Genomic DNA, 54,191 nt, shown 5'->3' on the forward strand with positions numbered 1-54,191 from the left:
CCCGGCTACGACCTCTACTACCTCAACGTGCTCGCCGGGCCGTCCGGCGAGCGTTCCATGGCCTTCTGCGACGACCCGCGCCACACCTGGATCCGCGACACGTGGGACGGTCAGGAGGTCGACCCTCGTCTGCCGTTCGGGAGGACCTCATGATCCGGCTGACCGTCGCCCAGGCGACCCTCCGCTTCCTCGCCGCCCAGCACACCGAGCGCGACGGCGCCGAGCACCGGATGTTCGGGGGGATCTTCGGGATCTTCGGGCACGGGAACGTGGCGGGGCTCGGGCAGGCGCTGGCCACGGACGCGGCGCTGCCGTACCTTCTGAGCCGGAACGAGCAGGCCATGGTGCACGCGGCGGCGGGCTACGCGCGGGCGAGCAACCGGCTGCGGACGCTCGCCTGCACCACCTCGGTCGGTCCCGGCGCGACCAACATGATCACCGCGGCGGCGGGCGCGACCATCAACCGGCTGCCGGTGCTGCTGCTGCCCGGTGACGTGTTCGCCACCCGCGTGGCCAACCCGGTGCTGCAGGAGCTGGAGGATCCGCGCTCCTACGACGTGTCCGTCAACGACGCCTTCAAGCCGGTCTCGCGCTACTGGGACCGGATCAACCGGCCCGAGCAGCTTCCGTCCGCGCTGCTCGCGGCGATGCGAGTGCTCACCGACCCGGCCGAGACCGGCGCGGTGACGCTGGCTCTGCCGCAGGACGTGCAGGCGGAGGCGTGGGAGTGGCCGGAGGAGCTGTTCGGGCGCCGGGTGTGGCACATCAGCCGGCCGCGGCCGGAACCCGCCGCGCTCGCCCGCGCCGCCGAGCTGATCAGACGCTCGGCCCGGCCGCTCATCGTCGCGGGCGGCGGGGTGATCTACAGCGAGGCGACGGAGGAACTGCGTGCCTTCGCCGAGCGGTACGGCGTGCCGGTCGCCGAGACGCAGGCCGGCAAGGGCGCCCTGCCGTACGGGCACCCGCTGGCGGCCGGCGCGGTCGGCGCGACCGGCACGACGGCGGCCAACGCGCTCGCCCGCGAGGCCGACCTGATCATCGGCGTCGGCACACGCTACAGCGACTTCACCACCGCCTCGCGCTCGCTGTTCGACCAGGACGCGCGGGTCGTCAACCTCAACATCACCTCCTTCGACGCGGCCAAGCTGTCGGGCCTGCAACTGGTGGCCGACGCCCGCGCGGGCCTGGCCGACCTCGCAGAAGCCCTCGACGGCTGGGGTACGGCCGGCGTCTACCGCACCATGACGGCCGAGCTGACCCGCGCCTGGGACGCCCAGGTCGACGCCGCGCACGCCCTGGACGGCACACCGCTGCCCCAGCCCGCCATCCTCGGCGCGGTCAACGCCGCGGCCGGCGAGGACGGCGTGGTGGTGTGCGCGGCCGGTTCGATGCCGGGCGACCTGCACAAGATGTGGCGCCCGAGCGGCCCCGGCTCCTACCACGTCGAGTACGGCTACTCCTGCATGGGCTACGAGATCGCCGGCGGGCTCGGCGTCAAGCTGGCCGTGCCGGAGCGCGAGGTGTTCGTGCTGGTCGGCGACGGCTCCTACCTGATGATGGCCCAGGAACTGGTCACGGCGGTCGCCGAAGGCGTCAAGCTGATCGTGGTGCTGGTCGACAACTCCGGCTTCGCCTCGATCGGCCGGCTGTCGGAGAGCGTGGGCGCCGAACGCCTCGGCACCGCCTACCGCTACCGGGGCTCGGGCCGCTACGACGGCGGTCCGCTGCCGGTCGACCTGGCCGCCAACGCGGCCAGCCTGGGCGCGCGCGTGATCCGCGCCGAGACCGCCGGCGACCTGCGCAAAGCCCTGGAGAGCGCGCGGGCCGCCGACGAGACCACCGTGATCTACGTGAAGGCCGACCCGCACGTGGACGCGCCCTCCTCCGAGGCCTGGTGGGACGTGCCGGTCGCCGAGGTCGGCAGCCCCGCCCGCGCCGCCTACGAGGAGGCCAAGCGCGCCCAGCACTGATTACCCGGCGCCGCCCGGGGGAACGCCCTGATCATGAAGCCATGGCGGGTGCTCGGATGGATCGCGCTGATCGCGGTGATCCTCTACTGCGTCTGGTTCATCAGGACCGTCGCCATCTCGGTGATCATCGGGGTGTTCATCACCGCCCTGCTCCTGCCGCCGTTCACCTGGCTGCGGGGCAAAGGACTGAACCGGGCCCTGGCCACGACCGTGGTCTGCCTGGGCGCGCTGGTGATCGGCGGGACCTTCTTCTGGCTCCTCGTCCCGGCCACCGTCGACGGGCTCGGGCAGCTGCGGGCCAGCCTCGGCAAGGCCCTGGACGACCTGCACAACTTCGCCCGCTCGCTCGGGCTCGACGACACCCGGCTGGCGGAGATGTCGAAGCAGGTCCAGGCGTACCTGGCCGAGCAGTCCCGCTCCATCGCCACCGGCGCGATCGCCGGGGTCCGCACCGCCGGCGAGATCGTGATCGGCGCGGTGCTGGCGCTCATCCTGGCCATCTACTTCGTCCACGGCGGCGACCGGCTGTTCGGCTGGCTGACCGACCTGGCGCCGGTCAGGGCCAGGCCGCACCTGCGCCAGGCGGGAGACGTCGTCTTCGGCGTCATCGGACGCTACATCCGGGGCATCGCGATGGTCGGGCTCGTCGACGGCTTCTTCATCGGGGTCGCGTTGTGGATCCTGGGCGTGCCGATCGCTCTGCCGCTGGCCGTACTGACGTTCGTGGGGGCGTTCCTGCCGGTGGTGGGGGCGTTCATGGCCGGGTTGTTCGCCGCGGTGGTCGCGTTCGTGGCCAAGGGCTGGCTGGTGGCGCTGATCGTGGTCGGCGTCACGATCCTCGTGCAGCAGGTGGAGGGCCACGTGCTGGCGCCGCAGATCTACGGCAGGGCGCTGGACCTGCCCGGCGCGGTCATCCTGCTGGCGATCGCCGTGGGCAGCGTGGTCGCCGGGATCACCGGCGCGTTCCTGGCCGCGCCGGTGGCCTCGGTGATCGTGGCGTTGATCAGGAATCGAGAGGCAGCTCGAGCTCCAGCTCATGCCTGATCGGGATGCCGTCCTCCGACAGCTCCGGGATGCTCGGCTTGAGCTCGCGCGTACGGGTGATCGCGTCCCGGCGCAGGGCGACCAGGTCGAAGCCGTAACGCTGGTAGAAGGCCAGCGCCCGGGTGTTGTCGTTCGTGGTGATCAGCGTCAGGCGGCGCATGCCACGCCGCTGCGCCACCTCGCGGACCGCGTCCAGCAGCGCCGTGCCCACCCCGGCGCCCTTGACGACCGCGTCGATCGTGACGATCTCCACGCTGCCGTCGCGCTCGGTGTAGGTGATCAGCCCGGCGATCCTGTCGTCGCCGGCGACCGCGACGAAGCCGGGCAACGTACTCGCGTCGATCATCTCGCCCCAGGTCAGCGCGATGACGTGGGTGTCGCCCCAGCTCGCGGTCAAGATCTCGACAACCTGTTCCAGATCGCCGGGGACGATGGGTCGCACGGTGAGTGACATAGGGCCCATTATGAGATCTCATGCGATGGGTGACATTCGACTGCTTCGGAACCCTGGTGGACTGGCGTCACGGGATCGCCACCAGCGCGGAACTGATCTTCCCCGGGTACGGCGGCCGCCTCCTCGACGCCTACATCCGGCACGAGATGGCCGTCCAGACCGAGACGCCGACGATGCTCTACCGCGAGGTGATGGCCGAGACCCTCCGCCGGGCCTGCGCCGCCGAAGGCCTGGACCTGGGCGCCGACGACGCCGGCATACTCGCCAGGACCCTCCCCTACTGGCCCGTCTTCCCCGAGATAGGCGCGGAACTGGGCGCGCTGCGCTCGGCCGGATGGCGCCTGGCCCTGCTCACCAACTGCGACCGCGACCTCATCGGCCTGACGCAGCGGCGGCTGCCCGTACCCTTCGACGCGATCGTCACCGCCGAGGACGCCGGAGGCTACAAACCGTCCCTCGGCCACTTCGAACGTTTCCGTTCCGCACACGAGCCGTCGGAGTGGGTACACGTCGCACAGGGCTACATCCACGACATGATCCCGGCACACGCGCTGGGCCTGCGCCGGATCTGGATCAACCGCCTGGCCGAGACCCCCACCGACCCGTCGGTCCCGCAGACCATCCAGCCCGACCTCCGCGGCCTGCTGGCCGCCCTTCAGTAGCGGCCACGCTCCAGACACCTCCGGGCGGCACTCCTGTAGCGGCCGCGCCACCACCGGCGCTGTTTCAGTAGCGCTGGTCCAGGACGTCGGCGATGCCCGCGAGGAAGGAGTCGACGTCCGCGATCAGGTATCCGGGGCGGACCAGCACGGTGGCGAACTTGGCGTCGCGCACGGCCTGCCCGGTCAGCGGGTTGTCGGTGGTGCCGCGCAGCGTGGCCACGATGCGGTCCAGGAAGGCGTCGATCTCGTCCTCGTTGTACCCGGTCCCCATCCGGCCCGACCGGAACGCCACCCGCTCGACCCGCGCCGCCTGCGTCTCGAACCACTCCTCGCGCAGCATCTCACCGGTCGGCTCGGTCATGGCCAGCGGCACCGGCGTCTTCGCACGCGTCTCCAGCGCCACGACGAACGCCTCCAGCGCGAAGTCCACCGCCGTCTCGTTGTAGCCGCCGCGCCGGGCACGGAAGGTGGCCCGGCGCACCTCATCGGCGGTCACCGGCACCAGCTCGCGCCCGCCCCGTCCAAGCGTGGCCTCGATGCGGCTGATGAGAGAGTCCACGTCGATGGGGTCATAGCCTGAACGCATACCCATGACGCGCGGAAAGCGGTTCAAGCGACGGTCCTCCTGAGATGTGCCGAGGGGGTGCCTATATTGTGGGGCTCTTTATCCGGAGAATGCGACCCACTCCATTACCGTTGGATCACTATGGACCTGTCCAACGTCTCGTTCCGCTACCGGCGGCGCGCCCCCGACGTGATCAGGAACGCGCATACCGTCCTGAACCCCGGCGACGTCATCGAGCTGACCGGCGCGAACGGCGCCGGCAAGTCCACCTTGCTCCGCCTGCTGGCCGGCCTGACCCACCCCACAAAGGGGCAAATAACAGCCCGCCCCACAACAGTCGGCTACGCCCCCGACCACCTCCCCACCGCACAACCGTTCACCGTGTCCACCTACCTGGACCACATGGCCCGCATCCGCGGCGGCGCCACCTGGCGTCCGTGGGCCGACCGCCTCAACCTCACCCATCTCGTACGGCTCCCGCTCCGCGAACTGTCCAAAGGCAGCGCCCACAAAGTCGCCCTGGTCCAAGCCCTCATGGGCAAGCCAGGCCTGCTCCTCCTCGACGAACCCTTCGCCGGCCTGGACACCGACACCCGCGACGCCCTGCCCGCGATCGTGACCGAACTGGCGGCCGGCGGCACCATCGTGGTGGCAGGCGACCACGAGGCAGGCCTGCACAGCCTCCCCACCCTCCGCCACTGGACCCTGACCAACGGCACCCTCCAAGAACCCTCCCCGCTGGCGTGCACAGCCCCGCCCCCAGCCCGCGCACCCGCGGTCACTGGACCAACGACCGGCCAGCCGCCCGCCCACGCCCCGAACCACACGCTTGGCCGCGCACCAGACCAGATGCCCGACCTCGTCCCGGACCACGCGCAGGCGGCATCCTCTGGCAGGGCGGAGGGGTCCGGGCAAGCGGCGACCTCTGACCGAGCCGCTTTGTCCGTGTCTGCCGTGGGCCTTGCACCCGGCGTGGACGCTGGTTTGCAGGTGGAAGTCGAGCGGCCGTTGGGTGGGTTGGAGGGCGGTGTGGTGGTGGAGGTGCGGGTCCCCGGTGGCGAGGTGGGGTCGTTTCTGGCGCGGATGCGCGCGGAGGGTTACGAGGCCACGGAGGCGGCACAGTGATCGCGTTGACCAGGTTCCGGATATCCGCCTACGTCCAGTCGCATCGCGTCTACCAGGCGCTCATCCCGATCCTGGTGCTGCTGGCGATCATCTACGCCAACCGTGCGCCGGTCGGTTCCGAGGCCGCCGCCTTGGCCGACTCGGCGGTACTGATCATCCCAGTCCTCGCCTGGGCCACCCGTTCCCTGCTGGACACCGAGCCCGACGAGCAACGCGCCATCTCGGCCACCACAGCCGGAACACGCACCCGCGAACTGACCGGCGGCCTCCTGGCGGCCCTGGCGGTGAACACGATCTTCGCCACTCTGGCACTGGCCTGCGGCCTGCTGATGGGACTGGAGGCCGGCCCGACGACCGACGTGCTGTTCGCCGTGACGATCCTGCACGTACTGGCGGCGCTGGCCGGACTGGCCCTGGGCGCACTGACGAGCCGGGTGATCCTGCCCTCCCCCGCCCTGTCCATCATGGCCCTGCTCTTCGGCTACCTGGCCATGCTGCTGATCAGCATCACCCCGGCCTACTGGCTGACGGTCCCGGTCACAGCCTGGCTGAAGGCGGCAGGATCGGGCGCCCTACCCTCGGACCTCCCGGCGCTGGGTGCCATCTCACTGGCGTGGTGCGTGGCAGGCCTCGCCTGGTACGCCTGGCTACGCCGCTCCCGCCCCTGACGAACCCACACCCGGCCGGTCACCGCTTCAACCCGTCGCGGGTCAACGGGGCCGTTGCGGCGGGGACCACGTCCGACGTGAGAAGCGATCCCCCCGATCGGCGCTCGCACACGACGGCGGGTGGCGTGGGGGTGGCGGAGCCGTAAGGGATAGGGGGGGTGAGAGAGGCGACGGCGGCCTGAAGCAAAAGGAGGCCTGGAGAAGGAGATGGGCTACTCGGCGGCGGCTAGTTGGCCGCAGGCGCCGTCGATCTCGCGGCCGCGGGTGTCGCGGACGGTGACCGGCACGCCGTGGAACTGCAGGCGGCGCACGAACGCGCGCTCGTCCTCCGGCCGGGAGGCGGTCCACTTGGAGCCCGGCGTCGGGTTGAGCGGGATCAGGTTGACGTGCACCAGCTTGTTCTTGACCAGCTTGCCCAGCAGGTCAGCCCGCCACTCGTGGTCGTTGATGTCCTTGATCAGCGCGTACTCGATCGACACCCGGCGCTTGGTCTTGGCCGCGTACGCCCACGCGGCGTCCAGCACCTCGGCGACCTTCCAGCGTGTGTTGATCGGCACCAGCGTGTCGCGCAGCTCGTCGTCGGGCGCGTGCAGCGACAGCGCGAGCGTCACCGGCAGCCCCTCGTCGGCGAGCTTGCCGATCGCCGGGACGAGGCCGACGGTCGAGACGGTCACGCCGCGCGCGGAGATTCCCAGGCCGTCGGGGGCGGGTTCGACCATGCGGCGGACGGCGCCGATGACCTGCTTGTAGTTGGCCAGCGGTTCGCCCATGCCCATGAAGACGACGTTGTTGATCCGGCCGGGGCCGCCGGGCACCTCGCCCGAGGCCATGGTGCGCGCGCCGGCGACGACCTGTTCGACGATCTCCGCGGTGGACATGTTGCGAGTCAGGCCGGCCTGGCCGGTGGCGCAGAAGGGGCAGTTCATGCCGCATCCGGCCTGCGAGGACACGCAGATCGTGGCGCGGTCGGGGTAGCGCATGAGCACCGACTCGACCAGCGCGCCGTCGAACAGCCGCCACAACATCTTGCGGGTGGTGCCCTGGTCGGTGGTGAGCTCGCGGATCGAGGTCAGCAGCGGGGGCAGCAGCGCCGACAGCTTCTCCCTGGCCGGGGCGGGCAGGTCGGTCATCGCCTCGACGTCGGTGGTCAGGTGCGTGAAATAGTGGCGCGAGAGCTGGTCGGCACGGAACGGCTTCTCGCCGAGCTCGGCCACGGCGGCGCGGCGCTCGGCCATCGTGAGGTCCGCCAGGTGCCGCGCGGGCTTGGCCCGGCGGGGCGCTACGAAAGTGAGCTGGCCTGGCTGCTGGGACACGTTCCTGCCTCATCTCGACGGTTACCGACCAGGGTAGTGAACGTCTCGCCCGCGTTTGTCATTCCTACGGCCTCTCGCCTGTGATCGGGCGGCGATCTACAGTCATCTCGTATGGCGATTTATCGGGCGGGTGAGCAGCCGGGTGAGCACACCCAGGCCGAGGTCGTCCTCGTGGCCGGCAACCCATACGGGAGCCGCACCCTGGTGATCGAGCGGGACGAGGACGCCTCGGTCGCCTACCTGTGCGCGCCGGATGGCACGGTCCACGGCGCCGTCTGGCTGGCCAACCACCGCAAAGCGCCCGGCGCGGTCGACCTGAGCCGCATCAACGCGGGCCTGCCGCCCGTCATGCCCCATGCCAACACCGTCCACCCCGGCGGCCGCCGCCCGCTCGGCCAGCTCAGCGCCCTGTGGTTCGAGGAGGGGGACGGCGTCGCCGTCTACGAGAACGACGACCTGCTGGCCGTCATCCCCGGCTGGGCCGACATGTCCAGGGGCATGCCCGGCTACGCCCGCGACGCCATAGGCGAGACCCCGTTCGCCTGGTCGCTGCCGGAGGCGCTCGAAGGGCTGCTGCCCCGCATCTCCAACGCCCGCTCCTACTGGCGCTGGCGGCACCGCGAAGGCTCGTGGCCGGCGTTCCAGCAGTTCGTGATGGGCCACCTCGACCGCACCCTCGGCCCCGCCGGCCGTTACTGGGACGCCAGCGGCGAGCGCCTGCCCACGGTCGGCATCACCGAGCGGCCCCCGTTCGGCGAGCGCGAGTTCACCGTGCTGTCCACGGTCGGGATGAGCTGCCAGCGCATGCCGACGGTCGAGCAGTGGATCGACCGGCCGCGCGCGTACTCGCGGATCGAGCTGGCCGTCGCCACCCGCCAGGACCCCCGGGAGGTGGCGCTGGTGCTGGTCTGGCTGGCGCAGTACCCGTGGCATTCGGTCACCTGGCTCGGGCACGGGCACACCGCGCAGTGGTATCACGACCCGTCCACGTTTCCGCTCGGGGCCGACTATTCGGGCGTCCTCATGCTGGCCGACCCGCCGGACTTCCCCGACATGGCGGGGTTCGCGTTCGGAGGTGAGGCCGTACGGTGGCTGTGGCTCGTGCCCGTCACCACCGCGGCCTTAGAAGAACAGCGCCAGTAGCAGCCAGATCGGCACCAGCGTCGTGACCAGCGAGTCGAGCCGGTCCATGAGCCCGCCGTGGCCGGGCAGGATCGTGCCGAGGTCCTTGATGCCGAGATCACGCTTGATCATCGACTCGATCAGGTCGCCGATCGTGGCCAGCGCCGCCGCCAGCACCCCGATCAGCGCGCCCTGCCAGAACTCGCCGTCCATACGCCAGATGACCAGCCACGCCCCGACACCCACGCAGGCGAGCACCGATCCGGCGAAACCCTCCCAGGTCTTCTTCGGGCTGATGATCGACATCTTGTGCCGGCCGAACAGCACCCCGGCGAAGTATCCGCCGATGTCGCTGGCCACGGTCACCGCGATGAAGATCAGCACCCGGTCCGCGCCATCCGGCGGCGACAGCAGCAGCCCGATGAACCCCGCCAGCAGCGCCGGATAGACCAGGGTGAACACCGAGGCGGTGGCGTCGCGCACGTACCCGTCGGTGCCCGAGCTGAACATCCGCCAGATCAGCATCACGAACACGAACACCGCGAACGTGCCCACCAGCGAGACCGCGCCGCCCCAGTACGCCCCGGCCAGCATGCCCGCCGTGCCCACCAGCGCCGGCGCCAGCGGCACCACGATGCCCCGCGTGCCGAACGCCTTGACCAGCTCCATCACACCGACGCCGACCGCCGCCACCACCACGAGGAGGAAGATCTCCTTGATGGTGTAGATCGAGACGATGACCGAAGCGCCCAGTGCGGCGCCGACCGCGATCGCCGCGGGCAGGTTCCTTCCGGTACGGCTGCCGCCGCTCGGGCTGGTGCCAGCCGTACTTTCTTCCACAGACTCTCCCAGGCCGGGATTTCTTGCCGATCACCCTGGAATGCCCCCAGCCCCGCGCGGGGGATGGGGGCACCACGGCTTGCCGTACTGGAGCCTAGACCTCGAGCAGCTCGGCTTCCTTGTGCTTGAGCAGCTCGTCGATCTTGGCGACGTGCTTCTGGGTGATGTCGTCGAGCTCCTTCTCGGCGCGGCGCACCTCGTCCTCGCCCGCGTCGCCGTCCTTGATCATCTTGTCAAGGGTCTCCTTGGCGGAGCGGCGGATGTTGCGCACCGACACCTTGGCGTGCTCGCCCTTGGCGCGCGCGACCTTGATGTACTCCTTGCGGCGCTCCTCCGACAGCTCGGGGAAGTTCACGCGGATCACCTGGCCGTCGTTGCTCGGGTTGACGCCCAGGTCGGAGTCGCGGATCGCCTTCTCGATCGCGGCCATCGAACCCTTGTCGAAGGGCTGGAGGATGACCATGCGGGCCTCGGGCACGTGGAACGAGGCCAACTGCTGGATCGGAGTCGGCGAACCGTAGTAGTCGGCGTTGATCTTGTTGAACATCGACGGCGTGACTCGGCCCGTGCGGATACTCGCGAAGTCCTCCTTCGCGACCGAGACAGCCTTGTCCATCTTTTCCTCGGCTTCGAGGAGGGTTTCGTCGATCACAGCGGCTCCCTGCTGTTTTGGTCGCCCGTCCGTAGGGTGGGCTCCCTGCTGCCTTGGTCGCCCGTCCGTAGGGTGGGCTCCCGTCTACTTGCCTGCCGGACTCACCAGCGTGCCGATCTTCTCACCGCGGACCGCCCGCAGGATGTTGCCCTCACCCATCAGGTCGAAGACCACGATGGGCAGGTCGTTCTCCTTGCACAGGCTGATCGCGGTCTGGTCCATGACCGTCAGATCGCGTACCAGGACCTCTGCGTAGTCCAGGTGGTCGAACCGCACGGCGTCCGGGTTCTTCCGCGGGTCGGAGTCGTAGACCCCGTCCACCTGCGTGCCCTTCAGCAGCGCCTCGGCGCCGATCTCCAGTGCGCGCTGCGCCGCGCACGTGTCGGTGGAGAAGTACGGGGTGCCGAGCCCGGCGCCGAAGATGACCACGCGGCCCTTCTCCAGGTGCCTGATCGCGCGGCGCGGCAGGAACGGCTCGGCCACCTGCTGCATCGTGATCGCGGTCTGCACGCGGGTCTCGACGCCGCGCTTCTCCAGGAAGTCCTGCAGGGCGAGGCAGTTGATGACCGTGCCGAGCATGCCCATGTAGTCGGCGCGGGCACGGTCCATTCCGCCCTGCGACAGGGTGGCGCCGCGGAACATGTTTCCGCCGCCGACGACCACGGCGACCTGCACGCCCTCGCGCACCGCCTCGGCGATCGAGTCGGCCAGATGACCGACGACGACCGGGTCGATGCCCATCTCCTCGCCGCCGGCGAACGCCTCGCCGGACAGCTTCAGCATGACCCTTCGATACGAAGAAGCCGCCGACGTAGCTGGCTCCTGGTTCTCCTGCACGCGGCGGCCTCCTCGGTAGGTGGTTCTGATGTGGGGCTGAGGGCTTGACTAAGCCTAAGCCTGACCCACCTTGAAGCGAACGAAGCCGAGCACCTCGACGCCGTTGTCCGTGGCGTACTTGGCGATGGACTTCTTGTTGTCCTTCACGAACGCCTGCTGCAGCAGCGTGAAGTCCTTGTACCAGCCGTTGACGCGGCCGTCGACGATCTTGGAGATCGCGGCCTCGGGCTTGCCCTCGTCGCGCGTCATCTCCTCGAAGAGCGCGCGCTCCTTCTCGATGACGTCGGCGGGGACATCCTCGGCCTTGAGGTACTTCGGCGCCATCGCCGCGGCGTGCTGGGCGATGTCCTTGGCGACGTCGGCGTTGGGCTTGTCGAGCTGCACGAGCACGCCGACCGCCGGCGGGAGCTGCGGGTCGGTCTTGTGCATGTACGCGCCGACGTAGCCGCCCTCGAGCACCGCGAAGCGGCGGATCTCGATCTTCTCGCCGAGCGCGACGTTGGCGTCGTCGAGGTGGTTCTGGACGCTCTTGCCGTTGTACTCGGAGGTGAGCAGCGCCGGCACGTCGGCCGGGCGGGTGGCCAGGATGTGGTCGACGACCTCGGCGGCGAGCTCCTGGAAGCGCTCGGCCTTGGCCACGAAGTCGGTCTCGCAGTTGAGCTCGAGCAGCGCCGCGGCGCTGTCACCGTCCTGCTTGAGCGCGACCAGGCCGTTGGAGGCGGTGCGCGACTCGCGCTTGCCGACGTCCTTGGCGCCCTTGAGGCGCAGGATCTCAACGGCGCGGTCGAAGTCGCCCTCGGCCTCCTCGAGCGCCTTCTTGCAGTCCATCATGCCGGCGGCGGTGAGCTCGCGAAGCCGCTTGACGTCGGCCATGTTCACGGAAGCCATTGCTTTTTCCTCGTGGGATCTTCGTCGTGGATCGGGTGGGCGCCGGGATCCGGCCGCCCACCCTTCAAGCCTTCTGTGCCGGTACGGCTGTCGCCGCCGGCTGGTCGGCACGACCCGCGGGAGCCGTACCAGGAGCCTTGATCTTTACTTGCGCGCAGACCTCCGGCGCCGCTCGCGCGGGCCGGGACCGCTTTCGCGGGCCCGCCGCGCCTGCTACCCCGAGTTCGGGTCGTCAGGCGGCGGGCCCGCTCGTGCGGGACCTTCAGGCCTTCTCGGTCTCGTTCTCGACGCCGGCCTCGGCCTCGGCGGGAGCGGCCTCAGCCTCGGCGACGACCTCGGCCTCGTCCTCGGCGACAGCCTCGGCGGCGACGTCGGCGTCTTCGGCGGCGACCTCGTCGGCGACCTCGGGCGCGGCGGCAGCCTCGGGAGCGGCCTCGGTGACAGCCTCAGTGGCGGCCTCGGCGGCGGTGCCCTGCTCGATGAGCTCGCGCTCCCACTCGGCCAGCGGCTCGGCGGCGGCCGGCTTCTCGTCGCCGCGGGCGGCGCCGGAGCGGGCCATCAGACCGGCGGCGACACCGTCGGCGACGACGCGGGTCAGCAGGCCGACGGCGCGGATGGCGTCGTCGTTGCCCGGGATCGGGTAGTCGACCTCGTCGGGGTCGCAGTTGGTGTCGAGGATCGCGACGACCGGGATGCCGAGCTTCTTGGCCTCCGAGATCGCGATGTGCTCCTTCTTGGTGTCGACGATCCACACCGCGCTGGGCACGCGGCCCATGTCACGGATACCGCCGAGCGTGCGCTCCAGCTTCTCCTTCTCGCGGCGGCGCATGAGGAGCTCCTTCTTGGTGAGCCCCGACGCGGCGACGTTGTCGAAGTCGAGCTCCTCGAGCTCCTTCAGACGCTGAAGCCTCTTGTGCACAGTGGAGAAGTTGGTGAGCATGCCGCCCAGCCAGCGCTGGTTGACATACGGCATGCCGACGCGGGCGGCCTGCTCGGCGATGGCCTCCTGGGCCTGCTTCTTGGTGCCGATGAACAGAACCGTGCCGCCGTGGGCGACGGTCTCCTTGACGAAGTCGTAGGCGCGGTCGATGAACGCCAGCGACTTCTGCAGGTCGATGATGTAGATGCCGTTGCGCTCGGTGAAGATGAAGCGCTTCATCTTCGGGTTCCAGCGACGAGTCTGGTGTCCGAAGTGAACGCCGCTCTCGAGCAGCTGTCGCATGGTGACGACGGGGGCCATGTGCTGGTCCTCCAGGTCGGCGCGCCGCGGGGCGCGATTCTCGGTTGTGTCGCGGCAGTCGGGCACTGCCGCCCTGATGCCTCTGAGCCGCTCCTGCCGGAACCTTGCGGCCCGGACCGAGGGATCGGCTCGCGGTGAGGCATGCGAAGTCGGCCCGTCAGTGACAGGCCACCGGAAAGTCTACCTCCCGCGCTGACCTCACGGGTCAGACGGCGTCGTGGTCCTCCGTGGGCAATCCGGGCACCGGACGCTCGGGGCGCAGGTAGATGGAGTACTGCACGACCACGGTACGCGCGTCGCCCGGCGCGTCCTCCCGCGACCCCGCCTGATAGGGCGCCAGCAGCGCCTCCAACTGCTCGCCCAGGAGGCGCATCTCCTCCGGCCCGATGTGCAGGAACTTCCGCCGCCAGGCCGATCCCGCCCGCCACTCCCGCGGCTCGCGGTCCACCTGGCCCATCGACCGCTTCAGGTCGGCGTGGGCCTCGTCGTAGACGGTGTGGATCAGCAGCTCCTTGGCGGCGCGCAGCTCCGGCGCGTCGTCGGGCTCCGTGGACACGCTCAGCCCCTGGCCGGTCGAGCGCCACACGCGCTCCCTGCCGTCGGCGCGGGGCGGGGCGTCCTCCACGAAGCCGTATTTCGCCAGCATGCGCAGGTGGTAGCTGGCGGCGCTCGGGGTGACTCCGGCGAACTCCGCGATCTCGGTGGCCGTCGAGGGTCCTTCGACCTGCAGCCGGTTCAGCATCTCCAGGCGGGCGGGGTGGGCCAGCGCGCGCATCACCTTGGGGTCACTGAGCACGTCGGTCATGTGCAAACCGTACCCGGACGAGACCTGAAGGATTGCTTTTACAGTTATGAAGGATTATCTTCATAGTTGTGAAGGGTTCCCTTCACAGTCTTTGGAGGAGCTCATGACCGTCCCCTTGCGCCGCAGGCCCGACTACCGCCTTCTCTGGGCCTCCCGGACGATCTCGGTCGCCGGTACGGAGGTGTCCAAGCTGGCCGTGCCGCTCACCGGCATCACGCTGCTCGCCGCGAGCCCGTCGCAGATGGGCCTGCTCACGGCCGCCGCCTTCGCGCCCGCGCTGCTGTTCGGACTGCAGGCCGGGGCCGTCTCCGACCGCCTGCGCAGGCATCGGCCGCTGATGATCGGCTGCGAGCTCGTCGCCGCGGCGGCGGCGCTGGCCGTACCCGCCGCGTGGCTGCTCGGGATGCTGAGCGTGCCGCTGCTGGTGGCCGTCGCGTTCGTCATCGGCACCGCCGGGGTCGTCTTCCGCGCCGCCAACTTCCCCCACCTGGCCACCGTCGTACCCGCCGGCCAGCGCACCGAGGCCATGGCCGGCCTGCAGGCGTCGTACTCGGTCGCCTCCGTGGCCGGTCCCGGGCTCGGCGGGTTGCTGGTGCAGGTGCTGACGGCGCCGCTCGCCGTACTGGTGGAGGGGGTGTCGTTCCTGCTGTCCGCCCTGCTGATGGGCCGCATCCGCACCCCCGAGTCACACACCCCCGCGGCCTCGCGCGGCATGCTGCGCGACGTCGGCGAGGGCCTGCGCGCCTGCCTTTCGAACCCCTCGCTGCGCGCCCTGCTGGGAGCCGGCGTGACCATCAACTTCTTCGCCATGGCCTACACGGCCGTCTTCATGCTCTACCTGGTCAGCGTCCTGTCCATCCCCAAGGGCCTGATCGGCGTGCTGGTGGCGCTGTCCGGGGTCGGAGGGCTGCTGGGGGCGTGGCTGACCGCCCGCCTGAACCGGCGTACCGGGACGAACCGGCTGCTCAAGTGGTCCGTGGTGCTGTTCCCCGTCGACTTCCTGACGGTCGGGCTGATCGGCGGGCCGATGTGGTGGAAGGTCCTCGCCATGGCCGTCAGCGGGGTGGCCACCGGGATGCTGGTCGTGACCTTCGCCACCTGCCTGGGTGCGGTACAGCTGCGTGAGGCCCCTGCCGAGCTGCGGGGACGGGTCAACGCCACGTTCACGTTCGCGGTGCAGGGAGTGCTGGCGGTGGGCGGTCTCGCGGGTGGCGTGCTGGCCGAGGTGGTGGGGTTGCGGGCGGTCATCCTCGTGTGCGCGGCGGGGATCGCGCTGAGCGCCGTCTGGATCTGGGCATCGCCGTTGCGGGGTTCCGAACTCGCCTCCGCCCGGCCGCGGTCTGGGGAGGTCGTGCGGGCTTCCATGTGGCCGCGCCCGTCTTCCGGGTACGGCCGGCGCGGTCATGTACCGCCCGAGCGGGTCGACCAGACCATGGGCTCGGCCATCTACGAGCTCACCCTGGTCAAGATGCGCTCACTGCTGTGACCCCCGTGCTTTCTGTCCACAGGCCCGCTGACCGGCGGGGTTCGTCCACAGAACCCCGTTCACCCCCTCGCGGGCCGGCGCCGCTCCCCCATCCTGGCCGCCATGATTCGCGCCTCCCTCGCCCTCCTCCTGGCCCTCGCCCCCTCCCCAGAGGCGGTGACCTGGCAGTGGCCCCTGACCGACCACGGAGTGGTACGCCGCTTCGCCCCACCCCCTGCCCCATGGCTGTCCGGCCACCGCGGCGTCGACCTGCGGGCCGACCCGGGCACCGCCGTACACGCCGCGGGCCCGGGCACCATCGGCTACGCCGACCAGCTGGCCGGCCGCGGCGTGGTCACCGTCCACCACCCCAACGGCCTGCGCACCACGTACCTCCCCGTCCTCCCGTCGGTGCGCGCGGGCCAGCACGTGACCACCGGCACCCGGATAGGCACCCTCCAGAACCTCGACCCGCCCCACTGCCCGCAGCACTGCCTCCACTGGGGCCTCCTGCGCGAACGCCGCTACCTGGACCCCCTCCTCCTGACCGGCACCGGGTTGGTCCGCCTCCTCCCGCACTGGCCGGCTCAGATCGGGGCAGAGTAAGACCATGCCGACCGGAGCACCCAGCCAGCCCGACGACGAGGCGGCGCAGATCATCACCGCGTTCGAACGCCACCTCAGGCTGGAGCGCGACCTGTCCCCCCACACCGTCCGCGCCTACGTCTCGGACGTGACCTCGCTCCTGCACCACCTGAGGGACCAGGACGACGGCGAAACGTGGCTGACCGGCCTGGACATAGCCACGCTCCGGCACTGGCTGGCCGCCCAGCACGCCGGAGGGCTGTCCCGGGCGACGCTGGCCCGCCGTACCGCGTGTGCCAGGACTTTCACCGCGTTCTGCCACCGCCAGGGCCTGATCCCCACCGACCCGGGCCTCCTGCTGGGCAGCGCCAAGGCGTCGAGGACGCTGCCCGCCGTACTGGACCAGCCCCAGGCCCAGGCCGCCCTGACCCCAACGGACGAGACGACCCCCAAGTCCCTGCGCGACCAGGCGATCCTCGAACTCCTCTACGCCACCGGCATCCGCGTGAGCGAACTGTGCTCCCTGGACGTGAACGACGTGGACCGCACCCGCCACGTCATCCGAGTCGTGGGCAAGGGCCGCAAAGAACGCACCGTCCCCTTCGGCCTCCCCGCCCTGCGAGCCGTCGACCTGTGGTGCGTCAACGCCCGCCCCCTCTGGAGCACCCCCAGGTCCGCCGATGCCCTCTTCCTGGGCACAAGAGGCGGACGCATCGACCCCGGCACCGTCCGCCGCATCGTTCACACCCGCCTGCGCCAGGTGGAGGGCGCCCCAGACCTGAGCCCCCACGGCCTACGCCACAGCGCCGCCACCCACCTCCTGGAGGGCGGCGCCGACCTGCGCAGCGTCCAAGAACTCCTGGGCCACTCCTCCCTGAACACCACCCAGATCTACACCCACGTCTCCATCGACCGCCTCCGAGCCGCCTACCGCCAAGCCCACCCCCGCGCCTAACCCTCGGCACCCCACCAACCCACCCCACCCCGGGGCCCGTTTCACGCTGCCCCGCACCCCCGCACCCCCGCACCCCCGCACCCCCGCACCCCCGCACCCCCGCACCCCCGCACCCAGTGCGACGCTCTCCGCAGCACGCTCGTTATCCAGCGGGAGTTATCCACACCCCACCCGCGACCACGCCCGGCCGTCCCCAGAACCCCGTTCGGCGATTTCCCGAGATCCCCGTCTGCGCGACAGTCATCGACATGTCCGCGAAACAAGACCTCGGCAGGCAAGGCGAGCAGCTAGCCGTCACATACCTGCAGTCCGAGGGCATGGAGATCATCGAGCGCAACTGGCGCTGCCGCCACGGCGAGATCGACATCATCGCCCGAGACGGCCCAACCCTCGTGGTGGTCGAGGTCAAGACCCGCTCCACCCGCTCCCACGGCTCCGCCCTGGAGTCAGTGAGCCCCATGAAGCTCTCCCGCCTCCGCATGCTCGCCGCGAAATGGCTGGCCGCCCAGCCGTGCGGCTACGAAACCGTCCGCGTGGACGTCATAGCCCTCGAACGCTTCGCCGGCGACTTCTCGATACGCCACATCCGGGGGGCGATCTGAATGGCCGTAGCCCGCACCAGAAGCGTCACCCTCATCGGCGTAACCGGCCGCACGGTGGAGGTGGAGGCCGACGTGGGCAACGGCCTGGCCGGCATCTCCCTGATCGGCCTGCCCGACACCGCCCTGAGCGAGGCCCGCGAGCGGGTGCGTTCCGCGATGGTCAACAGCAACTACCCATGGCCGGACGCCCGCATCACGGTCAGCCTTTTCCCCGCGAGCCTCCCCAAACGAGGCAGCCAGTTCGACTTGGCGATCGCGGTGGCCATCCTGGGCGCGGCCGGCGTGGTCCCCGCCGAACGCCTGGCGTCCTTCTCCTTCCTCGGCGAACTGGGGCTGGACGGCCGCCTGCGCCCCGTCCGCGGCATCCTCCCGTCCGTCCTGAGCACCGCGAAGGAGGGCGACATAACGGTCGTGGTCCCCACCGCGAACGCCGCCGAGGCCAGCCTCGTCCCCGACGTGAAGGTGGTCCCGGTGCGCGACCTCCGCCAGCTGGCCGAATGGCTACGCAGAGGCGACGACCCACCCGAACCGGAAATCCCAGAAACCCCGCCCACCCCCACGACCTCCCAGGTACGGCCCAGCGTCGACCTGGCCGACGTCGTAGGCCAGCCGCTGGGCAGACGAGCCCTGGAAGTGTGCGCGGCGGGCGGCCACAACCTCTGGCTCCTCGGCCCGCCAGGCACCGGCAAGACCCTCCTGGCCGAACGCCTGCCCACCCTCCTGCCCGACCTGCCACTGGATCACGCCCTGGAGGTGACCGCCATCCACTCGGTAGCCGGCGTCCTGCCGCCCGACAGCCCCATGATGAGCAGGCCGCCGTTCGTAAGCCCGCACCACACGGCAACGCCCGCGGCCATAGTCGGCGGCGGCAGCACGATCATCCGTCCGGGCGCCGCGTCCCTTGCCCACCGGGGCGTCCTGTTCCTGGACGAGGCTCCGGAGTTCCAGCGCTACGTCCTCGACTCACTACGCCAACCTCTGGAATCGGGCTACGTAACCGTCTCCCGGGCAGCGGGCTCCGTGACCTTCCCCGCACGCTTCATGCTGATCCTCGCCGCCAACCCCTGCCCATGCTCACAGCCGCAGGAAGGCAACCAAACCTGCCGCTGCGCCCCCGTCGTCAAACGCCGCTACCTGGGCAAACTCTCCGGCCCGTTGCTGGACCGCATCGACATGAAGGTCACGGTGGCCCGCTCCTCCCGCAGAGAACTGATGGCCGACCGCCACTTCGTCGAGTCCAGCGAGGTGGTGGCCGCCCGGGTGAAGGCAGCCAGAGAGCGAGCCGCCAGACGCCTGTCCCGCACCCCGTGGCGCACCAACGCCGAAGTCCCGTCCACGGCCCTCCACACCGACTTCCGCCCCACGAACGACGCCATGAAGCCCCTGTCGGTCAGCCTCGACACCGGCACGTTGAGCACACGAGGCCTGGACCGCATCATCCGAGTCGCCTGGACCCTCTCGGACCTGGCGGGAAAGGACCGTCCCGAGGTGGAAGAAGTCTCGACTGCGCTGGCCCTGTGGCTGGGGGTGGGCTGATGCCCCACAACGACGACCTCCTGGCCCGCGTGGCCCTCATGCGAGCCGCGGACGCCGGAGACAAGCTCATGGGCCGCCTGGTGGCCCAGTTCGGCGCCGTGGAAACCCTCCGCCTGATCCACGCCCACGCCAGGTCCTCAGGCACCCCCGCCCTCCGCACCACAACCCCGACCACCTGCCCCCCACCCACACCCCTGCCAATCCCCCTCCACCCAGCCACCCCGCTCGACCCCCACACAGCCACCCCGCTCAACATCCACGCAGCCGCCGCACCCAACGTCCACACAGCCGCCCCACCCAACGTCCGCGTAGCCGCCGCACTCGACCCCAACACAGCCACGTCGCTCAACGTCCACGCAGCCGCCCCGCTCGACCCGCGTCCCGCTGCTGCGCTCAACACCGCGGCCCTCCCGACCGCGCCCCACCCCGAGTCGTCGACCGCAGCACCACACGTCAGCTCTCCTGCCACGTCCTGCCGGACCGCATCCCCCGCCATCGCTCCCAACGCGACATCCCCCATAACCCCGCACCACGTCTCGTCGCAGACCGCGCTCCTCCGCGCCATTCCTCGCCAGGCCGCCACTTGCGAGGGCCAGGGCTGTCATTGCCAACCGCCGTCCGTGGCCGCTCCTCCCCAGGCGGCGTCCCCGACCTTGCTCTCTCAGGCCACCTGCCATGGCAACTCACAACACCCCACCGGACAGCAGATGCCGACCTGCTGCCGGGAAACTCCCGGACCTGCGGGTCCGCAGGATGTCCTGACCGGACGTGTCCTCCGGGCCGGAGACCCGCCGCACGCCTACCGCGGGGAGTGGGTCCAGCTCAGGACCGAGGGCAACCTCGCGCTGCACCCGACACTCGAGCCTGAGCACCAAGGCGGCCACGCGTGCCGTCACCCTGGCGAGGAGCGCGACGGAGGCCAACGCCCCAGCGACCGGGCGGCCACAACCGACCGGGCGGCCACGCGGGAGGCGACGGCGTCGGATGCGCAGGAAGCCAGGCTCAGTCGGCGGCTGCGGGCGTGGCAGGCGCGGCTGGAGGCCGCCGACCCGGAAGCGGATCTGGCGGCAGGCGAGAAGACGGGCGCCCGGCTGATCATCCCCGGCACCCCCGAATGGCCCACCCAGCTCGACCAACTCGGCGACAGCCGCCCCCTCGGCCTGTGGGTGAACGGTTCGGCCGACCTCCGCTACTCCTGCCTGCGTTCGGTGTCGATCGTGGGCGCACGGGCGGCGACGCCGTACGGGATGCATGTGGCGGGTGAGTTCGCGGCGGGCATGGCCGAGTCCGGCTGGACGGTCATCTCAGGCGGCGCCCTCGGCATCGACGGCGCCGCGCACCGGGGGACGCTGGCCGGCGGGGGCACCACGATCGCCGTCCTGGCCTGCGGGGTGGACATCGCCTACCCGAGCGGTCATCACGACCTGTTCACGGAGATCAAGGCGGACGGCGCGGTCATCAGCGAATGCCCGCCAGGCGTTCACCCGACCCGCGCCCGCTTCCTGATCAGGAACCGCCTCATAGCCGCCCTCTCCCGGGGAACCCTCGTGGTGGAGGCGGCGCTGCGCAGCGGCGCGGCGAACACCGCTGCCCACGCGCTGACCCTGTCGCGCCACCTGGCGGTGGTCCCGGGTCCGGTCACGTCGGAGATGTCCGCAGGCTGCCACCGCCTGCTCCGCGACCGCAAGGCCGTCTGCGTGACCACCCCGGCGGAACTCATCGACCTGGTCGGCATGATCGGCGACGACCTGGCCCCGACCCCGCGCGGCCCCGTGGTGCCCCACGACACGCTCTCAGAGACGGCCAGGAGCGTCCTGGACGCCGTACCCGGCAGAGGTGGTGCGGGCACCGCCACAATCGCGGTAGCCGCGGGCACAGACCTCTCCACGACCCTCAGCGCCCTCGGCAGCCTGGCCGCCGCCGGCTACGTCCTCCGCACCCCCAAAGGCTGGCGCCTCAAACCCGGCGCCTTCTCCCACCCCTGACCCCAAACCCAGAGCCCAGAGGCCCCACCTCTGGCAACCACCAACCGGGAGCACACATGGCACCAGACCGCCAGAAGAGATCGGATCGCCAGGGGACCTCGTGGTGCCGCGTCAAGCACAGCGCCCAGCGGACGAGGGCGGGCACCCTGCGGTCCGGTGACCGAGGGCAGGCGCCCCGCTGTCCGGTGACCGAGGGCAGGCGCCCCGCTGTCCGGTGACCGAGGGCAGGCGCCCCGCTGTCCGGTGACCGAGGGCAGGCGCCCTGCGGTCCGGTGGCCGAGAAGACCCCACCGCGCGGGGTTGCCGAGGACCGCCACAGGCGGCGGACCACTATGGGCAGCCCCTTGGCGCACGGCTACCGGGAAGGCCTCGCCTCGCGGGCTCCGAGGAGCGCCACACGTGCCGGGCCGCTGAGGGCAACCACTGGTACTCGGTGACCGGGAAGTCCGCACCGCATCTGTGTCGGCAGGGGCCGAATCTGTGTCGGCTGGGGCCAAGGGCAAGAGGGCTGAGGCCAAGGGCAGAAGGGCTGGGTTGCTGGGCAAGTCGTCCGACGCGGAACAGAGCCCGTAGAAGACGTAGGCACCGGAGACGTAGGAAGCCGAAAGGCGCAAGCGGACGGGCGGTGCTGGTGACGCAAGGTGATGGGGCGCCGGACCGGGGCCGATGGGAGGCAAGGGGATGTTGAGCAGCATGCGAGAGGCCCCCAGTGTCGTCACGGACTCCAGAGGCCAACCCGGTAAGCCGAAACCCCTACTTGGAGAAGCCCTCCTTGGGCATCTCGAGGTCGGCCTTGGCCAGTTCTTCGACGTTCACATCCTTGAACGTCACCACCCGTACATTCTTAACAAACCGTGCAGGCCGGTACATGTCCCAAACCCACGCATCCTGCATCTTCACGTCGAAGAACACATCGCCGTTCCCCGCCGTCTTCACGTCGAGATCCACCGAGTTCGTCAGGTAGAAGCGCCGCTCCGTCTCCACGACGTAGGTGAACAGGCCCACGACATCCCGGTACTCGCGGTAAAGCTGCAGCTCCATCTCGGTTTCGTACTTTTCGAGATCTTCTGCGCTCATCGCGTCCCTCCTGTAGTTCCGAGGTCAGGCAACCCCGGCCCCCATTTCATTGTCACCCATCTCCCTTGCCACAGTGACGAAGGAGAACCGGTGATGCGAGCACGGACCGTGAGCTTCCAGTGCCCGCCGGTGCCGAGCGGTCGTGTACCCCTTGTGCTCGGCGAAACCGTAGGCGGGAAACTCCGTGTCCAGCGAGACCATCATCCGGTCTCGCGTCACTTTCGCCACGATGGAGGCCGCCGCCACGCATGCGGCGACCTGGTCCCCCTTCCATACCGCCAGCGACGGCGCCGGCAGGCCCGGCACGGGAAAGCCGTCGGTCAGGATGTATTCCGGGTCTGTCGTCAACTGCGCCACCGCCCGCCGCATTCCCGCCACGTTGCACCGGTGCAGCCCGCGCGCGTCGATCTCCTGCGGCGGGATGACGACAACCCCGACGTCGGCGCTCTTGGTGACCAAGGTGTAGAGGCGCTCGCGGGTGGCCGCTGTCAGGAGTTTCGAGTCCCCCAGACCCGGAATCTCCTTGCGGAGGATCACCGCCGCGACCACCAGAGGCCCGGCACAGGCGCCGCGACCGGCCTCGTCCACCCCGGCGATCGGGGTGAGACCGCGGCGGGCCAGCGCTCTCTCGTACGCGTAAAGCCCGGAATCTCGCCGGACAACGCTCGGTCGGGGGCGGAACGCAACTGTCATGACAGACGCAGCGTACGCCCCAATAGCCGCAAACCGCGACCGGAAAGGCGCTTACTTCACCTTGTCGAAGGACTCCGGTTTCTGGAAGATCTCGCCCCGGCCCAGCGGCCAGTAGCGTACGAACGCCTTGCCGACCACGTCCTCCTCGGAGATCCACCCGGCGGCGCCCTCCTGCTTGACGTGGTCACGCGAGTCCTGCGACATCGACCGGTGGTCGCCCATGAGGAACAGCTTGCCCGCCGGCACGGTGTACTTGAAGTCCTCGCCCGACGGCTCGTTGTCCGGGAACAGGTAGGACTTCTCGTCAAGCGCGACGCCGTTGACCGTGACCCGGCGCTTGGAGTCGCAGCACGCCACCTTGTCGCCGCCGACGCCGATGACGCGCTTGATGGTGTCCTGTCCGTCCCAGCCCTTGAAGACCACGATGTCGCCCCGCTCCGGCTTGCCGGCGAGCTTGTTGACGAACACCCGGTCGTTGATCTGAAGCGTGTTCTCCATCGACTCAGACGGGATGTAGAAGGAGCCGACCACGAACGCCTGCAGCAGCAGCGCGATGCCGACGCCCAGCACCAGCAGGAGCACTGTCTCGCGGAATCCGCCCTTTTTCTTCTTCTTCTCGGCGGGCTCCGCCTTCTTGGTGACGGCCATCAGCGCTTCCTCCTCAGCACCCACCGCCGACGCACCAGCACCAGCGGCACCGCGAACGCGAACCCGGCGACCAGCGGCAGCCCCCCGGCCATGGCCTGCAGCGCGGGCTGCGCGAACGTCTCGGGGATCGGCAGCGTCGCCGCCCGCGAGAAAGGCCAGACGATGACGAACGCCCGCCCGATGACCTGGCTCTCCGGGATCGAACCGCCACCCGGATCGCCCTGGTGGGCACGCGAGTCGAGCGAGACCACGCGGTGGTCGCCCATCACCCACAGCCGCCCTTCGGGCACCGTGATCTCGAACGGCTCCCGCGACGGCACATTGCCCGGATAGAGGTAGCTTTCCTCATCGATCGCCACGCCATTGACCGAGATGCGGCCCTTGGAGTCGCAGCACTTCACCTTGTCGCCGCCGACACCGATGACCCGCTTGATGTAGTCCTTCTCACCGGGAACCACGCCGAAGGCCGTGCCCACCCAGCGGAAGAAGGCCGCGATCGGGTTCGACGGCTCCTCCATCACGAACTCGCCGTCCCAGGAGTCGACCCCGGAGAAGACCACGACGTCACCGCGCTCGATGTCACGCGTGTGGTAGACCAGCTTGTTCACCAGCACCCTGTCGTTCTTCAGCAGGGTGTTCTCCATCGACTCAGACGGAATGTAGAACGCCTGGATCACGAACGTCTTGATGATCAAGGCCAGTACGAGGGCCACGACGACCAGGACGGGAAGTTCCTTCCAGAACGACCCTTTCTTGTCCTTCTTTTTGGGGTCCTTGGCCTTCTGAGTCTCTTCGGCGACCACGTCCACCTCGTCCTTGACAGGGCGGCGCGCTGCGCCGTTCTCCTGGCTCTCGCTAGTCATCGCTGACGAGCCTAGATGATGCATGGGCTCGACAAGCCTCGACCGACGGTACACCCGCCCGCGAGTCGTTCCATATAAAGAAAAGCCCGGTACGGCCAAGCGGTACCGGGCTTTTGGATCGCGCCTTACTTGGCGGGCGCGTTCTCACGCTTCTCGCGGATGCGGGCGGCCTTGCCGCGCAGGTCACGCATGTAGTAGAGCTTGGCGCGGCGGACGTCGCCGCGGGTGACCAGCACGATCTTCTCGATGACCGGGCTGTGCACCGGGAAGGTGCGCTCGACGCCCACGCCGTAGCTCACCTTGCGGACGGTGAAGGTCTCGCGGGCGCCGGCGCCCTGGCGGCGCAGCACGAAGCCCTTGAAGACCTGGATACGCGACCGGTTGCCTTCGACGACTCGCACGTGAACCTCGAGCGTGTCACCGGGACGGAAGTCCGGCACGTCGCTGCGCAGGGTCGCTTTGTCGAGCTCCTGGATCTTCGTGTGCATGAGAGCTGTTACCTCAAAGTCTTCGCGAGCACGCGGAGGTCCACCCGGCCGCGGCTCGCGGCGGACACGCCTGCTTCCATGATGAACCCGGGCGTCCCCCGGGCACGGCGAACCAACCACATGACGGGTTGGCAGCGATTCAGTTTGCCACATGTTCGCGCGTGAAGCGAAACGAAGCCTGCCAAGAGAGCTCGGCCTCCAGAAGGACAACAAAAGGGCTCAGACGCAGAACGGCAGGGCCTCTCGGGCGAGGACCCCGGGGAACAAGCCCGTGGGAGGGCTCCGCCTGCACGACGCCGAAGAGGGTCCAGGTGGTCAGAAAACCCTGGGCCCGCGGCAGCCGAGGACGCGCCGCATGCAGGGATGACGAGGGCCGTTGGGCCAGGGGGGTCGTGGGGGCCTCGCGCGCCCGCACGATGGCGGGGGACGTCGGGCCAAGGGTGCGGGCGGCTCTGGCCGCATGGCTGTGAGGGGGGATGGCGAGGGGTGTTAGGGGGATTCCGGGGTGTGCAGTTCTTCGAGTAGGGCTCGGTCGTGTTTGTCGAGCGTTTCCGGGTCCAGGTCCGCCGCCAGTTCCGGCCGGTTCGCGACGGTACGGCGCAGCGCCTGGTCCCGTCGCCACCTGGCGACCTTCCCATGGTGCCCGCTCAGCAACACACCAGGCACCTCATGCCCCCGCCAAACCGGCGGCTTGGTGAAGACGGGCCCTTCCAGGAGATTACGCATCGAACCAGGAGCGAACGAGTCATCCACCACCGAGCACGCGTTGCCCAGTACACCGGGCAGCAACCGGCCGATCGCCTCCACCATCACCAGCACCGCGACCTCACCCCCGGCCAGCACGTAGTCGCCGATGCTCACCTCGTCCACGCGCAGGCGCGAGCCGTACTCGGTCATGACGCGGGAGTCGATGCCCTCGTAGCGCCCGCAGCAGAACAGCAGCCACTCCTCGCGCGCCAGTTCCTGCGCCAGCTCCTGCGTGAACGGCCGTCCGCTCGGCGTCGGCACGATCATGCGGGGTGCGCCGTCGCCGATCACGGTGTCGATCGCCTCGCCCCACACCTCGGGCTTCATCACCATGCCGGGACCCCCGCCGTAGGGGGTGTCGTCGACGGTCTTGTGCACGTCGTGCGCCCAGTCGCGCAGCTGGTGGAGACGGACGTCGAGGGTGCCGCGCTCGCGGGCCTTGCCGATCAGGGAGACGTCGAGGGGGGCGAAGTACTCGGGGAAGATCGAGACGATGTCGAGGCGAAGCATGTCAGAGCAACCCCTCCGGCGGGTCGACGACCAGCTTGCCCCCGGGCAGGTCGACCTCGGGCACCAGCGCCTTCACGAACGGGATCAGGGCGTCTTCCCGGCCGCCGCCGCGGCGTACGACGAGGAGGTCCTGACCGTGGTGGAGCACGTCGGTCACCTCGCCCACGGGCGTGCCCGCGACGGTCACGACCGCGAGCCCGATGAGCTGGTGGTCGTGGAACTCGTCGGGGTCGTCGGAGGGCGCCACGTCGGCGGAGTCGATGACGAGCATGGTGCCGCGCAGTTCCTCGGCCGCATCGCGCGCGGTGAAGCCCTCGAAGCGCAGCAGCAGCACGCTCTTGTTCCAGCGGCGGCTCTCGACGACGAGCGGGCCGCGCGCGGCCGGGTCGGTGGTCAGCGCGGTGCCGGGCGCGAAACGCAGCTCGGGCTCGTCGGTGCGCACCTCCACGGTGACCTCGCCGCGGACACCATGCGGACGTCCGATCCGCCCCACTACCAGCTGCACGATCTTTTCCTTCTCTCCATGTACGGCACGCCCCAACGCGAGCGCCCCCATCGGAGAACCGATGAGGGCGCGTGAAACCAGCGGGCTAGCGGACCGTTTCGTGCAGGTCGAGCAGATCGACCCGGACGTACTTTCCGTCAGCCAGTGCGTTCACGACGGTGCGCAGCGCCTTAGCGGTGCGGCCGCCGCGGCCGATGACCTTACCGAGGTCGTCGGGGTGCACCCGGACCTCGAGAACGCGCCCGCTGCGAATGCGGCGTGCGCGGACCCGGACGTCGTCAGGATGTTCGACGATGCCCTTAACGAGGTGCTCGAGGGCCTCCTCGAGCACGTCAGCCCTCGCCCTCGGTGGGGGTCTCGGCCGGCGTCTCGGCGGGGGCCTCGGCCGGAGCCGGAGCCTCGTCCTTCTTCTTCGCCTTCTTCGGCGTGGTGCCGCTGTTGCCGGTGTCGCCACCGGACAGGGCCTCCTTGGCGGCGGCCTCGTAGACCGCGTGGCGGTCGGCGGGGGCCTCGGCCACCTTCAGCGGAGCCGGCGCGGCCTCGCCCTTGAACTTCTGCCAGTCACCGGTGAGCTTGAGCAGCTTGAGCACGGGCTCGGTCGGCTGCGCGCCCACACCCAGCCAGTAGGCGGCGCGCTCGGCGTCGATCTGGATGAGCGAAGGGTCTTCCTTCGGGTGGTACAGGCCGATCTCCTCGATCGCCCGGCCGTCACGCTTGGTGCGGCTGTCGGCGACGACGATGCGGTACTGCGGGTTGCGGATCATGCCGAGCCGCTTGAGCTTGATCTTGACTGCCACGGGTGTGGTCTCTCCTGCAATCGAGCGTGGGTGAACGGTTTGCCATCGAGTGGGGCACGATGGCGGGCCGCTCGAGGGACAGGCGCGGCCGGCGGGAGGTGAGAGGGCACCCGCCTGGTCACGGTGTTCCAACATGCCATTGTGCCAGACCGTGGGTACTGACAGCGACACGGCACGTGGGGCACGGCGGCGCGCGCCGTACCCCACGGGAAGCTATTTCTTGTCGTCGCCGGGAAGCTGGAACTTCGACGGGTCGAAACCGGGCGGAAGCTGCATCCCGGGCGGGAGTTTGGGACCGCCGCCGAGGTTGCCCAGCAGGCCGCCCTTCTTGGGGGGCGCGGCGTCGTCCTCGGGTGACGGGGCGGGCTTGCCCAGCGCCGCCTTGCGCGGGTCGCCGCTGACCCTGCGGCCCTTCTTGTTCTTCTTCTGCTGCTTGGCGGCCTTGTTACGGCCGCCCGGCATGCCGGGGATGCCCATGCCGCCGGCCATCCGCTTCATCATCTTCTGGGCTTCGTGGAAGCGGGTGATGAGGTTGCTGACCGCGGTCACCGTCACGCCGGAGCCGGCGGCGATGCGGGCCCGGCGGGAGCCATTGATGATCTTCGGGTCGCTGCGCTCGCCCGGGGTCATCGAGCGGATGATCGCGGCGATGCGGTCGAGGTCGCGGTCGTCGATGGAGTCGAGCTGGTCGCGCATCTGCCCCATGCCGGGCATCATGCCGAGCAGGTTCTTGATGGGGCCCATCTTCTGGACCATCATCATCTGCTCGAGGAAGTCCTCGAGCGTGAAGTTCTCGCCCGAGGTGAGCTTGCCCGCCATCTTGGCGGCCTGCTCCTCGTCGAACGTCTTCTGCGCCTGCTCGATCAGGGTGAGGACGTCACCCATGTCGAGGATGCGGGAGGCCATCCGGTCGGGGTGGAAGGCGTCGAAGTCTTCCAGCTTCTCGCCCGTGGAGGCGAACATGATCGGCTTGCCGGTGATGTGCCGCACCGAGAGGGCCGCGCCGCCGCGGGCGTCGCCGTCGAGCTTGGTCAGGACCACGCCGTCGAAGCCGACGCCCTCCATGAACGCCTGGGCGGTGGTCACCGCGTCCTGGCCGATCATGGCGTCGACCACGAAGAGGACCTCGTCGGGCGAGACCGCGTCGCGGATGTCGGCGGCCTGCTTCATCATCTCCTGGTCGATGCCCAGGCGGCCGGCGGTGTCGATGAGGACCACGTCGTGCTGCTTCTGGCGGGCGACCTCGATCGACTGCCTGGCGACCTCGATCGGGTCGCCGACGCCGTTGCCGGGCTCGGGCGCGTAGGTGACGACGCCCGCGCGCTCGCCCATGACCTGGAGCTGGTTGACCGCGTTGGGACGCTGCAGGTCCGCGGCGACCAGCAGCGGCACGTGGCCCTGCTCGCGCAGCCAGCGGGCCAGCTTGCCGGCCAGTGTCGTCTTGCCCGCGCCCTGCAGACCCGCCAGCATGATGACGGTCGGCGGCGTCTTGGCGAAGCGGAGCCTGCGCGTCTCGCCGCCGAGGATGGCGATGAGCTCCTCGTTGACGATCTTGACGACCTGCTGCGCCGGGTTGAGCGCGCCGGAGACCTCCGAGCCCCGGGCACGCTCCTTGACCTGGGCGACGAACGCCTTGACCACCGGCAGCGCGACATCGGCCTCGAGCAGCGCGATGCGGATCTCGCGGGTGGTCGCGTCGATGTCGGCGTCGGACAGCCGACCCTTGGAACGGAGGGAGGAGAAGACCGATGTCAACCGGTCGGAAAGCGTCTCGAACACGTGGTTGGCCAGTCCTCGATGCGGTTATGCGTGGTCTGGACCCAGCCTAGTCGCTCCTTCAGCCATTCCAGCCGGGCACGGCCATGCGTACCGTAAGGGCGTGCTCGACCAGGTGGATGAGCGCGCTCTTGACCGAGTCCTTGGACCGGGCGTCCAGGCGCACCAGCGGGATGTGCGGCGCCAGCGTGAGCGCGTCGCGCACCTCGCCGTCGCTGTGGGGGTACTGGCCGTCCCAGCCGTTGACGCCCACGACGAACGGCAGCTGCGCCTCTTCGAAGTAGTCGATGGCGGGGAAGCTGTCGGCCAGGCGCCGGGTGTCCACCAGCACGACCGCGCCGATGGCGCCGCGCACCAGGTCGTCCCACATGAACCAGAACCGGTGCTGACCCGGCGTGCCGAACAGGTAGAGGATGAGGTCACGGTCCAGCGACACGCGGCCGAAGTCCATGGCCACGGTCGTCGTGGACTTCAGTGGTGTCATCCCGAGGTCGTCGATCCCCGCCGAGGCGTCTGTCATGACCGCCTCCGTGGTCAGCGGCATGATCTCCGACACCGCGCCGACGAACGTCGTCTTACCGACACCGAAGCCTCCGGCCACCACGATCTTCGTCGAGGTGAGGCCGGGGCTAGAGCCTGCGAAGTCCACTGAGCACCCTTTCGAGCAAAGACACGTCCGGCCTTCCGGCTTCCAGCGCTGGCTGGTGCACGCGGACCAGACCTTCTGCCGCCATGTCGGCGATCAGTACCCGCACCACGCCCAGTGGTATCCGCAGGAGCGCGGAGACCTCGGCGACCGAGCGCACCTGGCGGCACAGCTGGGAGATCGCCTGGTACTCGGGGGTGATGTGCGAGAACTCCCGGTGTTCGGCCGTTGCCGAGGACACCAGGGCCTCCATGGCGAGCTTGACCCGCGGCGCCGTGCGCCCGCCCGTCACCGCGTACGGGCGTACCGGCGAGGCGGGGTCGTTGTGGGGCGGCGGCGGGGGTTCCCAGCCGCCGCCGCTGTTCCAGCTAGGGTGGCTGTTCACGAGGCGTGCACCTCGCAGCTATGGTCGCTCACGCTGATCACCTGGTCTGGCTGGCGCGCAGTTCGGCGCGTACCGCGGGGGTCAGCACCTGCCCGGCACGGTCCACCATCAGGGTCATCTGGTAGGCGACCAGCCCCATGTCGCAGTCGGGGGCGGCCAGGACCGCCAGGCACGAGCCGTCGCTGATCGACATGATCAGCATGAGACCGCGTTCCATCTCCACGATGGTCTGGTTGACCACCCCGCCCTCGAAGACCCGGGCGGCGCCCTGGGTGAGGCTGATCAGCCCGGAGGCAATCGCGGCCAGCTGGTCGGCCCTGTCCGTCGGGAAGCCGGCGGAGGCCGCGAGCGGTAACCCGTCGGAAGAGACCACAACAGCATGGGCGACCCCGGGAACGGTGCTGACGAAATCAGTGATCAGCCAGTCGACCCCGCGCGCCGCGTGGCTCAGGTCGTTCATTCGCCCTCCTCCCTGCTATCAACGTGCTTCGAGCCAGGGGGATACGCCCTGCCTTCGCTGATGTCATCACGTGCTGCTCTGAAGCCCTGCTGGAAACTGCTCAGCCGGCTGCGTACCCGGTCGGGCGAGACGTTGCGTACCGGGGCCACGCCCTTCGGCGCGCTGGCGGTGTCGGCGGAGCCCGGCACCAGGTTGGCCTTGGGGACGCGCTTCGGCAGTCCCGCCGCCGTCGGCGCGTCTCGCACCGGCTCGCGTACGGCTTCCGCCGCGCTCCAGCCCGCGTCGGCCTTGGTCGAGCCCCAGTTGCCGCCGCCGTTGTCGTTGTGCTCGAACCAGGCCGACTCCACCGAGGCGAAGATCGGCAGGAACTCGTCGCCCTGGTTCACCGCCGGGATGGGCCCGGTGGCGGCCGATTCGGTCTCGGGGAAGTCGTAGCGGTTCTGCGGGCGCTGCGGTTGTTGCTGCTGCTGCTCGCGGTTGAACGACCAGGTGGACACCTCCTCCGATGGAGGCGCGGGCTGGCGTTTGGGCAGCGGGGGTTCGTTGCCCCAGCCGCCACCGCCGGTGTTGCGTGAGGGCACCCACACGTCCGAGGTGTCGGGGCCGCCGCCGCGCGGGTCGGACGGCCATCCGCCGTTCCCGCCGCCGCCACCGCCGGCGGGGACGCCGCCTTCGGAGGGCCATTGGGGCATCGAGGGCCACGAGCCGCTCGCCGGGTTCGACGGGAAGGAGGGGTGGCCGCCGGGCATCTGCTGGCCCCACTGCATGGGCTGGCCGTTGAACGGCTCGACCACGGGCGGGGGCGGGGGCGGCGCGCTGACCGGGCCGGGTCCGGTGCCCGCTCCGGCCATGGCGGCGGCCTGGGCGCCGAGCAGCGCCTCCGGCAGCAGGACCATGGCGGTCAGGCCGCCGGAGCCGTGGGGGCGCAGTTGCACGCGGATGCCGTGGCGGTGGGCCAGGCGGGCGACCACGAACAGGCCCATGCGCCGGGAGACGGAGACGTCCACCGTGGGCGCGTCGGTGAGGCGGTCGTTGGCCTGGGTGAGTTCCTCGCCGGTCATGCCGATGCCGGAGTCGGTGATCGACAGCATGACGCCGCCGCCGTCGATGCGGCTGCCGGAGACGGTGACGCGGGTCTCGCGCGGGGAGAACGACAGGGCGTTCTCGACCAGCTCGGCCAGCAGGTGGATGACGTCGTTGACGGCCTGTCCGGCGACGGAGACGCCGTCGGGCACCTGGAGGACGACGCGCTCGTAGTTCTCGACCTCCGACAGGGAGGCGCGGGCGACGTCGACCAGCTTGACCGGCTGGCTCCAGCGGCGGGGCGGGTCCTGGCCGGCGAGGACCAGGAGGTTCTCGCTGTTGCGGCGCATGCGGGTGGCGAGGTGGTCGAGCTTGAACAGGTTGGCCAGCCGGCTCTCGTCCTGCTCGCCCTGCTCCAGGCCGTCGATGAGGGTGATCTGGCGCTCGACGAGGGTCTGGGAGCGGCGCGAGAGGTTGACGAACATGGCGTTGACGTTGCTCCGGAGCCTGGACTCCTCGCCCGCCAGCCGTACCGCCTCGCGGTGGACCTCGTCGAAGGCGCGGGCCACTTCACCGATCTCGTCCTCGGAGACGACGCCGATGGGCGGCACCTCGGGCGTGCTGGCGTCGACGGTCTCGCGCATGGTGCGCACGGTGTCCGGCAGGCGCTGACCGGCGATGTGCAGGGCCTCGCTGCGCAGCCGGCGCAGCGGGCTGACCAGCGAGCGGGCCATCAGAGTGGTGACGATCAGGACCAGGATCAGCAGCAGGCCGGAGCCGACCGCGGCGAACAGCGCGGAGGTCTGGGCGGAGTCCTTCAGCCCGCGGCTCTGCACGTTGATCGACTGTGACAGCCGCTTCTCCACGGTGCGCATGGCGTCGATGGCGCCGGTGATCGACTCGAACCAGCGGTCGGCGTCCGCGCGGGTGCGGGAGTCGAGGTCGATGGCGCTGCCCTCGGCGGCCTGCGACAGCGCGCGCAGGCGGAACAGCGCCGCGCGGTCGACGTCGGCGCCGGTGACGGTGTCCTCGTAGAACTGCAGCTCGTCGATGGAGGCGGTCGACCGGAAGGCGGCGATCTCGCTCTCCTGCTGGGCGCGGGCGCCGCCGAAGGCTTCCTGCTCGCCGGTCTGGAACGCGCCGGTCGTGGCGGCGGCGGCCAGCAGTCCGCGCTGCTGGGAGGCGGCGTCCTTCGCGCGCGTCAGGGCGCTGAAGGCGCGGACGCTGTTGCTCAGGGTCTCGTCGACGTCGCCCTGGCCGATCTCGTCGTGGAACTTCTGGAGCGCGTCGATGATCTGGGAGTACTTGCGCATCGTGGGCAGCGCGGGCAGCTGCGACTTGATGACCGTGTCGCGGGCGAAGGCGATCTCCTCGAGGCGGCCCTGCATCTGCTGGACCATGAGGCTGACGCTCTCGCCGTGCGCGTCGGAGATGACGGCGGCCTTCTGGTTGAACGCGGTGACGGCCTTGTCGACGGGGGTGAACGTGCCGCGTAAGTCGGCTTCCGCGGGCTTGCGGCGTCCTACGGCGACGTACTGGACGGCCCGGTCACGTTCCAGGGCGAGCTCGTGGACGAGCTCAGTGATGGAATCCCCCAATTCCGCCTTTTCCAGGACACGCTGATAGGCGTTGGCCCGGCCGATGGAGTCCACGATCTGCAGGCCGCCGATCCACACACCGACGGCGGTCGGGACGGCGATGAGCGCGATGAGCCGCCATCGCACGCGCCAGTTGCGGAGTCGGAACCTACCGCCACCGGCTTTGGAGTGTGCCTGCGTGGGCACCGGACTCTGCGTGCCACGCTGGTTCGCGCCGGATCGTTTCCTCACGTGACTGGCACTTCCTCGCGGGTTCCACGGGGTGGTGAGGGATAGACGGGACAACCCTCGGAACAAGGAGCTATTTGAGCACATCCTCCTAACTCAGGCCAACACTCCGGTCTCACCGAACTCATCAAGCATTGCAAATCACCCACTCCCTGCCATATCACATCTTCATTATCACCTCAAAGGTCATTATTTCGGACATACGACCCAGCCCTCGATATTTCGGACAACACAAATCGGATGATTTCATGGCAATTGCGACCGGGGCTCCGGTACGATCTCCGCCTGTTCGCACGGCTCCCACCTGTCGCTCGGGACGCTCGCGGAACCCTTGCACCACCCCGTCGAGGAGACTCATGACTTTCGGGCCTACCCTCCGCGCGTCCGTAATCGGGCTCGTCGTGGCCGTTTCCCTTGCCGCCTGCAGCAGCGGCTCAGGCTCTCCCTCTGGTTCCTCCGCAGGTGGGGGCCTTGAGAAGACGACGATCACCATCGGGGTCTCCCCCGTGCCGTCGTCCGCGCCGGTCTACATCGCCGAAGCGCGGGGTTTCTTCAAACAAGAGGGCCTCAACGTCAAGATGGAGGTCATCCAGGCGCCGCAGGCGGTCATGCCCAAGATCGAAAACGGCAGCATGGACATCTTCAAGGGCAGTTACGTGTCGTTCCTAAACCTTCAGGACAGTGGTCAGAAGATCAAGATCCTGTCCGATACCCTCCAGGGCGCGCCCGGCATCGCCGCCGTCGTCGTCCCGAAGGACTCCAAGCTGCAGAGCGCCAAGGAGCTCAAGGGCAAGACCATCGCCGTCAACTCGCTCAAGAACCTCGGCGAGCTCTCCGTCAGCGCCCACCTGCAGATCAACGAGCTCAGGCCGCAGGACGTCAAGTTCACCGTGATCGACTTCCAGGCGCAGATCGCCGCGCTGAAGACCGGCACCGTGGACGCGGCCTGGCTGGTGGAGCCGTTCCTGTCGGCGGCGCAGCAGGGCGGCGCGCGCGTGCTGCTCGACACCAACACCGGCCCCACCGAGTCGCTGCCGATCGACGGCTGGGGCAGCACCGACAAATGGGTGGCCAAGCACCCGAAGACCGCCGCCGCCTTCCAGCGCGCCGTCCAGAAGGCGCAGCGCCTGGCCGCGACCGACCGTTCCGCGCTGGCCGAGGTGGTCCCGAAGTACACGCAGATCCCCAAGGAAGCGGTCATGACCATGGCCATGGGGACCTTCCCGACCTCGCTCAACGCGACGCGCATCCAGCGCGTGGCCGACCTCATGCACGAGTTCGGCTACCTGAAGAGCAAGATTGATGTCCCCACTATGGTCTTCAACGGACCCGAGCAGTAGCAGGAGCGAAAACATGAGATTAACGCGGGTCGTCACCGTCGCCTTCGCGACCGTTCTCGCCCTGGCCGCGTGCGGCGGCGGGCAGAAGGAGACGCCGAAGGCGCAGGGCTCGGCCCCCGCCGGCGGACTGGAGAAGAGCACGATCACCGTAGGCGTGGTGCCCGTGCCCTCCTCCTCGCCGCTGTACATCGCCGAGAAGCGCGGCTTCTTCAAGGCGGAGGGCCTGACCGTCAAGACGGAGATCATCCAGGCTCCGCAGGCGGTCATGCCGAAGATCCTCAACGGCAGCATGGACGCCTTCCTCACCAGCTACGTCTCGCTGATGGCCATCCAGGACTCCGGCGCGGCCAAGCTCAAGCTGTTCCAGCACGTCCAGACCGGCGCCCCCGGCATCGCGGGCGTCGTCGTGCCCAAGGACTCGCCGGTCAAGGCGACGACCGACCTCAAGGGCAAGACCGTCGCGGTCAACGTGCTGAAGGCGCTCGGCCAGACCACCACCAACGCCCACCTTCAGGCGGCCGGTCTCAAGCCGGAGGACGTGAAGTTCGTGGCGATCCAGTTCGCCGACCAGCTCGGCGCCCTGGCCTCCAAGAAGGTCGACGCCGCCTGGCTGGTGGAGCCCTTCCTGTCGGCCGCGATCAAGGAGGGCGCGACCCAGATCATCGACACGACCAGCGGTCCGACCGCGGGCATCCCGATCGACGGCTGGGGCGTGTCGGAGAAGTGGCTGGCCGACAACCCGAAGACGGCCGCGGCCTTCCACCGCGCGCTGGCCAAGGCGCAGAAGATCGCCGGTGAGGACCGCAACGCCATCAACGAGGTGGTCCCGACCTACACCCAGATCCCCGCGCCGGCCGTCGCCGCGATGAAGCTCGGCACCTTCGGCATGGAGCCGGACATGGCCGCGTTCCAGAAGCTGGCCGACCTGCTCCACGGCTACGGCTACCTCAAGGCGAAGATGGACGTCTCGACACTCATCCCCGCCAAGGTCGAATGAGCACTCTCCGCAACAGACGAGGAATCCTGGGCGCCGCCGGCGTCCTGGGATTCCTCGTTCTCGTAGAGGGCCTGGGACGTCTCGGGGTCATCGATCCCGAGATCATCCCGCTCGTCTCGACCGTGCTGGCCACCACGGCCGAGATCGCCGTCGAAGGCGAGTTCCTGTCCGAGGTCGGCAACACCCTGCTGGCCTGTCTCATCGGCCTGGTGATCGCGATCGTCACCGCGGTGCCCGCCGGGCTGCTGCTCGGCACCGTTCCCGTGGTGGAGCGCTCCGTGCGGCCGCTGGTGGAGTTTCTGCGGCCCATCCCCTCGGTCTCGCTGATCCCGCTGGCGATGTTCCTGTTCCCCGCGAGCCAGGACGCCAAGATCGCGCTGATCGTCTACACCTGCGCGTGGCCACTGCTCATCAACACGATGTACGGCCTGAGCGACGTCGACCCCCAGGCCAAGCAGACCCTGCGCAGCTTCGGGTTCGGCGGCATGTCGATCGTGCTGCGGGTCAGCCTGCCCAGCGCGGCGCCGTTCATCGCCACCGGCATCCGCATCGCCCTGTCGGTCACGCTGATCGTGGCGGTGAGCGTCGAGCTCATCGCCGGTGGCGGCGGCGGGATCGGCAACTTCCTCTCCCTGGCCAGCGGCGCCAACCGCATCGACAGGATGCTGGCGGGAACGATCTGGGCGGGCCTGATCGGCCTGGCGGCCAACGCGTTGTTCATGGCCGGTGAGCGCCGGTTGTTCCACTGGCACCAGGGATCGACATCATGATCATACGCAGGCTCGCCTGGTACTGGCTGCTGCCCGTCGCCGTCCTGGCCTGGGAACTGGGCACGCGGCAGGCCGAGGCCACCTACTTCCCGCCACCGAGCGTCATCGTGGTCCGGCTGCACGAGATGTGGTTCTCCGGGCCGCTGTCACGGGTCTTCCTCACCGACGAGGCGATCGCCGACCTGGTCCCGAGCCTGGCAAGGCTCATGGCCGGCTGGGCCATGGCCGCGGCGGCGGGGGTGGCGCTCGGCGTCCTGCTGGGCCGTTCGCGCTGGCTGTCGGCGCTGGCCGACCCGCTGATCCACTTCGGCCGCTCGGTGCCGCCGTCGACGCTCCTGCCGATCTTCCTCATCCTGTTCAAGATCGGTACGCCGATGCAGCTGGCCTCGATCGTCTACGGCGTCGTCTGGCCGGTGCTGATCAACGCCGCGGACGGGGCGCGCTTCGTCGACAAGCAGTACATGGAGACCGGGGACGTCTTCCGGCTGAGCAGGACGCAGCGGGTGTTCCGCATCATCCTGCCGGCGGCGGCGCCGAAGATCTTCGCCGGGCTGCGGCTGAGCGTCTCCCTGGCGCTCATCATGATGGTCGTCTCCGAACTCGTCGGCAGCAGCGAGGGCATCGGGCACCGCATGCTGGAGGCGCAGAGCGAGTTCGACATCCCGGCCATGTGGGCGGGCATCGTGCTGCTGGGCATTCTCGGGATCCTGCTCAACGCCGTGTTCATCGGGGTGGAGCGGATGACATTGGGCTGGCATCGGGCCAGCCGTACCCGCTGAGACGCCCCCTTCCCGATTCGCGAGGGGAGGGGGCGTCCGCGCGTCAGCCGTACAGGCGCTCGATGACCTCTTTCTGGCGGGCGACGAACCAGGCGCGGCCGGGCTCGGCGCCGGCCAGGCCGTCGGGGCGCTCGACGTCGTGGCGGGCGTACTCCTCGGCCCACAGGGCCGGTTTCACGCGGGAGAGCAGGTTGGTCATGCCGGGGCGGGTGCGGAAGCGGCGCAGCCCGTCGAGGTCGAGCTCGGCCGCGGCGATCACCGACTCCCCCGGCCCGGCGACGGCCAGCACGCGGCCCTCGAAGTCGAGGACCTCGGAGCCGCCGTTGGTGGAGTCACCGGGGATGGAGATGCCGCTCAGGCCGCCGCTGTTGGCCGAGACCACGTAGGCCATGTTCTCGATGGCGCGCGCCCGGCGGCCGATCGCCTTGGGCGTCAGCGCCGGGGCGGAGGCCTCCGAGGTCGGGTGGCAGAAGACCTCGGCGCCGCGCAGCGCCAGCGACCTGGCCAGCTCCGGGTAGAGGATCTCCTCCGAGGCCAGCGCGGCCAGGTTGCCGATCTCGGTCCTGGCCACCGGCAGCACCGCGTCCATGCCGTAGACGCCGAGGTAGCGCTCCCACACGTCGTAGGGGCTGGGCGAGTACATGGAGTGGAGCCTGCGGTAGCGCAGCACCGTCTCGCCGTCCGGGGAGAGGATCACGCAGGCCTGGAAGAACAGCTCGGGGAAGTGCTCGTCGCTCTCGTAGGCGTTGACGCACAGGTAGACGCCGTGGCGACCGGCGATCTCGGCGAGTTCCTTGTACTCCTCGCCGTCGGGGGCCAGGGCCGCCTTGTCCCGCCAGGCGGCGACGCTCTCGCTGATGGGGAAGCCGGTCAGCACGTACTCGGGCAGGACGACCAAGCGCAGGTCGGGACCGATCCAGGCCTTGGAGCCGCCGAGGCCCGCATCCACACGGGCGATGGCCGCCCTGATCTCCGAACGCGGGTCGGCCAGCCCCGTCACCGCCCGGGTCTCCAACTGCAGGGCCAGCGCCCGGTAGGCGGTCACCGGTGCCACCACGGGTCGGCCGCGGCCGAGCGGTTGACCAGGTGGGCGCGGCGGCGGACGAACCGGTTGATCGAGACCTTGCCCATACGCGAGCCGCCGAGGCCGGAGAGCTTGAAGGAGTTCTTCTCCCCTTCGTGCACCAGCGCCGTCAGGGAGGCGTCGTTGACGCTGACCGCGCCCACCTCCAGCCGCCGCGCCAGCGCGCGGGCCTCCTGCTCGGTGGCGGCGAAGACCGCCCCGGACAGCCCGTACGCGCAGTCGTTGGCCAGCCGCACCGCCTCGTCGGCGTCGTCCACGGCCATCACCGGCAGGATCGGCCCGAACGTCTCCTCGGTCATGAGCGCCATCGAGTGGTCCACGCCCGACACCACGGTCGGGCGGCACCACAGCCCGCCGCCGTGGTGCTCGATCTGGCCGCCGGTGTGCACGACCGCGCCGCGCTCGACGGCGTCGGCCAGGTGGCGCTCGATGACGCCGGCCTGGTCGGCCGCGATGATCGGGCCGATGGGGCCGCCCTCGCAGGTCAGCGTCACCTTGGCCGCCTTGTCGGCGAGCAGCGCGAGGAACTCCGCGTGTACGGCCCGCTCCACGTAGACGCGCTCGATCGACTGGCAGGCCTGCCCGGCGTTGGCGGTGCCGCCCCACAGGACGGCGGCGGCGGCCCGGTCGAGGTCGCTGCCGGCCAGCACGATGGCCGGGTCCTTGCCGCCGAGTTCCAGGAAGGCGGGGATGAACGCCTTGGCCGCGGCCTCACCGACCTTGCGCCCGGTGGGCACGCTGCCGGTGAACACGACCGCGTCGACGAGGTCGATCAGCGCGGCGCCGGTCTCCCCCGCGCCCTCGACCACCCGCAGGGGCAGCTCCTCGGGCACCAGCCTCATGAGCGGCTCGATGAACCTGGGTGTCACCTCGCTGGGCTTGACCAGCACCGCGCACCCGGCGGCCAGCGCCGGGATCGCGTCGATGAGGCCGAGCAGCAGCGGGAAGTTCCACGGGCTGATCACCCCGACCAGCTCGTACGGCACCGCCTCGCCGCCGACCACGATGCCGGGCAGGCTGGCGGGCTCGTCCTGGGGCGGGGCGAGAAGGGCGGGGGCCTGCCGTACCCACCGCTCGATCATGCCCGCCACGATCTGACGTTCCAGCACCGACTCGCCGGTGCGGCCGGTGTCGGCCACGAGCGCGGCGAGCAGTTCTTCGTCGGTGGCCAGCGCGGCCCCGAAACGGTTGAGCACGGCCCCTCGGTCCGCCTCGCGCCAGGCGGGCGCCGCCGCGCGCAGCTCGGCGGCCGTGGCCGTGAGCAGCGCGGGCGACGGTGGTGCGAGCAGGCGGTCGGTTTCCCCGGTGAGCGGGTTCCTGACCTGCGTCATGGTTACCTTCCGTTGGTGGTGCACCACTGGGCCCAGGTGGTGGCACCCCGGCCCAGTTGCTTGTTGTAGAACGACGACCAGGAGTTCTCGCTGGCGCCGGGGTCGGTGGGAGCGGCCTGGTAGAGCGGGTACTGCAGGTCGACCTTGGCACGCAGCCACGGCTCGACCTCAGCGTAGGAGTTGAGCGCCCAGCTTCGCGCGTGGTAGGTGAGCTGGCCCTGGACGCTCGCCTCCGGCAGGCACATGAAGGGCGCCCACGGGCTGGTGCGGCTCCAGCTGATCTTGGTCTTCATGGCGAGGGTGGGGACGGTGCCGTCGACGGTGCGGGCGGCGCGCTCACGGTCGTCGACGTAGAAGTCGAACATCTCCATCGCGCTGTAGTGACCGTTCTTGAGGCCGAAGCTCTCGCCGAGCGTGGTGGTGAAGTTGGTGTTGACCGGGATGTCGCTGGTCCACGCCGTTTCCTCGTGCCGCTGCTGCAGGGGCGGGCCGACGTAGGAGGGGGTGACGTTGAACGGGCCGAAGGCCACCCTGTCGTTGTTGATCGGCACGACCGGGTAGATCTTGCCGTCGACGGGGTTGGTCCACTCGGTGAGGATCTGCGTCGGGTTGGTGGGGCTGGTGTAGAAGACGATCTCGCGGGAGAGCTGGTGGATCTGCGTGGTGCCGGGCACGCGGTAGAGCCGGCGGATGTTGTAGCCCTCCAGGTTGAACAGCTTCTGGCCGTGGCGGATCTTGGGGTCGAGGGCGTTGCCCTCCACGTTGGCGTAGACCGAGCCGGAGATGCGGAAGACCATGTCCTGGCCGTCGGGGCGGCCCATGGACTGCAGCTGGAGCTGTCCGGCGTCGTCGGTGACCGTCCGGTAGATGGGGCCCGGGGCCCAGGGGTCGTCGATGTCGGCGGCGACGGCGGCTCCCGGTGCGAGACCGGTCAGCATGAGGGCGGATAAGGCGATAGCGAAGGACGGTCCACGGCGCTTCAACATCGTGTCTCCGGAGGTGGGGCGGCGATAGCGGGGGAAATACGATCATCATCGGAGAGACTCTGTCAACGCGCGTGTCGGCTCCGGGCAGAGCCCCCGGCCGCCCTCGGTCCGGGCGGCCGGGGCGGGGTCAGGCCACCCGTCGCTCGTCGATCAGCGTGCGCTTGACGCAGACGCCGCCCTTGACCCACTGCCAGACGCGGCTCTTGCTCTTGCCGTCGTCGCTGAGCACGATCAGCTCGAACAGCCGCAGGTCCTCGTCGGCTGCCTTGTAGATCCAGCTCAGGTAGATCGTGGACGCGTCCAGCTCCCAGAACTCGCCCTTGATGCGCTCGGTGTCGAAGCCGCAGCGCCCGTTGCCCAGGTACGTGCCGGGGAACTGGAGTTCCTCGGTCCTGCCGTCGTCCCAGGTGTAGCGGTTGACCTGGTGGTAGGTCTTGTCGTCCACGATGGTGCAGGTCAGGTGGGAGCGGTGGCGGTCGATCAGGTTGCCGTCCGCGTCAAGGTGGGTGTACGTGCCCTCCCACTCGCCCTCGTGGCGGGCGAGAAGCGGCATGTCATCACGAAGCCCCATAGGAACACCTCTTGCAGGGTTGGTCATGGTTTGCGGCCGACGCCGGCGACCGCCAGTTTCAGCACCGGATGGCTCTCCTGGAACGGTTGATCGGGGTCGGGACGCCAGTCAGGCACCCCTACCAGCCCGGGATCGACCATTTCAAGACCCGCGAAGAAGCGGGCGATCTCATCCTTGGTGCGGTATCGGGTGTTCCGGGCCTCCAGCAGCGAACGGCTCTGCTCGTCGCCCCTGTTCAGGAGGTGGTGGATGAACACGTAGCTGCCCGAGGGAAGGGCGGCGACGAGTTCCTTCGTGAGGTGCCAGGGGTCTTCCTCGTCCTGGACGTGGTGGAGGATCCCGCAGAGGATCAGGCCGACCGGCCGCTTGAGGTCGATGTGCGCGGTCAGCTCGCGATCGCCCAGCAGGGCGGCGGGCTCGCGCAGGTCGGCGTGTACGGCGAGCGTGTTGACGTTCCTGGCCAGCAACGCTCTGGCATGGACCAGGACATGGGGGTCGTTGTCCACATAGGCGACACGCACCCCGGGATCGACCGAGTGGGCCACCTGATGCACGTTTTCGGCTGTCGGTAACCCGGTGCCGATGTCGATCAGCTGGCGTAGACCGACCTCTCCGACCAGAAACCTGACGACCCTGCCCAGCACCGCGCGTTGCGCGCGGACCCCGATCTCGACACCGGGCATGAGCGCGCGGATGCGCTCACCCTCGGCCCGGTCGACACCGAAGTTGTCCTTGCCCCCGAGCAGGTAGTCGTACACACGAGCAGGGCTGGCCTCCGACAGATTCAGTCCGTAGGGAGCCTCACCATCGACGTCTGCCACGACACCCCTTACACCCAAACCTATGATCGCCCTCTGAGCCTATCCGGAAAGCCACCCTGCCATCTACACGACATACCAACATAAATACCCATAAAACCGGACAAAGTACGCGGTTTAATTTAAATCCGACGGTCAAAAGGCTAAAACTGACATATCCACTATATCTCCTTTAAATCTCTTCTCGTGCGTTACAGTGCGTGTCATCGTCGCTCACACCCCCTGGTTCATAAGGAGACACGGCATGCGGTTACGTGCCCTGGGGCGCACCGCCCTGATCGGCCTGGCGACAACCCTGGTGATTGCGGGGTGTTCTGGATCCGGGACCGAAAGCAAACCGGGGGGTACGGCCAACGCGTCGGGTCTGGAGAAGACCTCGTTGCTCATCGGCCAGTACCCCGGAGCCGACTCGGCGCCCCTGTTCATCGCCATGGAACGCGGCTTCTTCAAGGAGCAGGGACTTGATGTCAGGCAGGAGCCCATCCAGGCTCCGCAGGCCGTCTTGCCCAAGCTCAGCAACGGCCAGATGGACGTCGTCCTTGGCAGCTACGCCACCATCCTGACCATTCAGGAGGGCGGTTCGGAGAAGTTCAAGTACATCGCCGACTCCTATCAGGGAGCCAGCGGCGCGTTCGGCGTGATGGTCGCGAAGAATTCACCGATCAAGAAAATCTCCGACCTCAAGGGAAAGAAGATCGGCGTCAACGCGCTCAAGGGACTCGGCGTTCTCACCATGAACCCGCACCTGAAGATCAACGGCGTTGACCCGCAGAAGGACGTCACCTACGTCGAGATCGCGACCACCAACTGGCTGTCGTCGCTGGAGAAGGGCGACGCGGACGCGGTCTGGATGACCGACCCGTACGTCAGCGAGGCGGAGAGCAAGCTCGGCGCCACCATGCTGATCGACACCATGTCCGGCCCCACCGAGAGCCTGCCCATCACCGGCTGGGCCGCCACCGAGAAGTGGATCAGCGAGAACCCCAAGACCATGGCCGCCTTCCAGCGCGCGATGGCCAAGGCGCAGAACATCGCCGCCACCGACCGTGACGCGGTGACCGCGATCCTGCCCACGTTCACCAAGATCCCCAAGGAAACGGCCGCGACGATCAACCTCGGCAACTACCCGACCTCGCTGAACGCCCAGCGCATCCAACGCGTCGCCGACCTGATGGCCGAGTACGGCTTCCTGAAGGCGAAGATGGACGTGAGCACGATGATCGTCAATCCGCAGGGATGACCGCAGCGATCGACGGAACGCGGCGCGAGCGCGACCCGCTCGCCCGCGTCCCCATAGCGAAGATCACCCGCCACGTCATCGGCGTGGCGGCTTTTCTGCTTCTGTGGGAGGTCGTCAGCCGGGCCGGGCTGTTCACCTGGCTGCCGAACGCCTCCGACTCGCTGATCAGGTTCGCCACGCTGGCCGCCGACCCCGTCTTCCTCGGCGACCTGGCCGCCACGCTGACCGCCGCGATCCTCGGGCTCGGGCTCGCGGTGCTGCTGGCCGTACCGGTGGGGCTGCTGCTCGGAACGGTGCCGGTGGTCGAGGAGACCACGCGCGCCATCGTGGAGTTTCTGCGGCCCATCCCGTCGGTCGCGCTGATCCCGCTGGCGCTGTTCTTCTTCACCCCGGAGATCAACGCCAAGATCGCGCTGATCGTCTACGCCGCGTCCTGGCCCATCCTCATCAACACCCTGTACGGCGTGCGCGACGTCGACCCGGTCGCCACCGAGACCCTGCGCTCGTTCGGCTTCGGCGCGGGCGCGGTGGTGTGGCGGGTGGCGCTGCCGAGCGCGGCGCCGTTCATCTTCACCGGTGTACGGCTGGCCGCCTCGGTCACCCTCATCCTGGCCATCAGCGTGGAGTACTTCGTCGGCGGCGCCAGCGGCGTGGGCAGGTTCCTCATCGAGGCCAGCACCGGCATCGGCGAGTCGGCCATGCTCGACGTGATCGCGACGCTGATCTGGGCCGGGCTGGTCGGCCTGGTGGTCAACGCGGTGCTGCTGCGCGCCGAGCGGCGGTTGTTCAGGTGGCGCAGCTCATGATCAAGACTCTCGTCAAGCGGCTCTGGCTGATCCCCGTCGTCCTGCTCGGCTGGGAACTGGCCGCGGTCGCGGTCGCCAGCCCGTACTTCCCCGCGCCCTCGCGCATCGTGGTGCGGCTGTATGAGATGTTCGCCGCCGAGGAGGCGATCGGGCACGTCTGGCCGAGCCTGGCCAGGGTGGTCGGCGCCTGGTGCGTGGCGGTCCTGGTCGGCGTCCTGCTGGGCGTGGCGCTGGGGCGTACGCGATGGCTGGCCGACTACATCGACCCGCTCGTGGAGTTCGGCCGGGCGGTGCCGCCGCCGGCGATGCTCCCGGTCTTCCTGGTGTTGTTCAGCATGGGCACCGAGGTCCAGGTGGCCACGATCATCTTCGGCATCATCTGGCCGATCCTGCTGAACTCCATCGACGGCGCCCGCCACGTGGAGCGGATGCAGATCGAGACGGCGACCGTCTTCGGCATCCCCGCCCACCTGCGGGTCCTGCGCATCATCCTGCCCGCCGCCTCCCCCAAGATCTTCGCGGGGCTGCGGCTGAGCGTCTCGCTGGCGCTCATCCTCATGGTCGTCTCCGAGCTCAAGGGCAGCACGGAGGGCATCGGCTACCTGCTCAGCCTCGCCTCGAACAATGCCGACATGCCCGCCCTGTGGGCCGGCGTCGTGATGCTCGGCGTGCTGGGCTTCCTTCTCAACTCCCTGTTCCTCATGGGCGAGCGCCGCGTCCTCGCCTGGCACCACAACCGGAGGCGGTCATGACAGACCTGCTGATCAGGAACGTGCGGGTGGTCACCCACGAGCGTGACGAACCCGTCGAGGCGGACATCGCGATAACGGACGGCCGCATCACCGCGGTCGCCCCCGGCCTGCCGCCCGGCGACGACGTCATCGAGGGGAACGGCAAGCTCGCCTTCCCCGGCGTGGTCGACGCCCACCAGCACTGGGGCATCTACAACGCGCTGGAGGAGGACGCCTCGACCGAGAGCCGGGCGGCCGCCCAGGGCGGCGTCACCACCGCGCTCACCTACATGCGCACCGGCCAGTACTACCTCAACCGGGGCGGCCCCTACGCCGAGTTCTTCCCCGAGGTGCTCTCCCGGGCCGAGGGCCGCGCCTACATCGACTACGGCTTCCACCTGGCGCCCATGTCGAGCACGCACATCGCGGAACTGCCCGACCTGATCGAGAAGCACGGCGTGCCCAGCTTCAAGATCTTCATGTTCTACGGCGGGCACGGCCTGCACGGCCGTTCCAACGACCAGAGCCGCTTCCTCATGCTGCCCGACGGCGAGCGCTACGACTACGCCCACTTCGAGTTCGTCATGCGCGGCGTCCAGGCGGCCCGCGAGCGCTTCCCCGACCTGGCCGGCGAGATCTCGCTGTCGCTGCACTGCGAGACCGCCGAGATCATGACCGCCTACACCAAGCTGGTCGAGGAGGCCGGCGAGCTCAGCGGCCTGGCCGCCTACAGCGCCTCGCGGCCGCCGCACTCCGAGGGCCTGGCCGTCTTCATCGCCTCCTACCTGGCCCACGAGACCGGGCTGGCCAACATCAACCTGTTGCACCTGTCCTCGCGCAAGGCGCTGGACGCCGCGGTGCGCATGGCCGCCGCCTTCCCGAACATCGACTTCCGCCGCGAGGTCACCATCGGGCACCTGCTGGCCTCCGTCGAGACCGCGGAAGGGCTGGGCGGCAAGGTCAACCCGCCGATCCGGCCGCGGGAGGACGTCGAGGCGCTGTGGGAGTACGTGCTCGACGGCACCGTCGACTGGGTGGTCAGCGACCACGCCTGCTGCCGCGAGGAGTTGAAGTACGGCGAGCCGCGGGACGACGTGTTCGTGGCCAAGGCGGGGTTCGGCGGCGCGGAGTACCTGCTGCCGGGGCTCGTCTCCGAGGGGCGGCGGCGCGGCCTGCCGTACGGAAGAATCGCGGCGCTCACCTCGTGGAACCCCGCGCGCAGGTACGGCCTGCGGTCCAAGGGCACGATCGCGCCCGGCTACGACGCGGACGTGGCGCTGGTTGACCCGGACCAGACGTGGACGGTGCACGCGGCCGACTCGGAGTCCACGCAGGAGTACACGCCGTTCGAGGGCTTCGAGCTGACCGCTCGGGTGACCGACACGTTCGTGCGCGGCCACCACGTCATGGACGCCGGTAAGATCATCGGCCGTCCCCTCGGCTCCTATCTCGTGAGGCCCGGTGTTCACTGAAGGCGAGCTCCTCTACCTGCGTGACCACACGATCGGCCGGCTGGCCAGCGCCGGCGCGGACCGGCGCCCGCACGTGGTGCCGGTGCGGTTCCGGCTGTCGGAGGACGGACGGTCGCTGGAGATCGGCGCGCGCGACCTGCCCGTCCGCGGGCAGCGGCGCGCCTACCGCGACAACGCCGCCGAGAACCCGGAGCTGGCGATCGTCGTGGACGACTACACCGAGGACGGCGTGCCGCGCGGCCTGCTCATCCGCGGCACCGCCAAGCTCCACGACGACGGCGGCGAGCAGGTGGTGCGCGGCGGCGGTCCGCAGTGGCTCGAGCTGCTGCCCGCCTCGATCTCCTCGTGGGGGATCGACTCGGCCGGGTACGCGCCCCCGATCCGCCGCGCGTTCTAGCCGCCCTGCCAGGCCAGCACCCTGCGCTGTACGGCCAGCAACACCGCGTTGAGCGCGTACCCGAGGACCCCGATCAGCACCACCGCCGACCACATCCTGGGCAGGTCGCCGACCGCGTAGGCGTCCTGCAGCAGGTAGCCGATGCCATTGGACGAGCCGGGCATCAGCTCGGCGAAGACCATGAGGATCAGCGCCACGGACATGCTCAGCCGCAGGCCCGCGAACACCTTCGGCAGCGCCGACGGCACCAGCACCCGCCACAGCCGCTGGGCGGCGGTCAGGCGGAAGACCTGGGCGGTCTCCAGATGCTGCCGGTCCACGCCTTTGACGCCGTCGGCGGTGTTGAGCAGGATCGGCCAGATCGTGGCGAAGGCGATCGTGGCCAGCTGCATCTGGGTGCCGACGCTGAGCAGCACGATGAAGACCGGCACCAGCAGCGGGGGCGGGACGGCGCGGAAGAGCTGCAGCACGGGGTCGGCGTAGGCGCGCGCCTTCTCCGACCGCCCCAGGACGAAGCCCAGGACCACCCCGGTGACCACCGCGCCCGCGAGCCCGGCGGCGAGCCTGCCCAGGCTGGGGGCGAAGTGCTCGATCGCCTGGCCGGTGAGGATGTAGGGGCCGGAGAACCACATCTCGTACATGCGCGCCGCGATCTGCGAGGGCGGCGGGAAGAAGCGGTTGCCCGCCGAGCGCGACAGCGCCTCCCAGGCCAGCGCGCAGGCGGCGAACACCGCCCAGCGGATCACCGGTGGGTCCAGGGGAACAGGCGGCGCTCGCCGCGTACCAGCAGGGTGTTGGCGAGCAGGCCGAGCAGGGCGGCCCAGACGGTGACGGCCAGCACCTCGACCGTGGCGTCGGGGACGAACGTGGACTGGGCCACGTGCACCCCGATCCCCTGGCCGGTGCCCATGAAGATCTCGCCGGCGATGGTGGCGATCAGGGCGATGCCGGCCGCCAGCCGTACACCGGTGGCGATGAACGGCGCCGCGCTCGGCAGCGAGACCCGCACCAGCACCGCGGTACGGCCGAAGCCGAAGGCGCGCAGCGTGTCCACGGCCACCGGCTCGACGTCGCGCAGCCCGTACACGGCGTTGAACAGGACCGGCCACAGCGCGACGTAGGTGACGACCACGACCCGGGTGGTGCCGCCGGAGCCGAGCATCATGCCGACCAGCGGGAAGAGCGCGACGCCCGGCATCGGGCGGAGGAACTCCAGCACCGCCCTGCTCGCCCGCTCCACGCCCGGCAGACTGCCGAGCAGCAGCCCGGCCGGGATCGCGAGGGCGGTGGCCAGGAGGGTGCCGCCCGCCCAGGTGAGCAGGGTGCCCGCGAGGTGGGACAGGTAGCCGGGCTCCAGGGCGAGCGCCGCCGCCCTGGCCAGGATGTCCCCGGCGGGCGGCAGCGTGCCCCCGCTCGCCCGGCCCAGCGCCTCAAGTCCGGCCAGCAACAGCGCGACGCCCACGGCGCCGCGCCGGCGGAGCCCGGTCAACCGCCCGGGGTGTAGATGAGGTCGGCGGCCTTGAGGCCGCCCTTGAGCAGGCCCTCGACCTTCATCTGGTCGATGACGCGCTGCAGTCGGGCGGCATCGGGCGCGGTCGGGAAGTCGACGAGCTTGATCGCCGCGGCGGTCGTGGCGTCCATCTTGGTGTAGGAGGGCAGTTGCAGGACCTTCTCGACGCTGACCCGGTCGGCGGCCAGGCTCTGCGCCTTGCCGAGGGCCGTGGCGAGGGCGGCGGCGGTCTTCGGGTTGGCGTCGATCCACTCCTGCTTGACGAAGTAGCCGGCGGTGGGCCAGTTCTGCGTGGTGCCGGAGGCCAGGTCGGTGACGAGGCGGAAGCCCTTGCCCGCGGCCTGGCTGGTGAACGGCTCGGTGAAGGCGGCGGCGTCCACCTGTCCCGCCTCGACCGCGGCGATCGTGTTCGGGACCGGCACCTGCACGTACTCGACCTTGGCCGGATCGGCGCCGGCGTCGCGCAGGACCGCGTTGAGCATGAGCGGCTGGACGTTCTTCAGCACCGCGACGGCGACCTTCTTGCCCTCCAGGTCCTTGACCGTCTTGATCGGCGAGGACTCCGGCACCATGACCGCCTGGACGCCGGGCTTGCCGACCGACCCCTCAGAAATGATCTTCAGTTTGGCGCCGTTGTCGATGATCTGCAGCAAGCTCACGTAGTTGGCGAAGCCCAGGTCGACCTCGCCGCTGTTGAAGGCGACGCTGCCCGCCTTGCTGTCGGTGAAGAACTGCGCGGTGAGGTCCAGGCCCTCGCTCTTGAAGACGCCCTTGTCGAGCCCCACGTGCAGCCCCGCCTGGTCGAGGAACGGCAGCGCCATCGCCTTGACCACACTCGACTCCCGGCCCGCGGCGGTCTTGCCCGGCTCCGCCGCGTCCGTCCCCGAGCCGCATCCCGCCAGCGCCGTCGCGGCCACCAGGACCACTAACAGCGACATTCGGGAGAATTTCATGAAATTTCCACCTCTTCCGGCTTACGCCCCCTGCCACCCGAGCAGGCGGCGCTCGATCACGACGAACAGGGAGTTCACCACGTAACCGAGCAGACCGAGCAGCGCGATGGCGGCCCAGACCCCCGGGGTGTCGAACCCCCGCTGTGCCTGCAGCAGCTGATACCCGATCCCGTCGGTGCCGCCGAACAACTCGGAGATCACCATCATGATCAGTGCCAGCGAAAGACTCAACCGCAGACCGGCCAGGATCTTCGGCGCCGCCGCCGGGATGATGACCCTGCGGACCTGCTCGGCGCGGGACAGTCCGAACACGCGGGCCGTCTCGATCTGCAGGACCTCGACCGAGCGGGCGCCGTCGATGGAGTTCAGGAGCACCGGCCAGATGACGCCGAAGACGATCCCGGCCAGCTGCGTGGCCAGGCCGCCCTGCAGCAGCGCGAGGAAGAAGGGCAGCAGCAACGGCGGCGGCACCGAGCGGCCGAACTGGATCAGCGGCCCGGCGTAGTCCTGGGCCGCCCGCGAACGGCCGATCAGCACCCCCGCCAGCACACCGGCCGCGGCGGCCACCACCCATCCGGTGAACATGCGGGCCAGGCTCGGCAGCAGGTTGGCCACCGCCTCGTCGGTCAGGAACAACCGGGCGGCCGGGCCGGCGAACCAGAGCTCGCGCATCCGGCCCGCGATGGCGGTCGGCGGCGGGAAGTCCGTGTCGGCCTTCAGCCGCGTGAGCACCTCCCACACGACCAGCACGGCGGGCACGAACCACAGCCTGTTCAGCACGCTCACTCCGCCGCTCCCCTGCGCGCCTCGTGCCAGCGGAACAGGCGGCGCTCCCCCGCCACCAGCAGCGTGTTGGCCAGCAGGCCGGCCGCGCCCGCCCAGAGGGTGGCGGCCAGCATGAGATCGGTACGGTTGCCGCTGCCCGCCTGGATGACGAAGACGCCGATGCCGGAGCCGCCTCCGGCCAGCAGTTCCGCGCTGACCGCGAGGATCAGGGCCACACCGGCGGCGATGCGGACACCGGTGGCCACGAACGGGGCGGCGCTGGGCAGGCTGACCCGCCACAGCACCGCCAGGGGGCCGAAGCCGAAGCTGCGCAGGGAGTCCTTGGCCAGGGGGTCGACCTCGCGCATGCCGTACAGCGTGTTGATGAGGATGGGCCACACGGCGGCGTACACGATCACCGAGGCCTTCATCGCGACGTCCACGGGGATGAGCAGGATCGCCAGCGGGATGATCGCCACCGACGGGATGGGACGCATGAACTCCAGCAGCGGGCGGGTCGCCCGCTCGGCGGCGGGCAGCGCGCCGAGCGCCACGCCCGCGGGCACCGCGACGGCTACGGCGGCCAGCAGGCCGAGCGCCCAGTTGAGCAGGGTGGCGGCGACGCCCGCCAGGAACGCGGGGTCGGCCAGGAGCAGCGCGGCCTCGATCAGCACGGCCGAGGGCGGCGGGAACACCACGCCCTCGGCCAGCCAGAAGCGCACGACCAGCTCGGCCACGAGCAGGAACGCGGCGACGCCCGCCGCGCCCCGCACGGCACGCACGCTCATCCGGTGGGGCTGACCAGGAGCGTCTTGACGTCCAGAGGCTGCTTGAGATAGCCGAACTCCAGCATCAGGTCGGCCACCCGCTGCAACCTGGCCGCGTCGAGGTCGGTCGGGAAGCTGCCCAGCGTGATCTTCGTGACCGCGGTCTTGTCGATCTTCGAGTACGAGGGGATGACCGCCTCGACGACCTTGCGGTCACCGGCGGCCAGCTTCTGCGCCTTGCCGATCGCGCGCTGGAAGGCGGCGAGCGTCTTGGGGTTCTTCGCGACCCACTCGCCGGTGGCCATCCAGGCGGCGATCGGCAGGCCGGCCGTCGGCCCCGTCATGGTGTCGGCGAGGACGCGCAGGCCCGGCTGGACCTGCGTGGCGGTGATGAACGGCTCGGTCAGCCACGCCGCGTCGGCCTGCCCGGCGGCCAGCGCGTTGCCCATGTCGGGGAAGGGCTTCTCGACGAACTTCACCTCGCCCGGCGCCACGCCCGCGCTCTTCAGCGTCGAGGTGACGGCCAGCGTGCCGATGTTGTTGAGGGTGTTGACCAGGATGGTCTTGCCCTTGAGGTCGGCGACCGCCCGGATCGGGGAGTCCTTGGCCACCATGAGGTCGAAGGTGTTCGGGGCGGCGCCGTAGAGGTCGCCGACCACCTTCACCTTCTCGCCCCTGCTCGCGGCCAGGAACGTGGAGACGTAGTTCGTGTGGGAGACGTCGAGGGCGCCGCTCTTGATCTGCGGCAGCGCGACGGCGCCGCCCTGGATCGTGATCGGCTCGACGGTGAGGCCCTCTTCCTTGAAGAAGCCCTTGGACTGGGCGATGTAGAGGGCGGCCGCGTCGGGGATGGGCAGCGCGCCCACCTTGATGACGGGCTTCTCCAGCCCGCCGGTGGACGCCTGCTCGGCACCGCCGCACGCGGTCAGCGCCAGTGTGGTGGCGAGCAGGAGGGCGGGGATCGTACGTCTCATGGTGCGCGCTCCGGGGGGTGGGGAGGGCCTGCCGCAAGAGACGATATTTCATGACGCGCGGCTTTTCTGACACCTTTTCGACGAGTGAAATCCCCAATCCGGACTCAAAGGCACAAAGCAACGTGAATTCTGGTCAATGCCAGCTATGGCCTCACAATTCGGGCCTCCGCTAGAGTCAGGGGGTCACTCGCGCCCCTCAAGGAACCCAGCCTTGCTCGAGATATCCAACCTCAGCCACACCTACGGCAGCGGCCCCAGCGCCCACCACGCCATCGAAGGCCTCTCCCTGAGCGTCGCCGACGGCGAACTGCTGTGCATCGTCGGCCCCTCCGGCGCCGGCAAGTCCACACTGCTGCGCAGCATCGCCGGCCTCCTCACGCCCACCGGCGGCGAGATCAAGGTCGACGGGCAGGTGGTCACCCACACACCCGACAACCTGGCCGTCGTCTTCCAGGACTACAGCCGCTCGTTGTTCCCGTGGATGTCCGTGGCCGACAACGTCGCCCTGCCACTGCGCCGCAAGAACATGGACAAGAAGGCGCGCAGAGACGCCGCGCAGGAGGCGCTGGAGTCGGTCGGGCTGGGGGACGCGGGCAAGAAATACCCGTTCCAGCTGTCCGGCGGCATGCAGCAGCGGGTGGCCATCGCCCGCGCCCTCGCCTACCGTCCGACGCTCATGCTCATGGACGAGCCCTTCGGCTCCGTCGACGCCCAGACCCGCGAGGACCTCGAAGACCTCGTCCTCCAGGTACGCGGCCACCACCAGATGACCATCGTGCTCATCACCCACGACATCGACGAGAGCGTGTACGTCGGGGACCGCGTGGTCGTCCTGTCCAAGGCGCCGGCCAACGTGGTCGGCGACCTGCCGGTGGAGCTGCCGTCCCCCCGCGACCAGATCACCACCCGCGAACACCCCGACTTCGTCCACCTCCGCGCCGAGGTGGGCCGCCTGGTCCGCGGCCTGGACTCCAAAACTCCTGCCTGAACTGTCTCCACACGTTTTATGGGTTACGGCAAGCCGCCCCACCCCCACCCGCCGCACGTGGCCGGTGACCTTCCAGGGGAACGCTCCTCCGCCTCCCCGGCCGGCCACCGCGACGTGCGCACGTTGACCCCCTGAGCGGGAAAACCACCGCACACCCAGGGGCTCACCTCGTGGACCCCAGGCACCACGCTGCGAGACGTCACCCGGCCACGCCTGGGGGTTCACGCCGGCAAGGGAGCGGTTCCAAACCACAGCCCCCGGTGGGTTTTCGGGCCCGTGTTCCCGGGGTGGGTTCTCGGACTCGTGAGCCCCTGTGGGTTCCCGGGTCCGTGCCCCGGTGGGTTCTGGGGCGGTGTCCTGGGGTGGGTTCTGGGCCGGGTGGCGGGGGTGGTTGGCCGGGCTTGGTTGGCTCGGCCAACGTTCTGCGGCTATGCCGGGGCGATCTGGCGGGTCAGGGCGTGTTCGACCAGCGTGATCAGGGTGGACTTGACCGACTCCCTGTTGCGGGCGTCGAGGCGGACGATCGGGGTGCCGTCGCCGACCGTCAGTGCCTCGCGCAGTTCCCGCTCATCGTGCAAGAAGGCCCCGTCCCAGCCGTTCACACCGACCACGAACGGCAGCTTGGCCTCTTCGAAGTAGTCGATGGCCGGGAAGCTGTCGGCCAGGCGGCGCGTGTCCACGAGGACCACCGCGCCGATGGCGCCGCGTACCAGGTCGTCCCACATGAACCAGAACCGGTGCTGGCCCGGCGTCCCGAACAGGTACAGGATCAGGTCGCGGTCCAGCGACACCCGGCCGAAGTCCATCGCCACCGTGGTCGTGGTCTTGTTGGGAGTGAGCGACACGTCGTCGACGCCGGCCGACGCGTCGGTCATGACGGCCTCCGTGGTGAGCGGCAGGATCTCAGAGACCGCTCCCACGAACGTCGTCTTGCCCACGCCGAAACCTCCAGCCACGACGATCTTCGTCGAGGTGAGGCCGGCGCTAGAGCCTGCGAAGTCCACTGAGTACCCTTTCGAGCAAGTTGAGGTCCGGCTTCCCCGCGTCCAGCGCAGGCTGGTGCACGCGGATCAGGCCTTCCGACGCCATGTCGGCGATCAGCACCCGGACCACCCCGAGAGGTTGCCGTAAAAGGGCGGAGATCTCCGCAACCGA

Annotated in this window: 59 protein-coding genes (2 of these 59 running past the window's edge); 23 read left to right on the plus strand and 36 right to left on the minus strand. The window is 69.6% G+C overall.

The genetic code is table 11. The features are described from left to right. The 3 genes in view from iolB to ACFWY5_RS21520 are tightly spaced (at most 33 nt apart) and all read left to right on the plus strand, a layout consistent with a single transcriptional unit that may run on beyond the window. A protein-coding gene (gene iolB / locus ACFWY5_RS21510; RefSeq protein WP_379620409.1) for a 5-deoxy-glucuronate isomerase crosses the window boundary here: on the plus strand, positions 1–153 show its final stretch. It extends 699 nt beyond the left edge of the window; 153 of the gene's 852 nt are visible here — the last part of the coding sequence; the start codon falls outside the window, past its left edge; the stop codon is at positions 151–153. Then, a complete protein-coding gene (gene iolD / locus ACFWY5_RS21515) occupies positions 150–1,970 on the plus strand; it encodes a 3D-(3,5/4)-trihydroxycyclohexane-1,2-dione acylhydrolase (decyclizing) (protein ID WP_379633828.1) in 1,821 nt (606 codons plus the stop codon). Before iolB ends, iolD begins: the two co-directional genes overlap by 4 nt. Before the next feature lie 33 nt (positions 1,971–2,003). Continuing rightward, the gene (locus tag ACFWY5_RS21520; protein ID WP_379620406.1) at positions 2,004–3,014 is read left to right on the plus strand and encodes an AI-2E family transporter; all 1,011 of its coding nucleotides are present in this window, start codon (positions 2,004–2,006) and stop codon (positions 3,012–3,014) included. Here the strand turns inward: ACFWY5_RS21520 and ACFWY5_RS21525 are convergent. Beyond that, entirely contained in the window at positions 2,974–3,468 is a 495-nt protein-coding gene (locus ACFWY5_RS21525; protein ID WP_379633830.1) for a GNAT family N-acetyltransferase, read from the minus strand. The genes ACFWY5_RS21520 and ACFWY5_RS21525 overlap by 41 nt on opposite strands. A 20-nt stretch (positions 3,469–3,488) precedes the next feature. Here ACFWY5_RS21525 and ACFWY5_RS21530 point away from each other — a divergent pair, with 20 nt between their 5' ends. Further along, positions 3,489–4,130 (plus strand): HAD family hydrolase, encoded by a 642-nt coding sequence (locus ACFWY5_RS21530; RefSeq protein ID WP_379633832.1) that lies wholly within the window; start codon positions 3,489–3,491, stop codon positions 4,128–4,130. Positions 4,131–4,194: 64 nt separating this feature from the next. On the opposite strand, the gene ACFWY5_RS21535 is transcribed toward ACFWY5_RS21530, so the two are convergent. After that, positions 4,195–4,689: a DivIVA domain-containing protein gene (locus ACFWY5_RS21535; protein ID WP_379633834.1), complete on the minus strand. Its 495-nt coding sequence runs from the start codon at positions 4,687–4,689 to the stop codon at positions 4,195–4,197. Between the two features lie 147 nt (positions 4,690–4,836). On the opposite strand from ACFWY5_RS21535, the gene ACFWY5_RS21540 reads away from it, so the two are divergent. Both ACFWY5_RS21540 and ACFWY5_RS21545 read left to right on the plus strand, forming a co-directional pair. Then, positions 4,837–5,820, plus strand: a complete 984-nt coding sequence (locus tag ACFWY5_RS21540; protein WP_379633838.1) for an ATP-binding cassette domain-containing protein — start codon at positions 4,837–4,839, stop codon at positions 5,818–5,820. Beyond that, positions 5,817–6,488 carry a hypothetical protein gene (locus ACFWY5_RS21545; protein WP_379633840.1) on the plus strand — a complete coding sequence of 224 codons (672 nt, stop codon included), beginning with the start codon at positions 5,817–5,819 and terminating at the stop codon, positions 6,486–6,488. The genes ACFWY5_RS21540 and ACFWY5_RS21545 overlap by 4 nt, the downstream gene beginning before the upstream one ends. A 212-nt stretch (positions 6,489–6,700) precedes the next feature. On the opposite strand, the gene rlmN is transcribed toward ACFWY5_RS21545, so the two are convergent. Further along, on the minus strand, positions 6,701–7,801 hold the full coding sequence (gene rlmN / locus ACFWY5_RS21550) for a 23S rRNA (adenine(2503)-C(2))-methyltransferase RlmN (RefSeq protein ID WP_379633842.1): 1,101 nt from the start codon (positions 7,799–7,801) through the stop codon (positions 6,701–6,703). A gap of 111 nt (positions 7,802–7,912) precedes the next feature. Here rlmN and ACFWY5_RS21555 point away from each other — a divergent pair, with 111 nt between their 5' ends. After that, positions 7,913–8,944 carry a suppressor of fused domain protein gene (locus ACFWY5_RS21555; protein WP_379620392.1) on the plus strand — a complete coding sequence of 344 codons (1,032 nt, stop codon included), beginning with the start codon at positions 7,913–7,915 and terminating at the stop codon, positions 8,942–8,944. On the opposite strand, the gene ACFWY5_RS21560 is transcribed toward ACFWY5_RS21555, so the two are convergent. The 6 genes from ACFWY5_RS21560 to ACFWY5_RS21585 all read right to left on the minus strand — a co-directional run bounded on the left by ACFWY5_RS21560 (position 8,924) and on the right by ACFWY5_RS21585 (position 14,185). After that, a complete protein-coding gene (locus ACFWY5_RS21560) occupies positions 8,924–9,763 on the minus strand; it encodes a phosphatidate cytidylyltransferase (RefSeq protein ID WP_379620390.1) in 840 nt (279 codons plus the stop codon). The two genes, ACFWY5_RS21555 and ACFWY5_RS21560, sit on opposite strands and share 21 nt — an antisense overlap. Positions 9,764–9,857: 94 nt before the next feature. Further along, positions 9,858–10,415, minus strand: coding sequence for a ribosome recycling factor (gene frr, locus ACFWY5_RS21565; RefSeq protein WP_379620388.1), 558 nt, complete (start codon positions 10,413–10,415; stop codon positions 9,858–9,860). 84 nt (positions 10,416–10,499) lie between these two features. Continuing rightward, positions 10,500–11,198: a UMP kinase gene (gene pyrH / locus ACFWY5_RS21570; protein ID WP_379620386.1), complete on the minus strand. Its 699-nt coding sequence runs from the start codon at positions 11,196–11,198 to the stop codon at positions 10,500–10,502. Between the two features lie 108 nt (positions 11,199–11,306). Next, complete coding sequence (tsf, locus tag ACFWY5_RS21575) at positions 11,307–12,140, minus strand: translation elongation factor Ts (protein WP_379620384.1); 834 nt, start codon at positions 12,138–12,140, stop codon at positions 11,307–11,309. A 262-nt stretch (positions 12,141–12,402) separates the two neighbouring features. Further along, complete coding sequence (gene rpsB / locus ACFWY5_RS21580; RefSeq protein ID WP_379633844.1) at positions 12,403–13,380, minus strand: 30S ribosomal protein S2; 978 nt, start codon at positions 13,378–13,380, stop codon at positions 12,403–12,405. Between the two features lie 205 nt (positions 13,381–13,585). Then, positions 13,586–14,185, minus strand: a complete 600-nt coding sequence (locus ACFWY5_RS21585) for an ArsR/SmtB family transcription factor (RefSeq protein WP_379620382.1) — start codon at positions 14,183–14,185, stop codon at positions 13,586–13,588. Positions 14,186–14,288: 103 nt separating this feature from the next. Between ACFWY5_RS21585 and ACFWY5_RS21590 the strand changes: the two genes are divergently transcribed. The 6 genes from ACFWY5_RS21590 (at position 14,289) to dprA (ending at position 21,313) form a co-directional block, all read left to right on the plus strand. Continuing rightward, positions 14,289–15,671 carry an MFS transporter gene (locus ACFWY5_RS21590; protein ID WP_379633846.1) on the plus strand — a complete coding sequence of 461 codons (1,383 nt, stop codon included), beginning with the start codon at positions 14,289–14,291 and terminating at the stop codon, positions 15,669–15,671. A 102-nt stretch (positions 15,672–15,773) separates the two neighbouring features. Next, positions 15,774–16,256 (plus strand): murein hydrolase activator EnvC family protein, encoded by a 483-nt coding sequence (locus tag ACFWY5_RS21595; protein WP_379633848.1) that lies wholly within the window; start codon positions 15,774–15,776, stop codon positions 16,254–16,256. A 4-nt stretch (positions 16,257–16,260) separates the two neighbouring features. Further along, entirely contained in the window at positions 16,261–17,190 is a 930-nt protein-coding gene (locus ACFWY5_RS21600) for a tyrosine recombinase XerC (protein WP_379633850.1), read from the plus strand. Positions 17,191–17,438: 248 nt separating this feature from the next. Then, positions 17,439–17,792, plus strand: a complete 354-nt coding sequence (locus ACFWY5_RS21605) for a YraN family protein (RefSeq protein ID WP_379620374.1) — start codon at positions 17,439–17,441, stop codon at positions 17,790–17,792. Next, positions 17,793–19,328 (plus strand): YifB family Mg chelatase-like AAA ATPase, encoded by a 1,536-nt coding sequence (locus tag ACFWY5_RS21610; RefSeq protein ID WP_379633852.1) that lies wholly within the window; start codon positions 17,793–17,795, stop codon positions 19,326–19,328. 707 nt (positions 19,329–20,035) lie between these two features. After that, a complete protein-coding gene (gene dprA / locus ACFWY5_RS21615) occupies positions 20,036–21,313 on the plus strand; it encodes a DNA-processing protein DprA (RefSeq protein ID WP_379633854.1) in 1,278 nt (425 codons plus the stop codon). Between the two features lie 753 nt (positions 21,314–22,066). Here the strand turns inward: dprA and ACFWY5_RS21620 are convergent. From ACFWY5_RS21620 to ACFWY5_RS21685, 14 genes are all read right to left on the minus strand, one after another. Next, positions 22,067–22,390 carry a DUF2469 domain-containing protein gene (locus ACFWY5_RS21620; RefSeq protein ID WP_184965553.1) on the minus strand — a complete coding sequence of 108 codons (324 nt, stop codon included), beginning with the start codon at positions 22,388–22,390 and terminating at the stop codon, positions 22,067–22,069. Between the two features lie 24 nt (positions 22,391–22,414). Then, positions 22,415–23,083 carry a ribonuclease HII gene (locus tag ACFWY5_RS21625; protein ID WP_379633856.1) on the minus strand — a complete coding sequence of 223 codons (669 nt, stop codon included), beginning with the start codon at positions 23,081–23,083 and terminating at the stop codon, positions 22,415–22,417. A 51-nt stretch (positions 23,084–23,134) separates the two neighbouring features. Further along, positions 23,135–23,731: a signal peptidase I gene (lepB, locus tag ACFWY5_RS21630; protein WP_379633858.1), complete on the minus strand. Its 597-nt coding sequence runs from the start codon at positions 23,729–23,731 to the stop codon at positions 23,135–23,137. After that, positions 23,731–24,594 (minus strand): signal peptidase I, encoded by an 864-nt coding sequence (lepB, locus tag ACFWY5_RS21635; protein WP_184965559.1) that lies wholly within the window; start codon positions 24,592–24,594, stop codon positions 23,731–23,733. The genes lepB (ACFWY5_RS21630) and lepB (ACFWY5_RS21635) overlap by 1 nt, the downstream gene beginning before the upstream one ends. 125 nt (positions 24,595–24,719) lie before the next feature. Continuing rightward, the gene (gene rplS, locus ACFWY5_RS21640; RefSeq protein ID WP_379620363.1) at positions 24,720–25,082 is read right to left on the minus strand and encodes a 50S ribosomal protein L19; all 363 of its coding nucleotides are present in this window, start codon (positions 25,080–25,082) and stop codon (positions 24,720–24,722) included. A gap of 489 nt (positions 25,083–25,571) precedes the next feature. After that, positions 25,572–26,339 carry a tRNA (guanosine(37)-N1)-methyltransferase TrmD gene (gene trmD / locus ACFWY5_RS21645; RefSeq protein ID WP_379620361.1) on the minus strand — a complete coding sequence of 256 codons (768 nt, stop codon included), beginning with the start codon at positions 26,337–26,339 and terminating at the stop codon, positions 25,572–25,574. Position 26,340: 1 nt separating this feature from the next. Then, a complete protein-coding gene (gene rimM / locus ACFWY5_RS21650) occupies positions 26,341–26,844 on the minus strand; it encodes a ribosome maturation factor RimM (protein ID WP_379633860.1) in 504 nt (167 codons plus the stop codon). Between the two features lie 85 nt (positions 26,845–26,929). Then, a complete protein-coding gene (locus ACFWY5_RS21655) occupies positions 26,930–27,175 on the minus strand; it encodes an RNA-binding protein (protein WP_379620357.1) in 246 nt (81 codons plus the stop codon). A 1-nt stretch (position 27,176) separates the two neighbouring features. Beyond that, on the minus strand, positions 27,177–27,641 hold the full coding sequence (rpsP, locus tag ACFWY5_RS21660; RefSeq protein ID WP_379620355.1) for a 30S ribosomal protein S16: 465 nt from the start codon (positions 27,639–27,641) through the stop codon (positions 27,177–27,179). A 213-nt stretch (positions 27,642–27,854) separates the two neighbouring features. Next, complete coding sequence (ffh, locus tag ACFWY5_RS21665; protein WP_379620353.1) at positions 27,855–29,420, minus strand: signal recognition particle protein; 1,566 nt, start codon at positions 29,418–29,420, stop codon at positions 27,855–27,857. A 58-nt stretch (positions 29,421–29,478) separates the two neighbouring features. After that, a complete protein-coding gene (locus ACFWY5_RS21670) occupies positions 29,479–30,066 on the minus strand; it encodes an ATP/GTP-binding protein (RefSeq protein ID WP_184965568.1) in 588 nt (195 codons plus the stop codon). Beyond that, complete coding sequence (locus tag ACFWY5_RS21675) at positions 30,047–30,448, minus strand: DUF742 domain-containing protein (protein WP_376773507.1); 402 nt, start codon at positions 30,446–30,448, stop codon at positions 30,047–30,049. Before ACFWY5_RS21675 ends, ACFWY5_RS21670 begins: the two co-directional genes overlap by 20 nt. A 37-nt stretch (positions 30,449–30,485) precedes the next feature. Further along, positions 30,486–30,908 (minus strand): roadblock/LC7 domain-containing protein, encoded by a 423-nt coding sequence (locus ACFWY5_RS21680; protein WP_184965570.1) that lies wholly within the window; start codon positions 30,906–30,908, stop codon positions 30,486–30,488. Further along, a complete protein-coding gene (locus ACFWY5_RS21685) occupies positions 30,905–33,655 on the minus strand; it encodes a nitrate- and nitrite sensing domain-containing protein (protein WP_379620350.1) in 2,751 nt (916 codons plus the stop codon). Before ACFWY5_RS21685 ends, ACFWY5_RS21680 begins: the two co-directional genes overlap by 4 nt. Before the next feature lie 458 nt (positions 33,656–34,113). Here ACFWY5_RS21685 and ACFWY5_RS21690 point away from each other — a divergent pair, with 458 nt between their 5' ends. The 4 genes from ACFWY5_RS21690 to ACFWY5_RS21705 are packed head-to-tail and all read left to right on the plus strand — an operon-like array spanning position 34,114 to position 37,643. Further along, positions 34,114–35,097: an ABC transporter substrate-binding protein gene (locus ACFWY5_RS21690; RefSeq protein ID WP_379633863.1), complete on the plus strand. Its 984-nt coding sequence runs from the start codon at positions 34,114–34,116 to the stop codon at positions 35,095–35,097. Between the two features lie 13 nt (positions 35,098–35,110). Next, positions 35,111–36,094, plus strand: a complete 984-nt coding sequence (locus ACFWY5_RS21695) for an ABC transporter substrate-binding protein (RefSeq protein ID WP_379620346.1) — start codon at positions 35,111–35,113, stop codon at positions 36,092–36,094. Next, on the plus strand, positions 36,091–36,864 hold the full coding sequence (locus tag ACFWY5_RS21700) for an ABC transporter permease (protein ID WP_379620344.1): 774 nt from the start codon (positions 36,091–36,093) through the stop codon (positions 36,862–36,864). Before ACFWY5_RS21695 ends, ACFWY5_RS21700 begins: the two co-directional genes overlap by 4 nt. Next, positions 36,861–37,643 (plus strand): ABC transporter permease, encoded by a 783-nt coding sequence (locus ACFWY5_RS21705; protein WP_379620342.1) that lies wholly within the window; start codon positions 36,861–36,863, stop codon positions 37,641–37,643. Before ACFWY5_RS21700 ends, ACFWY5_RS21705 begins: the two co-directional genes overlap by 4 nt. Before the next feature lie 43 nt (positions 37,644–37,686). Here the strand turns inward: ACFWY5_RS21705 and ACFWY5_RS21710 are convergent, their stop codons facing one another. The 5 genes from ACFWY5_RS21710 to ACFWY5_RS21730 form a co-directional block, all read right to left on the minus strand. Beyond that, positions 37,687–38,688 carry a nitrilase-related carbon-nitrogen hydrolase gene (locus tag ACFWY5_RS21710; RefSeq protein ID WP_379620340.1) on the minus strand — a complete coding sequence of 334 codons (1,002 nt, stop codon included), beginning with the start codon at positions 38,686–38,688 and terminating at the stop codon, positions 37,687–37,689. Then, entirely contained in the window at positions 38,685–40,058 is a 1,374-nt protein-coding gene (locus tag ACFWY5_RS21715) for an aldehyde dehydrogenase family protein (protein WP_379633865.1), read from the minus strand. The genes ACFWY5_RS21710 and ACFWY5_RS21715 overlap by 4 nt, the downstream gene beginning before the upstream one ends. Before the next feature lie 2 nt (positions 40,059–40,060). Then, positions 40,061–41,044 carry a DUF1838 family protein gene (locus ACFWY5_RS21720; protein WP_379633867.1) on the minus strand — a complete coding sequence of 328 codons (984 nt, stop codon included), beginning with the start codon at positions 41,042–41,044 and terminating at the stop codon, positions 40,061–40,063. 127 nt (positions 41,045–41,171) lie between these two features. Beyond that, positions 41,172–41,615 carry a DUF3598 family protein gene (locus ACFWY5_RS21725; RefSeq protein ID WP_379620334.1) on the minus strand — a complete coding sequence of 148 codons (444 nt, stop codon included), beginning with the start codon at positions 41,613–41,615 and terminating at the stop codon, positions 41,172–41,174. A gap of 23 nt (positions 41,616–41,638) precedes the next feature. Continuing rightward, positions 41,639–42,436 carry an SAM-dependent methyltransferase gene (locus ACFWY5_RS21730; protein ID WP_379620332.1) on the minus strand — a complete coding sequence of 266 codons (798 nt, stop codon included), beginning with the start codon at positions 42,434–42,436 and terminating at the stop codon, positions 41,639–41,641. Positions 42,437–42,677: 241 nt separating this feature from the next. Here ACFWY5_RS21730 and ACFWY5_RS21735 point away from each other — a divergent pair, with 241 nt between their 5' ends. From ACFWY5_RS21735 to ACFWY5_RS21755, 5 genes are read left to right on the plus strand one after another with little or no spacing between them, the layout of a single operon-like run. Beyond that, on the plus strand, positions 42,678–43,673 hold the full coding sequence (locus ACFWY5_RS21735) for an ABC transporter substrate-binding protein (RefSeq protein ID WP_379620330.1): 996 nt from the start codon (positions 42,678–42,680) through the stop codon (positions 43,671–43,673). Then, positions 43,670–44,479: an ABC transporter permease gene (locus tag ACFWY5_RS21740; RefSeq protein WP_379620328.1), complete on the plus strand. Its 810-nt coding sequence runs from the start codon at positions 43,670–43,672 to the stop codon at positions 44,477–44,479. The genes ACFWY5_RS21735 and ACFWY5_RS21740 overlap by 4 nt, the downstream gene beginning before the upstream one ends. Further along, the gene (locus tag ACFWY5_RS21745; protein ID WP_379620326.1) at positions 44,476–45,231 is read left to right on the plus strand and encodes an ABC transporter permease; all 756 of its coding nucleotides are present in this window, start codon (positions 44,476–44,478) and stop codon (positions 45,229–45,231) included. Before ACFWY5_RS21740 ends, ACFWY5_RS21745 begins: the two co-directional genes overlap by 4 nt. Further along, positions 45,228–46,682 (plus strand): dihydroorotase family protein, encoded by a 1,455-nt coding sequence (locus tag ACFWY5_RS21750; RefSeq protein WP_379620324.1) that lies wholly within the window; start codon positions 45,228–45,230, stop codon positions 46,680–46,682. The genes ACFWY5_RS21745 and ACFWY5_RS21750 overlap by 4 nt, the downstream gene beginning before the upstream one ends. Continuing rightward, positions 46,672–47,079 (plus strand): pyridoxamine 5'-phosphate oxidase family protein, encoded by a 408-nt coding sequence (locus ACFWY5_RS21755; protein WP_379620322.1) that lies wholly within the window; start codon positions 46,672–46,674, stop codon positions 47,077–47,079. The genes ACFWY5_RS21750 and ACFWY5_RS21755 overlap by 11 nt, the downstream gene beginning before the upstream one ends. Here ACFWY5_RS21755 and ACFWY5_RS21760 read toward each other — a convergent pair. The 6 genes from ACFWY5_RS21760 to ACFWY5_RS21785 are packed head-to-tail and all read right to left on the minus strand — an operon-like array spanning position 47,076 to position 52,048. Then, on the minus strand, positions 47,076–47,825 hold the full coding sequence (locus ACFWY5_RS21760; protein ID WP_379633870.1) for an ABC transporter permease: 750 nt from the start codon (positions 47,823–47,825) through the stop codon (positions 47,076–47,078). The genes ACFWY5_RS21755 and ACFWY5_RS21760 overlap by 4 nt on opposite strands. Further along, on the minus strand, positions 47,822–48,568 hold the full coding sequence (locus ACFWY5_RS21765) for an ABC transporter permease (RefSeq protein ID WP_379633872.1): 747 nt from the start codon (positions 48,566–48,568) through the stop codon (positions 47,822–47,824). The genes ACFWY5_RS21760 and ACFWY5_RS21765 overlap by 4 nt, the downstream gene beginning before the upstream one ends. Then, on the minus strand, positions 48,565–49,542 hold the full coding sequence (locus ACFWY5_RS21770) for an ABC transporter substrate-binding protein (protein ID WP_379633874.1): 978 nt from the start codon (positions 49,540–49,542) through the stop codon (positions 48,565–48,567). Before ACFWY5_RS21770 ends, ACFWY5_RS21765 begins: the two co-directional genes overlap by 4 nt. Before the next feature lie 21 nt (positions 49,543–49,563). Continuing rightward, positions 49,564–50,328 (minus strand): ABC transporter permease, encoded by a 765-nt coding sequence (locus tag ACFWY5_RS21775; protein ID WP_379633876.1) that lies wholly within the window; start codon positions 50,326–50,328, stop codon positions 49,564–49,566. Further along, positions 50,325–51,095, minus strand: a complete 771-nt coding sequence (locus tag ACFWY5_RS21780; protein WP_379620312.1) for an ABC transporter permease — start codon at positions 51,093–51,095, stop codon at positions 50,325–50,327. The genes ACFWY5_RS21775 and ACFWY5_RS21780 overlap by 4 nt, the downstream gene beginning before the upstream one ends. Next, complete coding sequence (locus tag ACFWY5_RS21785) at positions 51,092–52,048, minus strand: ABC transporter substrate-binding protein (protein ID WP_379633878.1); 957 nt, start codon at positions 52,046–52,048, stop codon at positions 51,092–51,094. The genes ACFWY5_RS21780 and ACFWY5_RS21785 overlap by 4 nt, the downstream gene beginning before the upstream one ends. Before the next feature lie 211 nt (positions 52,049–52,259). On the opposite strand from ACFWY5_RS21785, the gene ACFWY5_RS21790 reads away from it, so the two are divergent. Beyond that, on the plus strand, positions 52,260–53,036 hold the full coding sequence (locus tag ACFWY5_RS21790) for an ABC transporter ATP-binding protein (RefSeq protein ID WP_379620308.1): 777 nt from the start codon (positions 52,260–52,262) through the stop codon (positions 53,034–53,036). Between the two features lie 428 nt (positions 53,037–53,464). Here ACFWY5_RS21790 and ACFWY5_RS21795 read toward each other — a convergent pair whose 3' ends face one another. Then, on the minus strand, positions 53,465–54,040 hold the full coding sequence (locus ACFWY5_RS21795) for an ATP/GTP-binding protein (protein WP_184965600.1): 576 nt from the start codon (positions 54,038–54,040) through the stop codon (positions 53,465–53,467). Then, positions 54,021–54,191 carry the 3' portion of a DUF742 domain-containing protein gene (locus ACFWY5_RS21800; protein ID WP_214641576.1) on the minus strand. 234 nt of this gene lie beyond the right edge of the window, so only the last 171 of its 405 coding nucleotides appear in the window; its start codon lies beyond the right edge, outside the window; its stop codon occupies positions 54,021–54,023. The genes ACFWY5_RS21795 and ACFWY5_RS21800 overlap by 20 nt, the downstream gene beginning before the upstream one ends.

This window comes from Nonomuraea sp. NPDC059007 (genome assembly GCF_042740555.1).
Taxonomy (GTDB): Bacteria; Actinomycetota; Actinomycetes; order Streptosporangiales; family Streptosporangiaceae; genus Nonomuraea.

What these genes read in the sequence shown, in the direction of transcription:
- iolD (WP_379633828.1), top strand. Translation starts at nt 150, where the DNA reads ATGATCCGGCTGACCGTCGCCCAGGCGACCCTCCGCTTCCTCGCCGCC.
- ACFWY5_RS21520 (WP_379620406.1), top strand. Translation starts at nt 2,004, where the DNA reads ATGAAGCCATGGCGGGTGCTCGGATGGATCGCGCTGATCGCGGTGATC.
- ACFWY5_RS21525 (WP_379633830.1), bottom strand. Translation starts at nt 3,468, where the DNA reads ATGTCACTCACCGTGCGACCCATCGTCCCCGGCGATCTGGAACAGGTT.
- ACFWY5_RS21530 (WP_379633832.1), top strand. Translation starts at nt 3,489, where the DNA reads ATGCGATGGGTGACATTCGACTGCTTCGGAACCCTGGTGGACTGGCGT.
- ACFWY5_RS21540 (WP_379633838.1), top strand. Translation starts at nt 4,837, where the DNA reads ATGGACCTGTCCAACGTCTCGTTCCGCTACCGGCGGCGCGCCCCCGAC.
- ACFWY5_RS21555 (WP_379620392.1), top strand. Translation starts at nt 7,913, where the DNA reads ATGGCGATTTATCGGGCGGGTGAGCAGCCGGGTGAGCACACCCAGGCC.
- pyrH (WP_379620386.1), bottom strand. Translation starts at nt 11,198, where the DNA reads ATGCTGAAGCTGTCCGGCGAGGCGTTCGCCGGCGGCGAGGAGATGGGC.
- tsf (WP_379620384.1), bottom strand. Translation starts at nt 12,140, where the DNA reads ATGGCTTCCGTGAACATGGCCGACGTCAAGCGGCTTCGCGAGCTCACC.
- rpsB (WP_379633844.1), bottom strand. Translation starts at nt 13,380, where the DNA reads ATGGCCCCCGTCGTCACCATGCGACAGCTGCTCGAGAGCGGCGTTCAC.
- ACFWY5_RS21585 (WP_379620382.1), bottom strand. Translation starts at nt 14,185, where the DNA reads ATGACCGACGTGCTCAGTGACCCCAAGGTGATGCGCGCGCTGGCCCAC.
- ACFWY5_RS21590 (WP_379633846.1), top strand. Translation starts at nt 14,289, where the DNA reads ATGACCGTCCCCTTGCGCCGCAGGCCCGACTACCGCCTTCTCTGGGCC.
- ACFWY5_RS21595 (WP_379633848.1), top strand. Translation starts at nt 15,774, where the DNA reads ATGATTCGCGCCTCCCTCGCCCTCCTCCTGGCCCTCGCCCCCTCCCCA.
- ACFWY5_RS21600 (WP_379633850.1), top strand. Translation starts at nt 16,261, where the DNA reads ATGCCGACCGGAGCACCCAGCCAGCCCGACGACGAGGCGGCGCAGATC.
- ACFWY5_RS21605 (WP_379620374.1), top strand. Translation starts at nt 17,439, where the DNA reads ATGTCCGCGAAACAAGACCTCGGCAGGCAAGGCGAGCAGCTAGCCGTC.
- ACFWY5_RS21610 (WP_379633852.1), top strand. Translation starts at nt 17,793, where the DNA reads ATGGCCGTAGCCCGCACCAGAAGCGTCACCCTCATCGGCGTAACCGGC.
- dprA (WP_379633854.1), top strand. Translation starts at nt 20,036, where the DNA reads ATGCCGACCTGCTGCCGGGAAACTCCCGGACCTGCGGGTCCGCAGGAT.
- ACFWY5_RS21620 (WP_184965553.1), bottom strand. Translation starts at nt 22,390, where the DNA reads ATGAGCGCAGAAGATCTCGAAAAGTACGAAACCGAGATGGAGCTGCAG.
- ACFWY5_RS21625 (WP_379633856.1), bottom strand. Translation starts at nt 23,083, where the DNA reads ATGACAGTTGCGTTCCGCCCCCGACCGAGCGTTGTCCGGCGAGATTCC.
- lepB (WP_379633858.1), bottom strand. Translation starts at nt 23,731, where the DNA reads ATGGCCGTCACCAAGAAGGCGGAGCCCGCCGAGAAGAAGAAGAAAAAG.
- lepB (WP_184965559.1), bottom strand. Translation starts at nt 24,594, where the DNA reads ATGACTAGCGAGAGCCAGGAGAACGGCGCAGCGCGCCGCCCTGTCAAG.
- rplS (WP_379620363.1), bottom strand. Translation starts at nt 25,082, where the DNA reads ATGCACACGAAGATCCAGGAGCTCGACAAAGCGACCCTGCGCAGCGAC.
- trmD (WP_379620361.1), bottom strand. Translation starts at nt 26,339, where the DNA reads ATGCTTCGCCTCGACATCGTCTCGATCTTCCCCGAGTACTTCGCCCCC.
- ACFWY5_RS21680 (WP_184965570.1), bottom strand. Translation starts at nt 30,908, where the DNA reads ATGAACGACCTGAGCCACGCGGCGCGCGGGGTCGACTGGCTGATCACT.
- ACFWY5_RS21690 (WP_379633863.1), top strand. Translation starts at nt 34,114, where the DNA reads ATGACTTTCGGGCCTACCCTCCGCGCGTCCGTAATCGGGCTCGTCGTG.
- ACFWY5_RS21695 (WP_379620346.1), top strand. Translation starts at nt 35,111, where the DNA reads ATGAGATTAACGCGGGTCGTCACCGTCGCCTTCGCGACCGTTCTCGCC.
- ACFWY5_RS21700 (WP_379620344.1), top strand. Translation starts at nt 36,091, where the DNA reads ATGAGCACTCTCCGCAACAGACGAGGAATCCTGGGCGCCGCCGGCGTC.
- ACFWY5_RS21705 (WP_379620342.1), top strand. Translation starts at nt 36,861, where the DNA reads ATGATCATACGCAGGCTCGCCTGGTACTGGCTGCTGCCCGTCGCCGTC.
- ACFWY5_RS21715 (WP_379633865.1), bottom strand. Translation starts at nt 40,058, where the DNA reads ATGACGCAGGTCAGGAACCCGCTCACCGGGGAAACCGACCGCCTGCTC.
- ACFWY5_RS21720 (WP_379633867.1), bottom strand. Translation starts at nt 41,044, where the DNA reads ATGTTGAAGCGCCGTGGACCGTCCTTCGCTATCGCCTTATCCGCCCTC.
- ACFWY5_RS21725 (WP_379620334.1), bottom strand. Translation starts at nt 41,615, where the DNA reads ATGGGGCTTCGTGATGACATGCCGCTTCTCGCCCGCCACGAGGGCGAG.
- ACFWY5_RS21735 (WP_379620330.1), top strand. Translation starts at nt 42,678, where the DNA reads ATGCGGTTACGTGCCCTGGGGCGCACCGCCCTGATCGGCCTGGCGACA.
- ACFWY5_RS21740 (WP_379620328.1), top strand. Translation starts at nt 43,670, where the DNA reads ATGACCGCAGCGATCGACGGAACGCGGCGCGAGCGCGACCCGCTCGCC.
- ACFWY5_RS21745 (WP_379620326.1), top strand. Translation starts at nt 44,476, where the DNA reads ATGATCAAGACTCTCGTCAAGCGGCTCTGGCTGATCCCCGTCGTCCTG.
- ACFWY5_RS21750 (WP_379620324.1), top strand. Translation starts at nt 45,228, where the DNA reads ATGACAGACCTGCTGATCAGGAACGTGCGGGTGGTCACCCACGAGCGT.
- ACFWY5_RS21770 (WP_379633874.1), bottom strand. Translation starts at nt 49,542, where the DNA reads ATGAAATTCTCCCGAATGTCGCTGTTAGTGGTCCTGGTGGCCGCGACG.
- ACFWY5_RS21780 (WP_379620312.1), bottom strand. Translation starts at nt 51,095, where the DNA reads ATGAGCGTGCGTGCCGTGCGGGGCGCGGCGGGCGTCGCCGCGTTCCTG.
- ACFWY5_RS21785 (WP_379633878.1), bottom strand. Translation starts at nt 52,048, where the DNA reads ATGAGACGTACGATCCCCGCCCTCCTGCTCGCCACCACACTGGCGCTG.